Source organism: Herbaspirillum sp. GW822-FHT03A08 (assembly GCF_058801885.1).
Window position 1 is genome coordinate 230002 of sequence record NZ_JBXANR010000007.1, and the last position, 57671, is coordinate 287672.

Here is a 57671-nt window from a genome sequence, read left to right on the forward strand (position 1 = left end):
ACCAATCGCGCCAACGGCATCGCCGATCCGATTTCCCGCCTCCAGGTGGAAACGCTGGACGCCAATGCCAAGGAATACGGTCTGACCTATTTCGGCATGAACGACAAGCGCCAGGGAATCGTGCACGTCATCGGACCTGAGCAAGGCGCTACGCTGCCGGGCATGACCGTGGTGTGCGGCGATTCGCACACCTCCACGCACGGCGCTTTTGCCTGTCTGGCGCACGGCATCGGCACCTCCGAAGTCGAACACGTGCTGGCTACGCAAACGCTGCTCGCGAAAAAATCCAAAGCCATGCTGGTGCAGGTCGACGGTGCACTGCCGAGCGGCGTGACTGCAAAAGATATCGTGCTGGCCGTCATCGGCAAGATCGGTACTGCCGGCGGCACCGGCTATGCGATTGAATTCGCCGGTTCGACCATTCGCTCGCTGACCATGGAAGGCCGCATGACGGTCTGCAATATGGCGATCGAAGCAGGTGCGCGCGCCGGGATGGTTGCCGTTGACGACACAACGATCAATTACCTGAAGGGCCGTCCGTTCGCACCGTCGGGTCCGCACTGGGAGCGCGCCGTGACTTATTGGCGTACGCTGCATTCCGATCCGGGCGCAAAATTCGACATGGTCGTGACCTTGAACGCCGCCGACATCAAGCCGCAAGTGACCTGGGGCACATCGCCGGAAATGGTGGTCGCCATCGATAGCCGCGTCCCTGATCCGGACAAGGAAAAAGACGCCACCAAGCGCGACGGCATGGAAAAGGCGCTGGCCTACATGGCGTTGAAGCCCAATACCCCGATTGAAGATATCCGCATCGACAAGGTGTTCATCGGCTCCTGCACCAACTCGCGCATCGAAGATCTGCGCGAAGCAGCGGCGGTGGTGCGTGGCAAGTTCCGTGCTTCCAACGTCAAGCTGGCGATGGTGGTGCCGGGTTCCGGCCTGGTGAAGGAACAAGCTGAACGCGAAGGCCTGGACAAGATTTTCCGCGATGCCGGTTTTGAATGGCGCGAGCCGGGCTGTTCGATGTGTCTGGCGATGAATGCCGACCGTCTGGAGCCGGGCGAGCGTTGCGCTTCGACGTCCAATCGTAACTTTGAGGGACGCCAGGGCGCCGGCGGCCGTACGCATCTGGTGAGTCCTGCGATGGCAGCAGCAGCAGGCATCGCAGGACATTTCGTTGATATTCGTTCTTTGTAAATCTACCTGGGTGAAATCATGAAGAAAATAATTGCTTTGGCTTTTCTGGCTGTTTCGATTCTGACGCTGACTGCATGCAACACCGTTCACGGTTTCGGTGAGGATGTCGCCAAGGTCGGCGACAAGATGCAGGACGCCAGCAAGAAGTAAGAATGCAGTGGTGGCAGCCGGTGCGCTTGCATCGCTGCTGCTGATTCGTTTGTTGAAGAGATAGAGAAATCGGCTGATCCGGATTGCCGCATGGTGCGGCGAGCCATCACCGATACAAGTGCCATGAATAAATTTATTGTCCATGATGGTCTGGTTGCTCCGCTTGACCGTGCGAACGTCGACACCGACGCGATCATTCCCAAGCAATTCCTGAAATCGATCAAGCGCAGCGGCTTCGGTCCGAATCTGTTCGACGAATGGCGTTATCTGGACCACGGCGAGCCGGGCATGGACAATTCCAAACGTCCGCTGAATCCGGATTTCGTGCTGAATCAGGCGCGTTATCAAGGTGCTTCGATCCTGATCGCACGCAAGAATTTCGGCTGCGGCTCCTCGCGGGAACATGCGCCGTGGGCGCTGGACCAATACGGCTTCCGCGCGGTGATTGCACCAAGCTTCGCCGATATTTTCTTTAACAACTGCTTCAAGAACGGCTTGTTGCCGATCGTGCTGTCGGAACAGCAGATCGACCATCTGTTCGATGAAGTGAAAGCATTCCCGGGCTTCCGCCTGATCATTGATCTGGAAAAACAGATCATTACTACCGCCAATGGTAGTCAGACTTATCCGTTTGAGGTCGGCGAATTCCGTAAGTATTGCTTGCTCAACGGCCTTGACGACATCGGTCTGACATTGCGCCAAGCGGACAAAATCCGCGCTTTTGAAGAGCGTCACCTGTACGATCAGCCCTGGTTGGCAAACACCATCTGAGTACCGCCAATCAGATTCGCAACAGGTTTCTGAAGTTCTGATCAGCCGGATGCCGCATCGCATGGTCGCCAAGACCGATGCAGATGTGGCCTCCGGCGCTATTATTTTCCAAGACTAGAAGACGACGACATGAAGATTGCAATTTTGCCAGGCGATGGCATCGGTCCCGAGATCATTGAACAAGCCGTACGTGTACTCAATACACTGGGCGAAAAGTTTGAAATGGAAACTGCTCCGGTCGGTGGCGCAGGTTACGAAGCGCACGGCCATCCGCTGCCGGACGGCACGCTGAAGCTGGCCAAGGAGGCCGATGCGATCCTGTTCGGCGCCGTTGGCGACTGGAAGTACGACACGCTGGATCGTCCGCTGCGTCCTGAGCAAGCGATCCTGGGCCTGCGCAAGCATCTGCAACTGTTTGCCAACTTCCGTCCTGCGATCTGCTATCCGGAACTGACCGGCGCGTCGTCGCTCAAGCCTGAACTGGTTGCCGGCCTGGATATCCTGATCGTGCGCGAACTGAACGGCGATATTTATTTCGGCCAGCCGCGCGGCATGCGCGAAGCGCCGGACGGTCCGTTCAAGGGCGCACGCGAAGGTTTCGACACCATGCGTTACAGCGAGCCGGAAATCCGCCGCATCGCGCACGTCGCTTTCCAGGCAGCGGCCAAGCGCGGCAACCGTCTGTGCAGTGTGGACAAGGCCAACGTGCTGGAAACTTTCCAGTTCTGGAAAGACATTGTCACCGACGTGCACAAGGAATATCCGCAAGTCGAACTGACCCACATGTACGTTGACAATGCAGCAATGCAACTGGTCAAGGCGCCGAAGAACTTCGACGTCATCGTCACCGGCAACATGTTCGGCGACATCCTGTCGGATGCCGCGGCAATGCTGACCGGCTCGATCGGCATGCTGCCATCGGCATCTCTGGACGCCAACAACAAGGGTTTGTACGAGCCGTCGCACGGTTCGGCACCCGACATCGCCGGCAAGGGCGTCGCCAATCCGTTGGCGACCATTTTGTCGGCGGCCATGATGCTGCGCTTCTCGCTGAACAAGGCGGAACAGGCAGATCGCATTGAAGCGGCGGTGAAGAAAGTCCTTGCACAAGGCTATCGCACCGGCGATATTTATGAAGAGGGCACCACCAAGGTCGGCACCAGGGAAATGGGCGACGCAGTCGTCAAAGCATTGGGCTGATCGGGGCGGTGGTTTTTTTAACGTTGTAGTTCATTGATTATGGAAGTTCATTAATAGGGAAAGATGATGAAACTGGTTGGTTTAGTTGGCTGGCGTGGAATGGTGGGTTCGGTCCTGATGCAACGCATGCAGGACGAGGGTGATTTCGATCACATCGAACCGGTATTTTTTTCGACCTCGAATGCAGGCGGTAAAGCTCCGTCGTTCGCCAAAACGGCAACGACGCTGAAAGACGCCAACAGCATTGATGAGCTGAAAAAATGCGACATCATTATTACCGCGCAGGGCGGCGACTACACCACCGAGATCTTCCCTAAGCTGCGTGCAGCCGGCTGGGACGGCTATTGGATCGATGCGGCGTCGACTCTGCGCATGAAGGACGACGCCGTGATCGTGCTGGATCCGGTCAACAACGATGTGATCAAAAACGCGCTGGCCAAGGGCGTCAAGAATTACATCGGCGGCAACTGCACCAACTCCATCCTGCTGATGGGCGTGGGCGGCCTGTTCAAGGAAGGTCTGGTTGAGTGGGTCAGCTCGATGACATACCAGGCGGCTTCCGGCGGCGGCGCGAATCACATGCGCGAACTGCTGAAGGGCATGGGCGTGATCAATGCAGCCGTGGCCGATGAGTTGGCGACACCGTCGTCGGCGATCCTGGACATCGACCGCAAAGTCGCCAAGACCATTCGTGAAGATGTGCCGACCGAATATTTTGGCGCACCGCTGGCGGGCGGCCTGATCCCATGGATCGATGCGCAGTTGGAAAACGGCCAGTCCAAGGAAGAGTGGAAGGGCCAGGCGGAAGTCAACAAGATCCTCGACAGCGAGAAAGTCATTCCTGTCGATGGCTTGTGCGTGCGTATCGGTGCGATGCGTTGCCACAGCCTGGCACTGACCATCAAGCTCAAGCGCGACCTGCCGTTGGCCGATATCGAATCCATCATCCGTTCGGGCAACCAATGGGTGAAATGGGTGCCGAATGATCGCGCCATCACCGTCAAGGAACTGACGCCGGCATCAATCACCGGCAGTCTGGAAATCGGCGTTGGCCGCGTGCGCAAGCTGAATCAGGGGCCGGAATATATTTCCGCCTTTGTGATTGGCGACCAGTTGCTGTGGGGGGCTGCAGAGCCGCTGCGCCGTATGCTGCGCATCATTCTGGGTAAATAATGGCGCGGAAGGCTGAGCCTTCCGTTGTCAATTTGCAACGCAAACCCGTCAAACATTCCTTCGCTGGAATGTTGGCGGGTTTTGACCATCTTGAGAACTTGGTTACACTTGCAGGCCTAAGTTCTTGATGATATGTTGAAAATCAGAATTTATCTCATCACTGTCAACAATCCGGTCATTAAAGCCCCTTACTATGAGGGATGTTCAATTCCATTGCTTCATGGCAATTTGGAGGGCTTTGATTGAGTTGTCGATTTTTTGATTGTCATCGATGAAATAAATTTTAGTTTTCAGGCCTTCTTTAACAGAACGTCTATCTAAAACCATACAAACATGCCTCTATATACTCATAACAAGTTTGCGCTGTCCCGCCTGAAAACACTGAGTGCCGCCGTGACCCTGGCATTGGCTCTGCCAATGGGGGCGCATGCCGCCGGACTGGGCAAACTCACGGTGCTGTCGTCACTCGGACAACCTCTGCGGGCGGAAATCGAGCTGAACTCGGTGTCGAAAGAGGAAGAAGGCGCACTGGTAGCGCGACTTGCACCGGCGGACGCTTTCAAGAAGGCCAATATCGATTTCAATCCGGTGTTGTCGTCGTTGCGGTTTTCGGTCGAACAACGTCAGGGAAAGCAACTGATTCGCATCAGCTCGTCGCAGGCCATTAATGAGCCTTTCGTCGACTTGCTGTTGGAATTGAGCGGTGGCGGTTCGCGTCTGGTGCGCGAATATACCTTCTTGCTCGACCCGCCGGATATGCGCAAGCCGCAAACGGCGCAATCGGCTCCGGCGACCCCGCCGACTTCTGCACCTGCAGCCAAGCCTGCAGTCAGCGCGCCGGCAGCCGCTGCTGCGCCCGCAAAGCCAGCGGCCGTCGCTCCTGCTGCTGCAATGAATAACAGCGACGAAGAGCCGACTTCGCGCATCGTTACCAAGTCTGCACCGTCCAGCCTGGCGGAAGAATTGATTCGCAATGGCCGCAGCGGTGATCAGAGCGGCTTGACCAATGCACCGGTGCCGCCTGCCGTCGCGGAAAAGACCGTTCCGGCGGCTGCTCCGGCGAAGGTGGAAGGCAAGGCGGATGAATCTTCTGCTGCATCTGCAGCAGCCTCCTCAGGCAAACGCGGCAAAGGCGGCAAGGCCGACAGCGCAGCCAAGCCGGACGGCAAATCGTATAAGGTGAAAGAGGGCGACACGCTGGCGGAAATCGCCAATCGCACCAAAGACAACTCGGTGTCGCTGGATCAGATGCTGGTCGCGCTGTACCGCGCCAATCCCGATGCTTTCATGGGCGACAATATCAACCGCCTGCGAGCAGGGCGTGTGTTGTCGGTGCCGGATGCGGCAACTGCAACCGTCGTGGACAAGAGCGAAGCGCACACGACCGTGGTTGCGCAGGCTCAGGATTTCAACGCCTATCGCAACAAGCTTGCGGGGCAGGTTGCCAACGGACCTTCGCGTAAAGCTGGCGATACAAGGCAAAGCAGCAGCGGCAAGGTGACTGCGCGCGTCGAAGAAAAATCCGGCGCCGGCGATGCCAAGGACAAGCTGCAACTTTCGAAGGCCGGAGCGAGCGACCGTGCTGCCGCCGAAAAAGCGGCAGCGGAAGAAAAGATTGCAGCAGACAAGGCGATTGCCGAAGCGAATGAGCGCGTAAAGGCGCTTGAGAAAAACGTCAGCGATCTGCAAAAGCTGCTGGAGATCAAGAACAAGACACTGGCGGAAATGAGTGAGCAGCAGAAGGCCGCTGCCGCCAAGCCGGAAACGCCTGCTGCACAACCAGCTCCAGCGGCGGAAGCAAAGCCGGAAGAGAAACCGGCAGAAGCCAAGCCGGCCGAGGCGCCTGCTGAGCCGCCCAAGTCTGAAGCGCCAGCAGCACCGGCGCCCGTGCCCGCACCAGCAGCACCAGCGGCCGCACCGAAGGTTGTGGCCGCACCGACGCCAGCCGTCAAAGCCAACTTCTTTGACAATATCCAAGACAATCCTTTCGTCTTGCCTGGCGCGGGCGCGCTGGTCGCACTGCTCGCTGCCTGGGGCGTGGTGCGTGTCCGTAACAATCGGAAGAAAGCGGCGACTGCCGCTTCTGCCGATGCAGACAAGGAGGATGAGCCGGGAAAGGTAACTAAAGAACCTGAACCGACTCCCGCAGCACCCGCTGCAGTAGCAGTACCTGAAGCAGCGCCTGACGTTGTTCCGGAAGCGGTGCCCGAAGTGGCAGCCGCCGCCGCTGTAGCTGCCGCCGATGAGGTTGATCCAATCTCGGAAGCGGACATGTACATCTCTTACGGCCGCGATGAGCAGGCCGAAGATATCTTGCGTCTGGCCTTGAAGAGCGACCCGGATCGTCAGGCCATCCGCCTGAAGCTGCTGGAGATCTATTCCAAGCGTCAGGACGTTGAAGGTTTCAATGACGTCGCCAAAGAATTGCATGGCGCCACCAGCGGCATCGGTTCCGAATGGGAGCAAGCCGCAGCCATGGGTATCGTGCTTGACCCGACTAATCCGCTGTATGGCGGCTCGCCGGCGGAAGAAGCCGTGGCCGAAGCTGAGCAGGTTGCAGAACCGGTCGTCGAGAAAGCGCCAGAACCTGAGCCGGAGCCACCAGCTCCGGAAGAGCAAGGTCTGGAGTTTGATCTGGACGACTTCAAGGGCGCAGAAATTCAACCGGGTGCCACGCCGCCGGTCGCCGACATCGGCAGCAAGATCGATTTCGATCTGGAGCTTGACAGCGGCAAGGCGGCAGCGGACGCAGGTGCCTCTGCGGCTGCTGCCATGCTGGATGATTTGCCGAAGGCATCGCCGCCGGTCAACGACATCGACCTCGATTTGCCGGAGCCGGTTGAAGCGCCTAAGCCTGACGTGCTGGAAGATGATGAATCGGCCTTTGCCGCCGAAATGTCGACCAAGCTGGATCTGGCCGCCGCCTATCAGGAAATCGGTGACAAGGAAGGTGCGCGCGAACTGCTGGATGAAGTTATTCGCGGCGGCAGCGACAGCCAGATAGAACGCGCCAAGGATATGTTGTCCAAATTGTCGTAAGCAGGGCGCGTACTTCGCGCATTCTGCAGGACGACTGGTCCGGAGACGGGCGCCGATGCCGGCGCCCGTTTGCTTTTCTTGATGTGCGACTGATCACGCAATGGCAGCGTGCAGTCGAGCCGCATTACCTGTGCAATGAATAGTGAAATACGCCAGAAACAAACCGGAAGCAAACCAGAAGCAAACTACTGTGACTGAATCCCCACCCTCTATTTCTGCTGAGCTGCCCAACGGTACAGAAGCAGAGTCTCTGACAAATTCTGCGGCGATACTGCGCCCGTTGCGCCGTATCGTGCTGGGCATTCAATACGACGGCAATTCCTGGCAAGGCTGGCAGACCCAGCCGCACGGTCTGACGGTGCAAGACAAGCTTGAGGCCGCGTTGAAACAATTCACGCTGGTCAACATCGATACCACCTGCGCCGGCCGTACGGACTCCGGTGTGCACGCGCTGGAACAAGTCGTGCATTTCGACACCGTGATCGCGCGCGACAAGTCTTCGTGGGTGCGCGGCGTCAACGCCTTTTTGCCGCCGTCGATTGCCGTGCGTTGGGCGACTGAACTGCCGGTGAATGATGGCCCTGAGCATAGCGCCGCCGAGCGTGACGGCGGCTTTCATGCGCGCTTCAGTGCCACTGCGCGCACCTATCACTACATGCTGTACAACCACCCGGTGCGTTCGCCTTTGCTGGCAGGCAAGGCCGGCTGGACTTTCCGTCCGCTGGATGTGGACCTGATGCAGCAAGCGGCGAATCACCTGGTCGGCCAGCATGACTTTTCGACATTTCGCGCAGTGGAATGCCAGGCCAAGTCGCCGGTGCGCACGATGGAGTCGCTGCAGGTGCGCCGCCATGGGGACATGATCGTCTTTACGCTGAAAGCCAACGCCTTCCTGCATCATATGGTGCGCAATATCGTCGGTTCGCTGATTTTTGTCGGAAACGGCAGGCAGCCGCCGGAGTGGGTTGCACACATACTGACGCAAAAGGACCGTGCTCTTGCCGCGCCGACATTCATGCCGGATGGCTTGTACCTAGCCAAAGTCGATTATCCGGCGCGCTGGTCACTGCCGCAGGAAGAGGCATCCTGGCCCTGGCTGTAATCCGTCCGGATGCCTCAATCGGTTAGACTAGTCCTCTCGTCATCCGTCTTGCCACTTTCTTTTACGACCCCATTTAGCAATTATGCACAGGACCAGAATCAAGATTTGCGGCTTGACCCGCGCTGAAGATGTTGCTGCCGCTGTCGCGGCCGGCGCGGATGCGATCGGCTTTGTGTTTTACGCCAAAAGCCCGCGCCATGTCACCGCATCGGCGGCGGCGGAGCTGATTCGCGCTGTGCCGCCTTTCATTTCAACGGTGGGATTGTTCGTTAACGCCAGCGCCGAGGAGGTTGGCGCCGTGTTGGAACAGGTACCCTTGTCGTTGTTGCAATTTCATGGCGACGAGACGCCGGAACAGTCCGCTGCGATTGCACAAGCCGTCAAACGGCCTTTTATGCGCGCAGCACGCATCGGAAGCTCGACCGCGCCTGAGGATTTGATAAAATACGAACAGGATTATCGTTCCGCCAGTCCTTTTTTTACGGGGCTCTTGCTTGACACCCTGGTTGAGCAATACGGCGGCAGCGGAAAGGTTTTCGATTGGTCTCTCATTCCAGAAGAACTCGCGCCTCGGGTCGTTTTAAGTGGTGGCTTGAGCGTACAAAACGCGACTGACGCGGTGCAGCGCGTGCGCCCGCACGCCGTCGACATCAGCAGTGGTGTCGAGCAAGCCAAAGGCATCAAGGATGCCGCCAAGATCGCCGCTTTCATCAGCGCGGTACGTTTGGCGGACGCTACCTGAAGCAGACCTGGCAGCCATCTCACCAGAACACTAGAGGAATACCCATGAAAGAATTGAATCCGCTCGGCAATTTCTCCGAGCGCCAGCCTGTTGCTGCTGCAGCCTTGCATCAGACTGCACCATACAATCTGCCCGACGCGCGCGGCCATTTCGGCCAATACGGCGGCAGTTTTGCGTCGGAAACCCTGACGCACGCGCTGACCGAACTGCGCGAAGCCTATGCGCACTATCAGAATGACGAGCAGTTTCTGGCGGAGTTTCATACCGAACTGAAACATTTCGTCGGCCGCCCAAGCCCCGTGTACCACGCCAAGCGCTGGTCCGAACTGGCAGGCGGCGCGCAGATCTATTTCAAGCGTGAAGACCTGAATCACACCGGCGCGCACAAGATCAACAACGTCATCGGCCAGGCCTTGCTCGCCAAGCGCATGGGCAAGAAGCGCATCATCGCCGAAACCGGCGCCGGTCAGCATGGCGTGGCGACGGCGACGATCTGTGCGCGCTTCGGCATGGAATGCATCGTCTACATGGGTAGCGAAGACGTCAAGCGCCAGTTGCAGAACGTCTATCGCATGAACCTGCTGGGCGCGACAGTGGTGCCGGTTGAATCCGGCTCCAAGACGCTGAAGGATGCACTTAACGAAGCGATGCGCGACTGGGTCACCAACGTCGAAAGCACGTTCTACATCATCGGCACGGTCGCCGGGCCGCATCCTTATCCGATGATGGTGCGCGACTTCCAGTCGGTGATTGGCAATGAATGCATCGTGCAAATGCCCGAGATCGCCAGCCGCCAGCCGGACTACGTGGTGGCGGCCGTCGGCGGCGGTTCGAATGCGATGGGCATCTTCTATCCTTACATCGACTATCAGGACGTCAAACTGGTCGGCGTTGAAGCCGCCGGCGACGGTCTCGACACAGGTCGCCATTCGGCTTCGCTGACACTCGGTACGCCGGGCGTGCTGCATGGCAATCGCACCTATCTGCTGCAGGATGAAAATGGCCAGATCATGGAGACGCATTCGGTTTCGGCCGGTCTCGACTATCCGGGCGTCGGCCCTGAGCATTCCTGGTTGAAAGACAGCGGCCGCGCCAGCTATGAATGCATCACCGATGAGGAGGCATTGGCGGCGTTTCACACTTGCTGCCGCATTGAAGGCATCATCCCCGCGCTGGAATCGAGCCATGCGCTGGCCTACGCCGCCAAGCTGGCCGCGACTTTGCCGAAAGACAAGATCGTGTTGGCCAATCTGTCGGGACGCGGCGACAAGGACATGCATACTGTCCAGCAGCGCCAGGGGTAAGCAGGCATAGCAAAAAGGCTCCAGCTCTGCATGCGGGCAGCGGACTTTTAATCCGCTGCCCGCAAGCGGTAAAAACAAAGCAGGGCTGGCCGAATCGACGAACAACACATTCCAACACCATGTCCCGTATTCAATCTACTTTTACCGCGCTGGCCGCCAGCAACAAGAAGGCGCTGATCACCTTCATCACTGCCGGTGATCCGGCGCCCGAGCTGACCGTGCCTTTGCTGCATGCGCTGGTCGCGGGCGGCGTCGATATTCTTGAACTTGGGGTGCCGTTTTCGGATCCCATGGCAGAAGGTCCGGTCATTCAGCGCGCTTGCGAACGCGCGCTGAAATTCAACATCAGCACGCGCGACGTGCTGGGTTATGTGCGTGAGTTCCGGAAGACCAACACCACCACGCCAGTGGTGCTGATGGGTTACGCCAATCCGCTCGAACGCTTCGGCGTCGACGCCTTCATTGCTGCGGCGAAAGAAGCGGGTGTGGACGGCACCATCATCGTGGATTACCCGCCGGAAGAATGCGAAGAGTTTTCGCAAAAAATGCAGGCACAGGGACTCGACCCGATTTTCTTGCTGGCGCCGACATCGACCGATGAACGTATCCAGCAAGTCGCCAAGGTCAGCAGCGGTTTCTGCTATTACGTGTCGCTCAAGGGCGTGACCGGCGCCGGCAACATCGATACCGTCGAAGTGGCCAAACGCATTGCGGAAATCCGCAAGCACGTCAAACTGCCGATCGGCGTCGGTTTCGGTATTCGCGACGGTGCGACTGCCAAAGCGGTGAGCCAGGTGTCGGACGCTGTCGTGATCGGCAGCCGCATTATTCAGGAACTGGAAAACACGCCGCGTGAGCGCGCAGTTGAAGCTGTCCAAGCTTTCGTGACGGATATCCGCAAGGCCATGGACGCCTGATCTGTGGATCATGAAGAGGGTGTTTGCAGAAATTTCTGGACCCTCCGGCGTCATGATTTCTCAAAAGAAATTATCGAAAAGCAATCAAATCATCGTCTCCGGCTGTGCGGCTTTGCCTCTGGTACAATGCGCCACCGGAAATTAGAAAGAGGTTTCTATGAGCTGGCTAGAGAAATTACTCCCGCCTCAAATTCAACGTAGCGATTCCGCAAGCCGGAAGTCGATACCCGAAGGTTTATGGGTCAAGTGCCCGTCCTGCGAAGCAGTGCTTTATCGTACTGATCTGGAATCCAATCTCCACGTTTGCCCGAAGTGCAGCCATCACATGCGTATCCGCGCCCGTGCGCGCCTGGATTCGCTGCTCGACGAAGGCGGCCGCTATGAAATCGGCCAGGAAGCCCTGCCGGTCGACACGCTCAAGTTCAAAGACAGCAAGAAATATCCTGACCGTCTGAAAGATGCGCTGGAATCCACCGGCGAAACCGACGCCATGGTCGTCATGGGCGGCGCTATCATGACCTTGCCGGTCGTGGTTGCCTGCTTCGAATTCGAATTCATGGGCGGCTCCATGGGCTCCGTGGTCGGCGAGCGTTTCGCCCGCGGCGCGCAAATGGCGCTGGAGCAAAAAGTGCCGTTCATCTGCATCACCGCCACCGGCGGTGCGCGTATGCAAGAAGGCTTGTTGTCATTGATGCAAATGGCCAAGACCACTTCCATGCTGACCAAGCTGTCTGAGAAGAAGTTGCCGTTCATCAGTGTGCTGACCGACCCGACCATGGGCGGCGTGTCGGCATCGTTCGCCTTCATGGGCGACGTCGTGATGGCGGAACCGAAAGCTCTGATCGGCTTCGCCGGTCCGCGCGTGATCGAGAATACCGTGCGCGAAAAGTTGCCGGAAGGCTTCCAGCGCTCCGAGTTCCTCGTGACCAAGGGCGCTATCGATATGATCGTCGACCGTCGCAAGATGCGCGAAGAAATCGCACGTTTGCTGGCGTTGCTGCAAAATCAGGCGGCCGAAACCGTTTCCTGATCGCGATGCCATACAGGGACCCGGACTTGTCGTCGTTCAACGCAAGTTCGGGTTTTTGCTTTTAAGTCATTTCAAGTCATTCATCGGGCCCCCGGCTCCATGCAGGTCATCTCAGATTCACTGTAGATTCAACTCATGCAAGCGCAAGCAAAACCTTCCACCCTGGCCGAATGGCTGACCCTTCTGGAAACCCGCCACACCAAGTCCATCGATATGGGGCTGGAGCGTGTCGGCAAGGTCAAAGAATTGCTCGACATCCGTTTCGATTGCCCCGTCATCACGGTGGCCGGCACCAATGGCAAAGGCTCGACCTGCGCCATGCTGGAATCGATCCTGATGCGCGCCGGATATCGCGTGGGTTTGTACATCAAGCCGCATTTCCTGCATTTCAACGAGCGTGCCCGCGTCGAAGGTGTGCCTGCATCCGATGCTGCGCTGATCGCTGCGTTTGAGGCGGTGGAGGAAAAGCGCGGCGATATTTCGCTGACCTATTTCGAGTTCACAACGCTGGCCATCATGAAGCTGCTGGCCGATGCCAGGATGGATGTCGTCATTCTGGAAGTCGGTCTGGGCGGCCGTCTTGATGCGGTCAATGTCATCGATGCAGACGTCGGCATCGTCACCAGCATCGACATCGATCACACCGAATACCTCGGCACCACGCGCGAAGAAATCGGTTTTGAAAAAGCCGGCATCTATCGTGCCGGCAAGACCGCGATCTGCGGCGATCCGGTACCGCCGAAGTCGCTCATCAAGCATGCAGAATCCATCGGCGCCGATCTCTGGCTGATGGGCCGCGATTTCAACTATCAGGGCGACAAGCAGCAGTGGGCCTACGGCGGTCGCGGGCAACGCCGCAATTCGCTGGCTTACCCGAGTCTGCGCGGCGCCAATCAGTTGCTCAACGCCTCCGCGGCGCTGGCGGCGCTGGAAGCCTTGCGCGACGTGTTGCCCATCGGCGCGCAAGAAGTGCGCACCGGCCTGGCGACGGTCGAGTTGCCGGGGCGTTTCCAGGTCTTGCCCGGCCAGCCGCTGGTGATCCTCGATGTTGCGCATAACCCGCATGCCGCCGCCACGCTGGCGCAGAATCTCGACAACATGGGTTTTCATCCCTACACCTACGCGGTGTTCGGTTCCATGCTGGACAAGGACATCGAGGGCGTCATCAATCAGCTCAAAGGCAAGATCGATCACTGGTGCGTGACCGGCTTGCCGTTGCCGCGCGCTGCTACGGCGCAGCAATTGAAGGACAAATTGCTGGAAGCGGGCGTCGAACCGGAATTCAAGCCAGATGCGGCCTGCACCATAGAAACCTTCGATACGCCGGCTGCTGCATTCGCAAATGCGCAGAGCAGAGCTACCGAGAATGATAGAATTGTGGTTTTTGGATCCTTCCTCACCGTTGCAGGCGTGATGCAAGCCCGTAAGCCGGAATTGCATTGAGTTTTTCCCGTTTTGCTCCGGTTTGCGTCGTTTCCGGCCGTGATGTTGCAGTTTGTTTTTCGATGCATTCAGTTGCTTTTAGCTGCCCCCGATATTTGTCATCCGCATTTTTCAGACCACCTTACATAGATCAGCATGGGCTTGTTCTCGTTTTTTCGTAAAAACAAGCAGGAATCTGCTTCCGGTCAAGGCGAATTCCTGTCGCGTTCCGCAGGCGAGTCGTCGGCCGCACAGAACAGCCGCGGCAGCCGCAGCGCCGGGAACTCCCGCAAGTCCGGCAAGGCGGGTAAGGAAGAGTCGGTCGACCCCGTATTGCCGGAAAAGAAACGCGCACGCCGCCGCCTGATCGGCGCCGTTGCACTGGTGCTGGCTGTGGTGATCGTGCTGCCGATGATTCTCGATTCCGAACCGCGCCCGCTGGCGGACGATATTGCGATCCAGATTCCTTCCAAGGACGGCAAGGATGCCACTAAGGATGCCGCTGCCGATACCAAGTCTGCAGCACCGGTAGCTTCGGCAGCCGTACAGCCCAAGGAAGAGTTTGTCGATCCGGCAACACTGGCGCCTGCCGCGGAAAAGCCCGCCATCGCTCCCGGCGCCCCGGCTATGCCTTCCGGCCCCGCCAATGCAGCACTTGCCAAACCTTCCGAACCGGCTGCACCGGTCGCAGAAAAACCCGCTGATAAGCCGGAAGCGCCCAAGGCCGCCGCCAAGCCGGAACCTAAAGCCGAAGCCAAAGCAGACGTAAAAGACAGTAAGACAGACAGCAAGACCGCAGCCAAGCCTGCAGAGCGCAAGGATGATCACAAGAAGGACGTGAAGGACGCCGCCGCCAAGCCCAAGACCGCGGACAAGCCTGACGACGCGGCGCGCGCCATGGCGATTCTGGAAGGCAAGTCTGCGACAGCCGACAAGAAGCCGGCAGCGTCGACACCGGCACCAGCAGGCGGCAAATTCGTGATTCAGGTCGCCGCGCTGGCGACGCAAGAGAAAATCGATGAACTGCGCGGCAAGCTCAACAGCGCCGGCATCAAGTCCTTCACGCAAAAGGTCGCGACCCAGTCGGGCGACCGCACGCGCATTCGCGTCGGCCCGTTTGCCACCCGCGACGAAGCCGAAAAGATGCGAGTGAAGATTAATAAGCTCGGCCTGAACGCCACTATCGTTCCGGCTTGAATTTCGCGATGACCGGTCGCATATTGCTTATGTTGTTATTGTGACGATTTTTGATTATCTGGTATTGCTGGTGCTGGTTTGTTCAGTAATCATCAGCATGTTACGTGGATTGGTCAGGGAAGTGCTGTCGCTGGCCAGTTGGGTAATTGCATTAGTCGTCGCCAACGCCTATGGTGAAACATTGGCGACGATGTTGCCCGACGTGATTCCGGGCGAGTCGACAAGATTGATTGTGGGGTTCATTGCCTTGTTTATCGGTACGCGCCTGTTGATGGGCCTGGTGACCAGAGCAATGTCTGAAGTGGTTAAGGCGAGCGGCCTGTCGCTGATCGATCGCAGCCTGGGCGCAGTGTTCGGCCTGGCGCGCGGCGCGGTGATTGTGCTGGCGGTGGTGTTGTTGTGCGGTACGACGTCGATTCCGCAGCAGCCATTCTGGAAAGATGCGAGGTTGAGTCCGTTGGCGGAAACCGCCGCGGAGACCGTTAAACCCTATTTGCCGGGCCAGTTCGCGCAGCACGTCCATTTTTAATTTTGTTTCTCGTTTAGGAGTCCACCATGTGTGGCATTGTCGGCGTCGTTTCCCATAGTCCAGTCAATCAGTTGCTCTACGATGCGCTGCTGCTGCTGCAGCACCGCGGTCAGGATGCAGCCGGTATCGCAACCAATCACGCAAACGGTTTCTCGATGCACAAGGCCAACGGTCTGGTGCGCGACGTGTTCCGTACGCGCAACATGCGTTCGTTGCCAGGCAACACCGGCCTCGGCCAGGTGCGCTATCCGACCGCCGGCAGCTCGTCGAGCGAAGAAGAGGCGCAACCGTTCTATGTCAATGCGCCGTTCGGCATCATTCTGGCGCACAACGGCAACCTGACCAATGCGGAACAGCTCAAGGTCGAGATGTTCAAGAACGACCGCCGCCACCTCAACACCGATTCCGACACCGAAGTGCTGGTCAATGTGTTTGCGCATGAGTTGCAGCAAGCCACGACTGGTTATTCGCTGGATCCGGCTGCCGTGTTCAAGGCCGTGGCGATGGTGCACAAGCGCGTGCGCGGTTCCTACGCCGTGGTGGCGCAGATCGCCGGTTACGGCCTGCTGGGCTTCCGCGATCCGTACGGCATTCGTCCGATGTGCCTCGGTTTCAACGAAACTGACAAGGGTTCCGAATACATGCTGGCCAGCGAATCCGTGGCGCTGGAAGGCCTGGGCTTCCGCTTCCTGCGCGATGTGATGCCGGGTGAAGCGATCTTTATCGATAACGACGGCAAGTTGTACAACCAGCAATGTGCCGACAACCCGACGCTCAATCCTTGTGCTTTCGAATTCGTCTACCTGGCGCGTCCTGATTCGGTCATCGACGGCGCATCGGTCTACGCCAGCCGCCTGAAGATGGGTGAATATCTGGCCGAGAAGGTCCGTCGCGAAATCGCCAGCGGCGAAATTGACGTCGTCATGCCGATCCCTGATTCGTCGCGTCCTGCTGCGATGGAGCTGGCGCTCAAGCTGAACCTGGATTATCGCGAAGGCTTCATCAAGAATCGCTACATCGGCCGCACCTTCATCATGCCGGGCCAGGGCCTGCGCAAGAAGTCCGTGCGTCAGAAGCTCAATGCCATCGGTTCCGAATTCAAGGGCAAGAGCGTGCTGCTGGTCGATGACTCGATCGTACGCGGCACGACCAGCCGTGAAATCGTGCAAATGGCGCGTGAAGCCGGCGCCAAGCGCGTGATCTTCGCTTCGGCCGCGCCACCGGTGAAGTTTCCGAACGTCTATGGCATCGACATGCCGACACGTGACGAACTGATCGCCTATGGCCGCACCGACGAGGAAGTTTGCCGCGAAATCACGGCTGACGCGCTGGTGTATCAGGACGTGGAAGATCTGAAGCGTTCTATCTCGGATGTCAATCCGGCGTTGAAGAACTTCGAAGCATCGTGCTTCGATGGCAATTACATCACCGGCGATATTTCTCGCGACTACCTCGACCGTCTCGAGTTTGCACGCAAGAATCCGAAGCCGGCGCTGGAAGACGCCGTGCGTTCGCAACTCAATCTGAACCTGGCGCGGGTGGACTAAGTCTCCACTGCGTTCCGGAACATTCGGAACAGAAAAAACGCCGGATTGCTCCCAGAGCATCCGGCGTTTTTCATTGATCTTTCGCTTCCATGCCGAGCGTAATGCTGCGGCAGCGCGAGAACTGGCTTATCATCACCGTTCTCCCACGATTTCCGCCTCATGCATCTACATCTATGAACGACAAGAAGAGCTACGGTTTCACCACCACCATTTTGCACAGCGACCGTCAGAAAGAGATCGAACACGGTTCGCTGCACAAGCCGATTCATACCTCCGTGGCGTTCGGCTACAAGGATGCGCGCCAACTGGCTGAAGTATTCCAGGGCAAGCAATCCGGCTATCGCTATGGCCGTCAGGGCAACCCGACCGTGTCGGCGCTGGAAGAGAAGATCACCAAGATGGAAGACGGCCTGTCGACCATTTGCTTTGCTACCGGCATGGCGGCGATCGGCGCCGTAATTCAGGGTTTGCTGCGTGAAGGCGACCACGTAGTGTCGTCGGCTTTCCTGTTCGGCAATACCAACAGCATGTGGATGACGGTCAATGCGCAAGGCGCACGCGTCTCGATGGTCGATGCGACCGATGTCAAGCTGGTGGAAGAAGCGCTGACGCCGCAGACGCGCGTCGTGTTCGTGGAAACCATCGCCAATCCGCGCACTCAGATCGCCGACTTGAAGCGCATCGGTGACCTGTGCCGTGAGCGCGGCATTCTGTATATCGTCGACAACACGATGACGTCGCCTTACTTGTTTCAGCCGAAAGCGGTGGGTGCGGGCCTCGTGGTCAATTCGTTGACCAAGTCCATCGGCGGTCACGGCAACGCGCTGGGCGGCGCGCTGACCGATACGGGTTTGTACGATTGGTCGCGTTATCCGCACATCGCCGACAACTACAAAAAGAATCCGCAGAAACAATGGGGCATGGCGCAGATCCGCGCCAAGGCCTTGCGCGATTTCGGCGCTTCGCTGGGTCCGGAAGCGGCGCATCACATCGCCGTCGGTTCGGAAACCATGGCGTTGCGCCAGGAGCGCGAATGCGCCAATGCGCTGGCCGTGGCACAGATGCTGGATGCCGATCCACGTGTGGCGGCCGTGTATTACCCGGGTTTGCCATCGCATCCGCAACATGCGCTGGCGACCGAACTGTTCCGTTCCTACGGCAGCTTGCTGAGCTTTGAATTGAAGGACGGCATCGATTGCTTCGACTATCTGAACCGTCTGCAACTGGCGGTAGCGTCTAGCAATCTGGGCGATACACGCACGCTGGTGATTCCGGTGGCGCATACGATTTTCTATGAAATGGGGCAGGAGCGCCGCGCCGCGATGGGCATCGCTGAATCGTTGATTCGCGTGTCGATCGGACTGGAGGATACGGACGATCTGGTGGGGGATTTCCGCCAGGCGCTGGATTCCTGATGGCTTGATCCCTGATCTTGCTCTTATGACCAACGGTCATGCCGGCATCGCGCCGGGATGACCGTTTTTCTTTGTGCGCCTTGCCGGATTACGGCAGCAGCTTTGCAGGCGCAGTCTTGTCGGCCCACTTGTTGGTGTAGCTAGGTTTGTACGTCTTGAAACGATGCAGCAGATCCGCCGGATTCTGTTCATGCATCATCAGCAGCGATTGTTCCGCCGTCAAGAAGCGTTGCGACACCAGATGTTCGATGAACGCAATCAGGTTGTTGTAGAAGCCGTCGACATTGAGCAGGCCGATCGGTTTGTAGTGAAAACCGAGCTGGGCCCAGGTCAGTACTTCAAACAATTCCTCCAGCGTGCCCATGCCGCCCGGCATGGCGATAAAACCGTCCGACAGCTCCGCCATCATGGCCTTGCGTTCGTGCATGTCCTTGACGATGTGCAGACGGGTCAGGCCGTTGTGGCCGAGTTCCTTGTCCAGCAGCGCCTTGGGAATCACGCCCGTTACTTCGCCGCCCAGACGGATGACTTCTGTTGCAATAATGCCCATCAGGCCGACGTTGCCGCCGCCATACACCAGGGCAATATTGTCCTTGACCATTTCCTGCGCCAGCGCGCGTGCGCCTTCCGCGTAGACTTCAGATGCACCGGCGGAAGAACCGCAATAAACACAGATGGATTTCATTTTCTTTAGCTCGGGTTAATCGACATTGCCATGTTATAACATGCTTACCATGACAAAAACATCCTCGCCAGCGTAGCGAATTCAGGTGACCTGGCAATGACAGGAGACATGAACGACTACTCAAGGAACAGCATGCAAAACAAGATCGTGACATTGGCATTGCAAGGCGGCGGATCGCACGGCGCCTTTACCTGGGGGGTGCTGGATCGTCTGCTGGAAGACGGCCGCATGGACTTTGAAGGCATCAGCGGCGCCAGCGCCGGCGCCATGAATGCGGCAGTGCTGTCGCACGGCTTCAATGTCGGCGGCCGCGAAGGTGCGCGCGAAGCGCTGGCGGCGTTTTGGGGGCGTATCGCGATTAAGGAGCCGTTCAGCTTTCTGCCACCGGAGATGATGCCGGGCGGCACCAGCCTGCTGACCCAGACCACACCGGCGGCGATGCATGCCTTTCTGGCGATGACGCGTTTCTTCTCGCCGACACAGCTGAATCCGCTCGATATCAATCCCTTGCGCGACATCCTTGAAGAACAGGTCGACTTCGACCGCTTGCGCACCCGCAGCACCATCAAACTATTCATTGCCGCCACCAAGGTCAGCAGTGGCACGCTGAAGATTTTCCGCGACCGCGAACTGACGCTGGATGCCTTGCTCGCATCAGCCTGCCTGCCGTCCATGCACCGTCCGGTCGAGATCGATGGCGAGGCATATTGGGATGGCGGCCTGACGGCCAATCCACCGATTTTTCCTCTGCTGCATCTGTGCTCATCGCGCGATCTGCTGGTCGTGCTGCTGCATCCGTGCAGCCGCCCCGGCACGCCGACGTCGACGCATGATATCGGTCAGCGGCTGTCGGAGATCAGTTTCAGCTCGGCGTTTTTTACCGAACTGGGCGGCCTGGCCCTGGCCAAACGCGAAGCGGAAAGCGGCATGTTCGCCTTCGGTACGCTGGAGCGGCGCCTGAAGCGACTCAACATGCATCTGGTCGAAGCCAACGACCTGATGAGCCAGCTTGACGTCATGAGCAAGCTCAACACCAAACGATCGTTCATCTACGGTCTTTACGATGAAGGCAGGCAAGCCGCGGAGCGCTGGATGGAGACGCACTTCCACACGGTGGGGCTGAAGTCGTCCTTCGATCTCGGGCGATATCTGCAGTAAGGCATCGGGGCGCAGGCCGCGGTGCAGCGGGCAGGGCGGGCTAGCCTTATACTGTGGAGTTTTCCCGATTGCATAGAAGCCGCCCGCCATGAAGCCATCCCGTTCCGAATTCCTCGATATCCGCGGTCTGCGATATCACGTACGCCACTGGGGTGATCCGCAGGCGCCCAAGATTTTCATGGTGCACGGCTGGATGGATATTTCGGCCTCGTTCCAGTTCATGGTCGATTGCCTGCAACAGGAATGGCATGTGATCGCGCCCGATTGGCGCGGCTTCGGCCTGACCGAACGTCCTCAGGCCGACACCTATTGGTATCCCGATTATCTGGCCGACCTCGACGCCTTGCTGCTGCACTATGCGCCGGACGAAGCAGTCAACTTGCTCGGTCACAGCCTCGGCGGCAATGTCGTCGGCCTGTACGCGGGCGTGCGTCCGCATCGCATTGCCAAGCTGGTCAATCTGGAGGGTTTCGGCTTGCCGAGCACGAAGCCCGAACAAGCACCGGGACGCTTCGCCAAATGGCTCGACGAGTTGCAGGAAAAACCGGAGATGCGCAGCTACGCCACCCAGGAAGACGTCATGGGGCGCCTGCAAAAGACCAACCCGCGCTTGAGCCGCGAGCGTGCCGCCTTCCTCGCGCAACACTGGGCCGGGCAGAACGATGACGGCAGTTGGGCGATCCTCGGCGATCCGGCGCACAAGAACACCAATCCGCTGCTGTATCGCGTCGACGAAGTGACCGCCTGCTGGGCGCAGATCAGCGCGCCGGTTTTGTGGGTGGAGGCTGCTGAAACCGACATCTGGCGCTGGTTCGGCCAGAACGCACTGATGCGCCCGGAAATCGACCGCCGTATCGGCTTTTTGCGCAACGTCCGCACAGAGATCATTCCCGATGCCGGACATATGCTCCATCACGATCAGCCGGCGTTGCTGGCGGCTGTGATTGAAGCCTTTCTGAGCGAATAAAGCGCCATCCTCGTCCGTCGCCGCAAAGCCCTTCCTACAGTGTGTGCAAGTGCAGCAGAGAAGGCGCTGGCGGCGTACAATGGAAGTATCATTTTCGTGTTTTCAAGGTGTTTCCAACAATGCTCAACGTCGATCTGCACTGTCACTCCAATGTCTCTGACGGCCTGCTGCCGCCAGCGGAGGTGGCTGCGCGCGCCAAGGCTAACGGCGTCGATGTCTGGGCACTGACCGACCACGACGAAATCAGCGGCATTGCCATCGCGCGCGAGGCCGCACAGGATCTCGGCATGCGTTACATCCCCGGTGTCGAGATTTCGATCACGTGGGCGGGGCAGACCGTGCATATCGTCGGCTTGCGCATCGATGAAAAAAACGAGACGCTGGTCAAGGGCCTGGCTTCCACCCGCAACGGCCGCGAACGTCGCGGTCGCGATATCGCAGCAGAGCTGGAAAAGGTCGGCATCCCCGATGCCTTCCAAGGCGCGCTCAAGCACGTCGGTAATCCCGATCTGATGTCGCGCACGCATTTTGCCCGTTACATCGTCGAGATCGGCCGCTGTGCCGACACCAAGGAAGTCTTCCGCAATTATCTGTGCGAGGGTAAACCCGGCTATGTGCCGCATCGCTGGGCCACACTCAAGGAATCGGTCGACTGGATCCGCGGCGCCGGCGGCGTAGCGGTGATTGCACATCCGGGACGCTATCAGTACAGCGATCTGGAATTCGGCGCCTTGTTCGATGAATTCAAGCAGCATGGCGGTGCGGCGATTGAGGTCACTACCGGTAGCCATACCCCGGATCAATATGAGGAATATGCGCGCGTCGCCAGGCGTTACGGCTTTCTGGCGTCGATAGGCTCGGATTTCCATGGCCCGGGCGAATCGCGCGTGGATCTGGGAACGCTGCCGCCATTGCCGAAGGATCTGACGCCTGTCTGGCACGACTGGAAGCTGTAAGCGTCCACAAGCTCATAAAGACGTCATTTCTGCTTCTCAATGCCTCAATTCCGCAGGGAATTGGCGCAATCCCTTGATTTTCCCCCTTCCGATCCTATCTAATAACCACTTTCCCGATAGGAGTTTTCCGGATGAAACGCATATTCCTCTTCCTCGCGACCAATATCGCCGTGCTGGTGGTGATGAGCGTGATCTTGTCCCTGCTCGGCGTAGACAAATTCCTGACCCGCGCAGGCCTCAACCTGCCGATGCTGCTGGTGTTTTCCATCGTCGTCGGTTTTACCGGTTCCATCATTTCGCTGCTGATGAGCAAGACCATGGCGAAGTGGAGCACCGGTGCGCGCGTGATCGATACGCCGGCGAACTCCACCGAGGTCTGGCTCGTCAACACTGTCGGCAAACTGGCGCAGCGCGCCGGCATCGGCATGCCCGAAGTCGCCGTCTATGAAGGCGAGCCAAATGCCTTCGCCACCGGCGCGTTCAAGGATTCTGCGCTGGTCGCGGTGTCGACCGGTCTGCTGCAAGGCATGACCAAAGAAGAAGTTGAAGCCGTACTCGGCCACGAAGTCGCCCACATCGCCAATGGCGACATGGTGACAATGACATTGATCCAGGGCGTGGTGAATACTTTCGTGGTGTTTCTGTCGCGCGTGGTCGGCTACTTCGTCGATTCGGCGTTGCGCCGTAACAATGACAACTCGGGTCCCGGCATCGGTTACATGGTGACGGTCATGGTCTGTCAGATCGTGTTCGGCATTGGCGCCTCGATGATCGTGGCCTGGTTCTCGCGCCATCGCGAATTCCGTGCCGACGCCGGCTCAGCCAGATTGCTCGGCGGCCCGCAGCCGATGATCAATGCATTGGCGCGTCTGGGTGGCATTCCTGTGAGCGGTTTGCCGGAATCGATGGCCGCCATGGGTATCAACGACAAGCCGGGTTTCATGGAATTGTTTTCCACCCATCCGCCGCTGGAGCAGCGTATCGCTGCCTTGCGTAGCAGCAGTAGTACGCGATAATGATGCAGATGTGACAATGAACGGCGGTGTAGCAACCGCCGTTTTGCCTTTTTGAAGTTCGATTTTAAGACGAAGGATTCATGAGTCAGTTTTTCCAGATCCATCCCGATAACCCGCAACTGCGCCTGATCAAGCAGGCTGCGCAGATTATCCAGGGCGGCGGCATCGTCGCCTTGCCGACCGATTCCTGTTATGCGCTGGTGTGCCAGCTCGACGACAAGAATGCGGTGGAACGCCTGCGCCGGATTCGCGGCGTCGATGAAAAGCATCATCTGACCTTGCTGTGCCGCGATCTCAGCGAAATTGCGCAATACGCCAAGGTCGATAACCGCCAGTACCGTTTGCTCAAAGCGGCAACGCCGGGGCCGTACACCTTCATCCTGGAAGCCACCAAGGAAGTCCCGCGCCGGCTGAGCCATCCGTCACGCAAGACCATCGGTCTGCGCGTGCCTGAAAATCAGATCGCCCACGCCCTGCTGGCGGAACTGGGCCAGCCACTGATCGGCACGACCCTGATCCTGCCGGATCAGGACGATGCGCTGACCGACGCCGAAGAGATTCGCGATCGCCTGGAAAAACAGATTGAGCTGGTTATCGATAGCGGCGCCTGCAGTCTGGAACCGACTACCGTCATCGATCTCAGCGATGACGCTGAGCCGGTACTGGTGCGGCAGGGGCGGGGCGACGCAGCGCCGTTCGGCTTGTAATTGCCGAGAGGTAATTTTTTTACCGATGCTGCGGCATTGCCGGGTGTAATCGTTGTCATGCAGTTAATTTCTGCCTCTCCGGGCGGTGCTGCGCGCCGCCGTCTCGCATTTCTTGTCTTCTCTGCCGATTTTCCGGCGGTTCAGCCTGATCCCTCTGCTAAAATTCGCACCCATGAATGATCTTATCCAGACTGTCGCAGTGTATGCGCTCCCGGTACTGTTCGCGATTACACTGCACGAAGCGGCCCACGCCTTTGCTGCAAAGTACTTCGGCGACACGACCGCCTACATGATGGGGCGCATGAGCCTCAATCCACTCAAGCACATCGATCCTTTCGGCACCATTGTCATCCCGGTGCTGCTGTACTTTGCCACCAGCGGAGCGTTTCTGTTCGGTTACGCCAAGCCGGTGCCGCTGGACTTCGGCAAGCTGCGCAAGCCCAAGCGCGACATGGCATGGGTGGCGCTGGCCGGCCCGGCCGCCAATTTTCTGATGGCGCTGATCTGGACCCTGATGATTTATGCGCTGGCGATCGGTGGCGTCGAAGAAGAATTCTTCATGCTGATGGCCAAAGCAGGGGTGCTGACCAATCTGGTGATGTTCGCCTTCAACCTCTTTCCGATCCCGCCATTGGATGGCGGGCGCATTCTGACCAGTTTGCTGCCGAACAAATATGCGTATAAATTTGCACAGATTGAGCCTTACGGATTCTTTATCGTGATGGCATTGGTCTTGCTGAAGGTGATTTACACCTGGTGGATGGCGCCGGTCATGTACCTGGCAGGAAGCTTGCTGCAGTTGATTACTTCGCCGTTATCCTTACTCTTTAATTAAAACACACCATGTATCCTGATCGCGTTGTCTCCGGTATGCGCCCGACGGGTGCGCTGCATCTGGGCCACTATCACGGCGCCCTGAAGAACTGGGTCAAGCTGCAATCCGAACTGCCTTGCCTGTTCTTTGTTGCCGACTGGCATGCGCTGACGACGCATTACGATGACCCCAGCGTCATCGAAACCAGCACCTGGGAAATGGTGATCGACTGGCTCGCCGCCGGCGTCGATCCCTCCCAATCCACCTTATTCATCCAGTCGCGCGTGCCTGAGCATGCCGAGCTGCACCTGCTGCTGTCGATGGCGACGCCGCTGGGCTGGCTGGAGCGCGTGCCGACCTACAAGGATCAGCAGGAAAAGCTGGCCGACCGCGACCTCGCGACTTACGGCTTCCTCGGCTATCCGCTGCTGCAGGCGGCCGACGTGCTGATCTACCGGGCCAGCCAGGTGCCTGTCGGCGAAGACCAGATCCCTCATATCGAGATGATGCGCGAGATATCGCGCCGCTTTAACCATCTCTACGGCAAGGAAAAAGGCTTCGAAGAAAAAGCGCGCGAAGCCGTCAAGAAGCTCGGCAGCAAGCGCTCCAAGCTGTATCAGGAACTGCGCACGCAATTCCAGGAGCAGGGCAACGAAGAAGCGCTGGAGCAGGCTAAGGCCATGCTCGACGACGCGCAGAATTTGTCCATGATCGACCGTGAGCGCTTGTTTGGCTATCTGGAAGGCAGCCGCAAGCTGATCCTGACTGAGCCGCAGGCCTTGTTGACGGAAGCTTCGCGCCTGCCTGGTCTGGACGGCGCAAAGATGTCCAAGAGCTATGGCAACGCCATTGCGCTGCGCGAAGACAAGGACTCCGTAACCAAGAAGGTCCGCACCATGCCGACCGATCCGCAGCGCGTGCGCCGCACCGATCCCGGCGATCCGGCCAAATGCCCGGTCTGGCAATTCCATCTGGTGTACTCGGATGATGCTGCGCGGCAATGGGTCGACAAGGGCTGCCGGTCAGCCGGCATTGGTTGTCTGGAATGCAAGCAACCGGTCATCGACGCCATCCTGAAAGAGCAGCAGCCGATGCTGGAACGCGCACAGCAATACATCGACGATCCGTCGCTGGTGCGCGCCATCGTCGCCGACGGCTGCGACACAGCGCGCAAGCTGGCGCAGGACACCATGCGCGACGTCCGTGAAGCCATGGGATTGGGTTATTGATGGCCTACATCAAAACCCTGCAGGGTATAGGTACTATGTAAGCAAATCTGAACAAATTGACCGATAGCAGTGGCTATCCGCTACAATCGGTCTTTTATTTTCTACTCACTACGCACTAACATCATGATCAAGGGCAGCATAGTCGCCATCGTCACGCCGATGCATCCAGATGGCAGTCTCGATTTCCCGGGATTGCGCAAGTTGATTGATTGGCATATCGCGGAAGGCACTGACGGTATCGTTATCGTCGGCACCACCGGCGAATCCCCGACCGTATCGGTCGAAGAGCATTCCGAGCTGATCAAAGTCGCGGTCGAGCACACCGCCAAACGTATTCCCATCATCGCCGGCACCGGCGGCAATTCGACTTCGGAAGCGATTGAACTGACCGAGTTCGCCAAGAAGGTCGGCGCCGATGCATCGCTGCAGGTTGTTCCTTACTACAACCGCCCGACGCAGGAAGGCATGTACCTGCATTTCAAGAAGATCGCCGAGTCGGTCGACCTGCCGGTGATTTTGTATAACGTTCCCGGCCGCACCGTCGCCGATATGAGCAACGAAACCATCCTGCGCCTGGCGCAAGTGAAGGGCATCGTCGGCGTCAAGGATGCAACCGGTAACATCGGCCGCGGCACGGATCTGATCCGCCTGGCGCCGAAGTCGTTCTCGATTTATTCCGGTGACGACGCCACTGCAATCGCGCTGATGCTGTACGGCGGCCACGGCAATATCTCGGTGACGGCCAACGTCGCGCCGCGCGATATGCACGAGCTGTGCGTGGCGGCCATGAGCGGCAACATCGCCAAGGCAGTCGAACTGAACAACAAGCTGCTGCCCTTGCATAACAAGCTGTTTGTCGAACCAAATCCAGTACCGCTGAAGTGGGCAATGATGGAGATGGGCCTGATCGAATCCGGCATGCGTTTGCCGCTGGCTCCGCTGGGCGACGCCTATCACGATACCGTGCGTGGCGCGTTGCGTGAGTCCGGTGTATTAAAATAATTAATTAACATAAACGGCAGTGTCGTTTTCCCTTGAACCTGAACCCGCTTTTCATTGCAACGATATGACAATTCGCAAGAACGTTCACTCTGCTTCACGTCTTCTCCCACAACGTGGTCTCATCATTGCTCTGGCTTTCACCGGCCTCGCAGGATGCAGTGCCGTCAGCAACATGCTGGAAGGGGATCGTATCGACTACAAGAGCGCAGAAAAAGCCAAGGGCCCACGACTCGAAGTGCCGCCTGATCTGACACAGCTGCAGCGCGACAACCGCTATGCGATTCCTGAAGCAAACAAGGGCGTCGCAACCGCTTCCGGATACAACCTGGAACAGAAGACCCGTCCTGCTGCCGATGCCGCTGCCGTGGCACCGCAAGCCAAGGGCGATCTGCGCATCGAGCGCGATGGCACTCAGCGTTGGCTGGTCGTCTCGCAAACGCCGGAACAGCTGTGGACGCCGATCAAGGACTTCTGGCAAGACTCCGGCTTCCTGATCAACGTCGAATCGCCTGACACCGGCGTGATGGAAACCGACTGGGCTGAAAACCGTGCCAAGATCCCGCAAGACTTCATCCGCAACACGCTGGGTAAAGTGTTCGATTCGCTGTATTCGACCGGCGAGCGCGACAAGTTCCGTACGCGTCTGGAACGCGGTCCGAACGGCACCACTGAAATCTTCATCAGCCATCGCGGCGCCGAAGAAGTGCTGACCGGCTCGGCCAAGGAAACTTCGGTGTGGACTGCGCGTCCTTCCGATCCTGGCCTGGAAGCAGAATTCCTGGCGCGCCTGATGGTGCGTCTGGGTGCAGAAGAAACCAAGGCCAAAGCTGCCGTCGCCAATGCACCTAGCCTGCAAGCCCGCTCCAAGCTGCTGAAGGCGGCTACCGGCTCCAGCGTGCAAGTGGATGAAAGCTTCGACCGTGCATGGCGCCGCGTCGGCCTGGCGCTGGATCGCGTCGGCTTCACCGTGGAAGACCGCGATCGTTCGCAAGGTGTCTATTTCGTGCGCTACGTTGATCAGAACCAGGACGCCAAGGACAAGGAATCCGGCGGTTTCTTCTCGAACCTGTTCAGCTCCAAGGACAAGGACAAGAAGGCAGCGCGTTACCGTATCGTGGTCAAGGGTACCGGCGACGTCAGCAACATCACCGTCCAGAACAACGACGGCAAGCCTGAACTTTCGCAAACCGCGGACAAGATCCTTGGTTTGCTGAACGATCAGCTGAAGTAAGTTCTCAGGTAAATTCGTAGCAAGCAGTACATGTCTTCGCGAGGCCACTGTTGAAATTTGCAAGTCTCGGCAGTGGCAGCGAAGGCAATGCCCTCATCATCACCGGCAGCAATTCCGGTACGGCCAATACCACGGTCATGCTGGATTGCGGTTTCGGCATCAAAGAAACCGAGCGTCGTCTGACGCGCATCGGCAAACTCCCGCAAGATATCTCCGGCATCATTGTCACGCATGAACATCAGGATCATGTGGGCGGGGTGTTCAAGTTCGCCCGTCGCCATGGCATCCCGGTATGGCTGACCTATGGTACTTACCAGGCCGTCGGCGAAGAAGCCTGCAAAGGCGTGACGCTGCACTTTTGCCGCGACAGCGACGAACTCGTCATCGGCGATCTGTCTTTCTTGCCTTATACGGTGCCGCACGATGCGCGCGAGCCGGTGCAGTACGTCGCCAACGATGGCCGCTACAAACTGGGCGTGCTGACCGATGCGGGGCAATCGACGGCGCATCTGGTGCAGGCGCTCGGTGGTTGCGACGCGCTCGTATTGGAATGCAATCATGACCGCCAGATGCTCGCCGACTCGATGTATCCGCCATCGCTCAAACGCCGTATCGGCGGTGCGTACGGCCATCTGGCCAACGATACCAGCGCTGAAATTCTTGCCGCGCTCGACAAGCAGAAGCTCAAAACAGTGGTCGGCGCGCATCTGAGCCTCAAAAACAATACGCCGGAGCTTGCACGTACGGCACTGTGCGGCGCATTGGGCGCGCATCCGGGCGAAGTCATGATCGCTTGCCAGGAGGATGGGTTTGACTGGGTTGCCATCAGTTGAACAGCCGTGGCATAGGGTAGGGGCAGGGTGCGGAAAAAAAAGGGGGGGGCGGCAGGGCTGCCGCAGAAAACTGCGGAATGAGCGTGATAACACGCGCAGCGAATAAAACTACAGCAGTGAATGCGGCAACATGACAAACTGTGCAGGCATAAAAAAAGCCGACCCTCAGGTCGGCTTTTTCAATAATCAGTTGATTATTTTGCTGGTGCTGCGTCAGCTGGCTTAGCGTCAGCTGCTGGTGCTGCAGGAGCAGCGTCAGCTGGCTTAGCATCAGCTGCTGGAGCTGCTGCAGGAGCTGCATCAGCTGGCTTAGCATCAGCTGCTGGAGCTGCTGGTGCTGCTGCTGGAGCTTCAGCTGCTGGAGCTGGTGCAGGTGCAGGAGCTTCTTCTTTTTTACCGCAAGCAGCCAGAGCAACAGCCAACAAAGATGCGATCAACAGAGTCTTTTTCATGAATATTCCTTCAATAATAATCAAAATTTTGCGATGAATAATTACCGGTAATTATCGCTCTATAGGATGATTTCGGTGTCTTGCTTGTGGGCTTAACAACGAAAGCTTTCCAGCCCGATATTATAGCCACTTTTTCTGAAAATCACATGCGAATTATTCTTTTCTGTAAGAATTTGTAAGATTGTCGGAAATTCAGTCAGCTTGCCGTCAGGCCTTTATTCATGCAGGTTTCCGGCATTTCGCCTGATCCTGAAAAACAGAAAAGAGCGAATTTTTAAGCCTGTTAAGACAGTTCCAGCCAGCCGTCTTCGTACCAGTTGTGGAAGGCTTCCATCACATCCTCTGAAGCATGTTGCAACGCGCTCTTGTCCAGGCGGCGCTCATCGGCCAGTACGCTCAGCAGTGCTTTGTCGGCGCGACCGACGCCAAACGACTCGCCGTTGATGAACACATGCTTGCCGCGATAGAGCATCTGCGTTTTGCGTGAAAGCTTGAGCCCGCGCTTGTTTGCGGCCTGTGCGAAGCGTGCCGGCGTCAACGATTTTTCAGCCGGTTCAAAGAAAACCGTGGCCTTCGGCTCGGACAAATATTCGCCGAGGAAGATCGTGATGTCGTCGTCGGTGAAGCGCATCTTGTTGATTTCTTCGGTCACCTGCGAGAGCAATTCTTCAGGCAGTTGCGCCGGATGCTTGGCCGGTGTCAGCTTGGGATCGGCATAGCGGCCGGGCAGATCGATGGAATCAGCCATGAATTGCAGGAAAGCTTCGCCGAGCTCCTGATAAGCCGGCGCGCGGAAACCGATCGAATACGTCATGCATTCGCCGACGGCAACGCCATCGTGCGCATAATGCGGCGGCAGATACAGCATGTCGCCCGGTTCCAGTACGAACTCTTGTTCCGACTGGAAGTTCTTCAAAATCTTCAGCGGCATGCCGTCCACCAGCGATAAATCCTTCTGCGCGCTGATGCGCCAGCGGCGCTGGCCATGGGCTTGCAGCAGAAACACGTCGTAAGAATCAAAATGCGGACCGACGCCGCCGCCGTCGCTGGCGTAACTGATCATCAGATCGTCCAGGCGAGCATCGGGGATGAAACGAAACTGGCGCAGCAACTCATCGGACGCATCATCGTGCAGATTGACACCCTGGACCAGCATGGTCCATTCCTTTTGCTTGAGCGCCGGCAGTTTGGTCAGCGGACCGTGATCCATCTTCCATTGATCGCCGTTCTGCTGGATCAGGCGCGACTCGACGTCATCGCGCGACGCCATGTCGAACAGCGCCTGGCGCGACAGCAGCGGCTTGAAGCCGGGAATCGCCTGGCGGATCAGCAAAGGTTTCTTGTGCCAGTAATCGCGCAGGAACGTGGCGGGACTGATGTCGCCGAGCAGAGTCAGGGTATTTTTCATGGCGACATTATAGAGCGCAATGCAGTAGGGTACGCAGTGAACGCAGAAGCCTGCGCCGCTTCGGTGGGCTTGCCTGCATGCCAACTAAGCCGGATGCATCTGCCCGGCGCTCGTAATGACAATACCGGCGAAAGGGTATAATTCGGCTTGCAGATTGCAGTACATTCCCATGTCATGCCTTCTCGGGCCCGCACCAGAATATGGCCCTCGCAACAACAGCAAACACGTAGCAGGTTGTCGCCGGTTCAGTCCGGCGCTTCACCAGACCTGCAATGACCGATGAACCAGAACCAAGAGAAGGGGCATACATGAAGATTGCCAAAAATACCGTCGTTTCCGTCAAGTACAAACTGTCCGACGCGCAAGGCCAACTGATCGAAGAAAGCCAGGAGCCGATGGTCTATCTGCACGGTGGTTACGAAAACACGCTGCCGAAGATCGAAGAAGCGCTGGACGGCAAGGAAACCGGCTACAACGTGACCATCCAGGTTGAACCGGCAGATGCTTTCGGCGAATATGATGCGGAACTGGTCAAGATCGAACCGAAGAATCGCCTGCCATCGCCGATCGAAGTCGGCATGCAGTTCGAAGGCTCGCCGGACGATGAAAACCAGGCTGCGGTGATCTTCACCGTGACTGAAATCGCCGACGACAAGGTTGTCCTCGACGGCAACCATCCGCTGGCCGGTATCGCACTGCGCTTCGACCTGAACGTCACCGAAGTGCGCGAAGCGACTGAAGAAGAAATCCAGCACCAGCACGTGCACGGTCCGCACGGCCATCACCATCATGACCACGGTCACGATCATGGCGATGACGACGGCGAAGAAGGCGATCACTTCCGCAGTCAGCCGATTCACTAAAATCTGCCCACACTGCTGAGGCTTCTCGCTACGGACAGTGAACAGATTTGATGCTAATAAAAAACGCAGCTCAGGCTGCGTTTTTTTATGGGTGTTTCAACTCAGACACTTCATCCATGGTCCTGACGAAAGTCACGACCCAGCGGTGTATCAGCGCGTGAGCAAAGCAGAAAAGCTGATTTGACGAGCATGCTCATGAGCGGAAAAATTACTGCGAAGCCGGCGCCGATTTCGTCTCGTTAGCGAGTGTAAATAGATTTGGCTTGCCACCATCGACAGCAAATTTCGACCACCCCGACGCCACACCGATGCTGCCCAGATTGCGGCGCCAGAGAATGCCGGCGTTGGATTCGCTTTTCAGGTTTTCGCCATGCACCAGCAAGACCTTGCCGCGGAATTCGCCAGCCAGTGTGGTGATGCGCTGACGCGCTTCGGCAAAACCGTCGCGCTGGCCGCGCAGCAGGAAGGGGCGCTGGCTCGGTTGTGCCAGCGGATTGCCGTCGGTGAACAGCACGATGCCGGCCATCTTCCTTTGCGTGGCGAAGGTGAACAGGCGCTGCAGCCAATCCTTGTTGGCGATCATGCGGTCTTCGAATTCGCTGTTGCGGCCGCCGTCCGGCAGGAAGTGATTGTTGGCGGAAGGCAGGTTGACCGTCGCAAACAAGATGTTGCCGAACTCCCAGCGCGCGTTCTCCGTATAGCTGCGAAACTTCGGCGTCACTGATTGGCGGAACAGCGGCACCTTGCTGGCGCCGAATGAAAATTCATCGGGGAAGAACAGGTCGCGCACGCGGTTCAGGCGCTCAATCGCTATCGAACCGTTCTTGTTGCGGCAGCTGACCCAGTCGCTCGCCGCGAGCGAAACGATGACGCCGTTCTCCGCCTCCTTCAACAGATCGCGGCGTTCGCTGTAGAGCGTATCGCTGCAAGGCTCTGCGGCCGATTTGATGCCGTTGACGACGACGAAGGCGAGATTGTCGGCGTCGCTTTCGGTCAAGGCCTTGCTGAGCACCGCGCCATCCGGATTGCCGGAAAAAGAATGGCCGATCACACCGAACTGAAAGCTGTCTTGCGCCGCCGCCGTTGGCATCACCGTGCTGATGAACACGGCTGTGCAAGCAAAGACAAGCGCGCGCAAGGGCTTCAGCGTTAGCTTCATGCGCTGCCCAGTTGCTTGAGACGGTACAGGGCTTCCAGCGCCTGACGCGGCGTCATGGCGTCCGGATCGATGTCGGCCAGTGCTTCGGCGACCGCCAGTGCGGCTGGATCCTGCGGCGCGGGCGGCGCATCGTCGGCGTCATCATCGTCCCGTGCGTTGTGCGTCTGCGTGCTGAACAGATCAAACTGCGGCGTGGTCTGCACCGACTGCGTTTCGAGTGCGGTCAGATGCTTGCGCGCAGCGCGGATGACGGGCGTCGGCACGCCGGCCAGCTGCGCCACCTGCAAGCCGTAACTTTGCGACGCCGGCCCGGCCTGCACCGCATGCAGAAAAACGATGCTGTCCTTGTGTTCCACCGCTGACAAATGTACGTTGGACGCGGTCGGATGCACATCGGGCAACTGCGTCAGTTCGAAGTAGTGCGTCGCGAACAGCGTGAAGCTGCGCGTCACATCGATCAGATGCTTGGCGATCGCCCATGCCAGCGCGAGACCATCGAAGGTCGATGTGCCGCGGCCGACTTCGTCCATCAGCACCAGCGAATTTTCGGTCGCGTTGTTGAGGATGGAGGCCGACTCCGTCATTTCCACCATGAAGGTCGAACGGCCGCCGGCCAGGTCATCTGCCGCGCCGATACGCGTGAAGATGCGGTCGATCGGACCGATCGTCGCGCTGGTCGCCGGCACGAAGCTGCCGATGTAAGCCAGCAGCGTGATCAGCGCCACCTGGCGCATGAAGGTCGATTTACCGCCCATGTTGGGGCCGGTGATCAGCAGTAGTTTGCGGTCGGCGCTGAAGGCGCAATCGTTGGCGATGAAGCGTTCGATCTGGTTTTCCACCACCGGATGGCGACCTTGCTCGATAAGGATAGTCGGCTCAGTGACCAATTGCGGGGCGCACCAGTTGTTGCGCGCAGCGTGATCGGCCAGCGCGACCAGCGTGTCGAGTTGTGCCAGCGCATGCGCAATCGCTTGCAGCGTGACGATGTGCGGCGCCAGATCCTGCAGCAACTGGTCGTAAAGGAATTTTTCGCGCGACAGGGCGCGCTCCTGCGCCGACAAGGCCTTGTCTTCGAAGGCTTTCAGTTCCGGCGTGATGTAGCGTTCGGCGTTCTTGAGCGTCTGGCGGCGGCGATAGTCGTCCGGCACCTTGTCGGTCTGGCCGTGCGTGACTTCGATGTAGAAGCCGTGCACCTTGTTGTATTCGACGCGCAGATTGGCGATGCCGGTGCGGGCCCGTTCGCGTGTTTCCAGATCGATCAGGAACTGGCCGGCGTTTTCCGACAGGCCGCGCAACTCGTCGAGGTCAGCGTCGAAGCCGCGCGCAATCACGCCGCCGTCGCGCACCATCGCTGCCGGTTCCAGCATGATGGCGCGTTCCAGCAAGTCGACGCATTCGGTCGGCGTCGCCAGCGCGTCGTGCAATTCAAGCAGCAACGGCGCATCGGCATCACGGCTGCACATGGCGACGTAATTACGCAGCGAACCGAGCTGCTGCAAACCGGCGCGCAGGCCGGCCAGGTCGCGCGGACGCGCCGACAGCAGGGCGATACGGGTGGTGATGCGTTCGATATCCGGCACCGCAGCCAATGTCGCCGACAAGCCCGAGCAGGCGTCGGTACGCATGAGCGCATTGATCGCAGCATGGCGTGCCTTGGCGATACGCTGATCGCGGCGCGCGTGATGCAGCCAGTGACGCAGCAGACGCGAACCCATCGCCGTGCGGCAATGGTCGAGCAGCGAGAACAGTGTCGGCGCCAGCGCATTGGCGTCTTGTGCGCGGATGGTTTCGGTCAGTTCCAGATTACGGCGGGTGGAAGCGTCGAGGCCGATGAATTCGTTTTCCGATTCCACGGTGAGGGCGCGCACATGTTGCAGGCCCTTGCCTTGGGTCGACTGCGCGTAGCGCAACAGCGCGCCGCCGGCGCCGATGGCGGCTGTCATGCCTTCCGCGCCGAAACCGTTGAGCGTGGCAACCGACAGTTGATCCAGCAATGACTTTTCACCGCTCGGCTGGTCGAAGTGCCAGTCCGGCACGGTGGTCGGCTTGCCGCTGAGAATGTGGGAGTAAGCCGCTTCTTCGCTGTCGCCGACCAGCGTTTCTGCCGGCGAGATGCGTTCCAGTTCCTGCTTCAGGCGGGCTTCCAGCAAGGCGGGCTCGACCGTGAATTCCATCAGCTTCAAAGCGCCGCTGGCCATCGACAGCCAGGCCAGGCCGACCGTAACGGATTTGCGTTGCTTGCCGGCGGCGACGTTCATCGCCAGCAGCGGCCGCTCGGATTTTTCCGGCAGCAGGTCGGAGTCGGTCAGCGTGCCCGGTGTGATCACGCGCACCACCTTGCGTTCCACCGGCCCCTTGCTGGTGGCCGGGTCGCCGATCTGTTCGCAGATGGCCACCGATTCGCCCAGCTTGATCAGCTTGACCAGATATTGGTCGACGGAGTGGAAGGGGATGCCCGCCATCTTGATCGGCGAACCGTTCGAAGAGCCGCGCTGCGTCAGCGTGATGCCCATCAGGCGCGAGGCTTTTTCGGCGTCGTCGAAGAACAGTTCGTAGAAGTCGCCCATGCGGTAAAACACCAGCGTGGTGGGGTACTCCGCCTTGATGCGGAGATACTGGATCATCATCGGCGTATGCTTCTCGCCGCCCGCGCTGCCCGGGTCGGATTCAACGGTAGATTTTTGGTGTTTGGTCATTCAGTCAATTGTCGACGCCGGATCAGCAAGGTTTGCTGTGGCGCCATCCTGCTATCAGATTTTGGCGATCTGCCATTTTACTCCGTACCGGCATCCCGGACGAGGGAAACCCCTGCCGGGGAAGTGTTGCTGTCTTGTCCGACTTGCACGTCAGGCTTGTTGTTCACCGACATCGCGAGTGCGCAAAAATCGGAAAACATACGCGACGGTATGCGCTACAATTATTTTCAATCCGCGTCCTGCGACGACCTCATTGCGAGGCCGCGGCAACGGGGAATTCTTATGCTGCGCAAGAACCATCATATCGTCGCCGGATTCACCCTGAGCCTGCTGACGGCGACCTGCATGACAGGCGCGCGCGCGGCGGAGCCGAAGACGGATGAGAACCAGGCGACCGCGCTGATCGGTTTTGCCGGACCGCTGTCCGACCTCATGGTGCAAAGCGCCAGGCAGGGTGCCGAGCTGGCCATCGAAGAAGCCAATCAACAGCGCGCCGCCAATGGGCGCCAGCCGATACGCTTTGCCTTGTCTGTGCAAGACGATCGAAGCGATCCGAACACGGCGATTTATGTGGCGAAGTATTTCGTCAAAACGAAAGTCTCCGGCGTCATCGGCCACTGGACTACCGGGCCGGCGATGGCTGCCGCCAAAACCTATGAGCAGGCCGGCATTCCGCAGGTCAATTTCACAGCAACGGGAAATCAATTCACCAAGCAAGGCTACAAGACCACATTCCGCATTCTCGGCAGCACCACCAACACCGGCGTGTACCTGGCCGAATCCGCCGTCAATCTCCTGCATGGCGAACGCATCGCCGTGGTTGGCAACAACACACCCTACAGTCAGACGCTGGTGAACAGTTTCGTCACCGAACTGACGACCTGGTCGAAGAGCGTCGTCGTACGCAATGAGGTCAGCGGCAAAACCTCGGATTTCAATGCCGCGTTGCGTGCAGTGCAGGAAAAACAAGCCGATGTAGTTTTCTTCGCTGCCAATACCGGTCAGCTCAATGCCTTCGTCGCAGCGGTGCAGCGTATGAAAATCAACGCCAGAATTCTGCTTACCGGCGGCGCCATCAACCAGCGTTTTTCAGATGACGGCGATGCCAACCTGTATTCGCTGGAGCCAGACATCGCGCAAGAGCAATGTTTATCCTGGAAATCCTTTCGGCAAAAATACACCGCGCGTTACGGCCGTCCGCCCAGCACCTTTTCCCGCTATGCCTACAACGCGGCTGGCGTGCTGATCCAGGCTGTGCACCAGGCCGATTCCACTGATCCGGTCAAGATCGGCGACGCCTTGCGCCGCGTCCGCCATGTCGGCCTGAGCGGCGAGATTGCCTTCGACCAGTCAGGGAACAGCGTCAATCCAATGTACACGCTGTACCACGCCGAGCAGTCCGGCTGGCAACCGGTCAAGACCTTCTCCGCCAACAAGGCCATGAGCGCGCGTTGCGTCCGCTGACGCCAATAAAAAAGGGTGAACAGCAATCGCTGTCCACCCCAAGCCTCAAAGAAACGGTTGCTTTGGTTTAGCTGCGCGTATGTACGCAAGCACCCGCTGAATACGTCGCCGCAATCGCGCGGTCGTCGGCCAGGATCGCGAGTGCAAACAGCTGCTCTTCCAGGCTGTCCGTTGTCGCGCTGCGGCGCGCCAGCAATGGCGTCGCCTTCGGATCGAGCACGATGAAGTCGGCGTCGCAGCCGGCCGCAAAATTACCGATCGTACCTTCCAGTTGCAGCGCGCGCGCGCCGCCCAGCGTCGCCATGTAGAACATGCGCTGCGCGGCCAGATGCGTGCCGGCCATGCGGCCGACCTTGTACAGCTCATTCATCGTCTGCAGCATCGAGAAGCTGGTGCCGCCGCCCACGTCAGTCGCCAGCGACACCGGCATGCGCAGCTTGTCGGCATTGGCGAAATCGAACAGGCCGCTGCCGAGGAACAGGTTGGACGTCGGGCACACGGTCGCCACCGATTGCGTCGCCGCCATGCGCGCGCGGTCGGCGTCGTCCAGCCAGATGCAGTGCGCATACAGTGCGCGCTCGCGCATCAGGCCGTATTGGTCGTAGACGTCGAGATAGCTGCGGCAGTCGGGGAAGAGTTCCTTGACCCATTTCACCTCATCGGTGTTTTCGGCAACGTGGGTCTGGATGTAGGTGTCGCGGTATTGCGTCGCCAGTTCGCCGGCCAGCTTCAGTTGCGCCGGCGTCGAGGTCGGTGCAAAACGCACTGTGATCGCGTAGTGCTGACGGCCCTTGTTGTGCCAGCGATTGATCAGATCTTCGGTTTCGCGCGCGCCGCTCTCAGCCGTATCGCGCAGGAAGTCCGGCGCATTGCGGTCCATCAGGCATTTGCCGGCCACCATGCGCAGGTTCAGTGCGCTGCTGCGGGTGAAGAAGGCATCGACCGATTGCGGATGCACGGTGCAATACACTGCCGCCGTGGTGGTGCCGTTACGCAGCAGTTCAGCCAGGAAGAAGTCGGCTACTTCACTGGCATGCTCGCCGCTCTCAAAACGGCGCTCAGCGGGGAAGGTGTAGGTGTTCAGCCACGGCAGCAAGCCCGGTGCGGGCGAGCCGATGATGTCGGTCTGCGGATAGTGGACGTGGGTGTCGATGAAACCGGGCGTGATGATCTTGCCGCGGTAGTCATGCAATTCACAATCGGCGGGCAGGGAAGCGGACAGCTTGCTGTAGTCCCCGGCCGCGACGATCTTGCCGTCGGTGACGATCAGGAGGCCGTCGCTATGCCATTGCGTGGCATGTTCGTCGAAGGCGGGGTCGTTGCGGAAATGGAGCAGGCTGGCGCGATAGGCTTGCACGTGGGAAGTCATGATGATCCTTTTAGGCTATTCGGTTGCGTGCTGCCCTGCATAGGCGTGAGCGGCAACTGCGACAACCGAATGATACTGGTATGGGGTAAAACTACGCTGGAACAGATACTGCCGAGGCGACGGTCCGGTTGTCCTTTTAGCTCCGGCCGTCCAGCATCTGTGTGGCCAGTCTCGCCTTGAACTTGCGATCCGGCTGTTGGAAGCGGATTTCCCATAACTGCATCAGTTGCGCCACCACCGCGATCGCGATGCTGGCGGGTTCCTTGCCATAGATGCCCGGAATACCGATCGGGCAGGTCATCTTGTTCAACTGCTCTTGCGTGATGCCGCGATCGAGCAGGCGGTGTTCGAATTGCTTGCGCTTGGTGTACGAGCCGATCAGGCCGTACCAGCCGATGTCTTCGCGCTTGAGGATGCGTTCGCTTAGTTGCTGGTCCAGCGCATGGCTGTGCGTCATCACGAGGAAGTAAGCGCCCGGTTCGGCCATGTCCACCACGGCATTGGGTACGTCGGTGGCTTCCACCGTCACCTGCATCGGCAGATCGGGCGGGAACATGTCTTCGCGCTCATCCACCCACAGCACGCGGCAGGGCAGGGTTGCCAGCACGCGCACAATGGCCGCGCCGACGTGGCCGGCGCCAAACAGCACCACCTGCGGCTGATGCGCGCGGCAGCGGTCCAGCAGCCAGCGGCGGCCGTAGCGGTCTTCCGTCACGTGTGTATTGCCGGCGTTGCGGAACATCGCCGCGTCGAGGCCGTTGTCGGGCGCGCTCAGGTCGCAGGTTTCGCCTTCCAGTTCATACAGCAGCGTCGGCTCGCTAGCCTCCAGCGCAACTGCGCGCCAGACGTCGACACCGTTGCGCCAATGATGTTCCAGCTCGCTCAGCATCGCGCCTGTACGCGCATCGCTGTGCTGATCGATACGTTCAAAGGCGAGGAATACCACACCGCCGCAGCATTGACCCAGACTCGGTCCGAGCGCGATGCGTTCGAATTTGCGGGTGCTGGAGAATACCGCCGGATCAGCGACCAGCATGTCGCGTGCAATCTGCGCCGCACGCCATTCCAGATGACCGCCGCCGATGGTGTCGTACTGGCCGTCGGCCGTAAACACCATGCGCGCACCCGCCTCGCGCGGCGTCGACCCTTGAATGGTCGCTACCGTTACCAATACCGCCGGGATGGCGGTGGTGTGCAAGTCTTTGAGTGCGGCAAGCCATGTGGTCATGAATTCCCCTGAGTCGTGGTCAACAAAACGTCGCTGGCGGCGTTGCGTCTCCTCGCCATACTGCTCGTACTGTCTGCGTCGGCGCGCCTTGCCATCAACATTTTGTTGACCACTCCGGTTAATAAAAATTACTGCGTAACTTGTGCAGCCTTGACTGCATCAATCGCATCCAGAATCGCCTCGCTGGTCGCCGGTGCGCGCAGCGGCGGATTGATGCGATGTTCGCCCACGGCCGATACCGCATCGCGGATCGCCAGCAAGACCGAGAACGGCAGCAGCAGCGGCGGTTCGCCGGTCGCCTTGGAGCGGTGGATGGTGTCCGAGACGTTGCTGTTCTTGAACAGCTGCGTGCGGAAATCCGTTGGGCAGTCCGATACCGCCGGAATCTTGTAGGTCGACGGCGCATGCGTCATCAGCTTGCCGTCCTTGTTCCACCACAATTCTTCCGTCGTCAGCCAGCCCATGCCCTGGATGAAGCCGCCTTCCACCTGGCCGACGTCGATCGCCGGGTTCAGGCTTTCGCCGGCGTCGTACAGCAAGTCGGCGCGAATCAGGCGCCACTCGCCGGTCAGCGTATCGACCACCACTTCAGCGACTGCCGCGCCATAGGCAAAGTAGAAGAACGGATGACCGGTCATGGTCTTGGAATTCCAGTGCACCTTCGGCGTCGAGTAGAAACCGTCCGACCACAACTGCACGCGTTGCAGGTAAGCCTGCATCACCAGCTGGTCGAAAGGAATCGATTGCTCACCCACAGACACCAGACCGTCGGCGAAGCGCACGTCGGCCGCCTCGGCGCTGAAATGCTTGGCCGCCACTTGGGCCAGCCGTGCACGGATTTGCAAAGCGGCATCTTGCGCCGCCTTGCCGTTGAGGTCGCTGCCGGTTGACGCGGCGGTGGCCGAGGTATTGGCGATCTTGCTGGTGTCGGTAGCCGTGCAGCGCACCTGATCCAGCGGCAGGCCGAGCGCATTGGCGACGACTTGCGCCACCTTGGTGTTCAGACCCTGGCCCATTTCCGTGCCGCCGTGATTGACCAGCACCGAACCGTCGGTATACACGTGCACCAGCGAACCGGCCTGATTCAAATGCGGTACGTTGAACGAAATGCCGAACTTCACCGGCGTCAGCGCCATGCCGCGCTTGAGGATGGTGTTCTCGGCGTTGAAGGCGTGGATGGCCTTGCGGCGTTCCTGATAGCCGCTGGTGCGTTCGAGTTCGCTGACCAGGGCTGCGATCACATTGTCTTCCACCTTCTGGCCGTAGTGCGTCGTGTTGCGCGCATCCGGACCGTCGCCGTCGCTGCTGCCGTAGAAATTGGCGCGGCGCACTTCCAGCGCATCCTTGCCGAGATTGCGGGCGATTTCGTCGATGATGTATTCGATGGCGATCGCGCCTTGCGGGCCGCCGAAGCCGCGGAAAGCGGTGTTCGACTGCGTATTTGTCTTGCCGCACATGGCGTGGATTTCCACATCCGACAGGTAGTAGGCATTGTCGAAGTGGCACACGGCGCGGGTCGCCACCGGACCCGACAAGTCGGCCGAGAAACCGGCGCGCGACACCATGTCGATCTTCGCGGCGACGATGCGGCCGTTGTCGTCGTAACCGATTTCGTAATCGTAGGCGAAGCAGTGGCGCTTGCCGGTGACGATCATGTCGTCGTCGCGGTCGGCGCGCAGCTTGACCGGACGGCGCAGGCGCACCGCAGCGACTGCCGCAGCACAGGCCCACAAGGCCGATTGCGATTCCTTGCCGCCGAAACCGCCGCCCATGCGGCGGCATTCGACCAGCACGTCATGCGAGGCGACGTGCAGCACGTGCGCGAGGTGATGCTGCATTTCACTCGGGTGTTGCGTCGAGCAATACACATGCATGCCGCGGCCTTCCTTGGGAATGGCGTAAGAGATCTGGCCTTCCAGATAAAACTGCTCCTGGCCGCCGACGTCGAGCTTGCCCTTGAGCTTGTGCGGCGCCTTGTCGAAGGCTTCGGCCGGATTGCCGCGCGACAGGTGCATCGGCGGCAGCACATAGGATTCGGCCTCGTGCGCGGCGCGCGGCGTCAGGATGGCCGGCAGTTCTTCATAGTCGATCACGGCCTGGCGCGCAGCGCGGCGGGCGTTGTCGTGGCTGTCGGCGACAACCACAAAGATCGGCTGGCCGACGTATTGCACCAGGCCGTCGGCCAGTACCGGGTCATCCTTGATGATGGCGCCGCATTGGTTTTCGCCGGGGATATCGTCAGCGGTATAGACCGCGACCACGCCGGCGGACGCCTTGACCTTGCTCAGATCAATCGAGCGCATCCTGGCGTGAGCCTTGGTCGACAGGCCGAGCGCAGCATGCAGCGTGCCTTGCAACTCGATGATGTCGTCGGTGTAGGTGGCTTCGCCGGTCACGTGCAGGATGGCGGATTCGTGCGGATGCGGTTTGCCGACTTCGGTCCAGGCGGACAGAGCTTGGGGATTCTTGACGGACATGAATTCTTCAGTTTGCTTGTTCATTGCGTTTCCTTCCTAAGCAATCTGTGGAGCAGTAGCAGAAGCGACAGCGGCGTTTTTACCGTGCACAAAGGCGCTCACGGAAGCAGCCTGCAACGGCGCGTCGGCGCGCGTTTCCAGCCAGTAGCGATACAACAGGTTCTGTGCCGTTCTCATACGATACGCCGAAGAGGCGCGCATGTCAGAAAGCGGTGCGTAATCTTGCGCCAGCGCAAGCATTGCCGCTTTGACATTGGCTTCGCTCCACTCCTTGCCGTTGAGCTCCGCCTCGGCCAGCGCGGCGCGCTTCGGTGTCGCCGCCATACCGCCGAAAGCAATGCGAGAATCGACTACTTTGCCGCCGTCGAGACGGAAAGCAAACGACGCGCAGACCGCCGAAATATCCTGGTCGAAACGCTTCGACAACTTGTACACGCGGAAAGCAACGTCCTTGCGCGGCAGCGGCACGCGCACGCCTTGTACGAACTCGTTCGGCAGAATCGCCGACTTCTGATAGGCGATATAGAAATCCTCCAGCGGCATGATGCGCTGGCCGTCGACGCCGTACAGCATGATCTCGGTGCCGAGTGCGATCAGCCACGGCATCGAGTCGCCGATCGGCGAACCGTTGGCGACGTTGCCGCCCAGCGTGCCGGAATTGCGCACCGGCAGCGAGGCAAAGCGCTGCCACAGTTCGGTCAGCTCTTGCGGATATTGTTCGGTCAGCGCGCCGTAGGCTTTTTCCAATGTGACGCCGGCGCCGATTTCCAGCCAGCCGTCCTTGCTGGCGATATGGCGCAGTTCTTCCACCTGGCCGATGTAGATGATGTCGCCCAGGTCGCGCATGTGCTTGGTCACCCACAGGCCGACGTCGGTCGAGCCGGCCAGGATGCGCGCTTTCGGCAGTTCGCTGCGCAGCGTCGCCAGTTGCGCCAGCGTACGCGGCGCGTGGAAAGTCTGGCCGGCGTGGGTGACGCTCAAGGGCTCTTCACGCTGGATGGCGCGCAAGGCGTCCATTACCGGCGCACGGTCGAAAGTCACCTTCGGCAATTCGCCCATGCGGCGTGCCGCATCGATGATAGGACGGTAGCCGGTGCAGCGGCACAGGTTGCCGGACAGGGCATCGTCGATTTCGCGCGAAGTCGGCGTGACGTTGTCTTGTTCATGCTTGAGGTACAAGCCCCACAGCGACATCACGAAACCGGGCGTGCAGAAGCCGCATTGGGAGCCATGGCACTCCACCATGGCTTGCTGGGCAGGGTGCAGGCAGCCGTCGTTCTGCTTCAGGTCTTCCACCGTGAACAGCGCCTTGCCGTCCAGCGTCGGCACGAACTGGATGCAGGAGTTGACCGTCTTCAGTTCCAGCTCGTTGCCGCGCAACTCGCCCACGACCACCGTACAGGCGCCGCAGTCGCCTTCCGCGCAACCCTCTTTGGTGCCGGTGCAATGCAGGTCTTCGCGCAAATGCTGCAAAACGGTGCGTGTATTGGGCAGTCCATCGACTTGATGGGTCTCACCGCGGAAATAGAAGCGAATCGGTTCTGACATGGTGTGCTTTGCTATAAAAAATTGGCTATCGACTACTGACTGGTTACTGTGATTCAAGATCTGTGCCGGGACCTTTTAGAGAGAAAACTTATTTGCCGCTGCCGATTGTTGCGACAGATTGTTGAAGCTTTCTCTTTGAAAAATCCTTGTTGCTCTGTCATTGGCGCCGCCGTATGACGGCGCCAATGTTTCTATCTGCTTACCGCTTCTTGCTGTTCATCAGGCGCCGAGATACACCATCTTGAACAGGAAGATTGCCGCGATCACCCAGATCACCGCCGACACGTCCTTGACGCGGCCGGTCAGCAATTTCAGTGCGGCATAGCTGATGAAGCCCAGCGCCAGACCGTTGGCGATCGAATACGTGAACGGCATAACCAGTGCAGTGATGACAGCAGGCACGCATTCGGTGGTGTCGTTCCAGTCGATGTCGGCCAGTTCGCGCAGCATCAGGCAAGCCACGAAGAACAGCGCCGGCGCCGTCGCATAAGCCGGCACCACGCCGGCCAGCGGCGCGATGAACAGCGCCAGCAGGAACAGCACGGCAACAGCCACCGCAGTCAGGCCGGTGCGTCCGCCTGCCTGCACGCCTGCTGCACTTTCAATATAGGCAGTGGTGCTCGATGTGCCAAGCAGCGAACCGGCAACAATGGCGCCGCTGTCAGCCAGCAAGGCCTTGTTGATGCGTTCGATCTTGCCGTTCTTCACCAGACCTGCGCGTTGCGCCACGCCCATCAGCGTGCCGGTGGCGTCGAACAGTTCCACCAGGAAGAACACCAGCACCACGTTCAGCAGACCCATCGAGATCGCGCCCTTCAGGTCCAGCTGGAACAGTGTCGGCGAGACCGAGGGCGGGACGGAGAACACGCCGTTGAAGTGATTGCCGCCGAAGATGAAGCTCAGCACCGTCACGCTCAGGATGCCGATCAGCAGCGCGCCGCGCACCTTCAGCTGATCCAGCGCAACGATCACCAGGAAACCGATGATGGCCAGCACCGGTGCGGCTTCATGCAGGTTGCCCATGGTGACGAACGTGGCAGGGCTGGCGGCCACGATGCCGGCGTTCTTGAGCGAGATCAGCGCGAGGAAAAGTCCTATCCCCGCCGGTATCGCCGTACGCAATGAATGCGGAATGGCGTTGATGATCAGCTCGCGGATACGGAACAGGCTCACCAGCAGGAACAGGCAGCCGGAGATGAACACCGCGCCCAGCGCAGCCTGCCACGGAAAGCCCATGCCCTTGACCACGGCGTAAGCAAAGTAGGCATTCAACCCCATGCCCGGCGCCAGGCCGATCGGGTAATTGGCGTACAGGCCCATGATCAATGTGCCGATTGCCGCCGCCACACAGGTGGCGACGAACACCGAATCTTTTGGCATACCCGCATCCCCGAGAATGGATGGGTTGACGAAGATGATGTATGCCATCGTCAGAAAGGTCGTGAGACCGGCCAGCAGCTCGGTACGGACGGTCGTCCCGTTGTCGCTGAGTTTGAAAAATTTATCTAGAAAAGTCATGAGAATTGTCTCCGTTTACGCAGTGTGTACAGTGCGCGATTCTTTTTTATACGCCAGAAAACTTGTGGATTTCTCAGGTCCACAAAAAATGGGCGTTCTGATTTGTATCTTGTTTTGCGCCGCTTCCCATCCCTGGAAACCACCTCCGAGCAGATTGATTGCAGCGTATGTAATGTCGTTGAAATATTTGGTGAAAAAGTAAGGCATAGGGAATATCAACTATAAGCTTATGGGTATATGGTGATGAGAAAATCAAATAATGACGATTTGCCATCATTCCAATCGTGGAATTCCTGATCGGAATGTATCGAATCGCTATAAATCGCGAAATTAAGCTGTGCCAACGGGGTGTTTAACCCTTGGTCCAGTAATCCGGCTGCGAATATACCTCCTTCAGGTAATCGATAAAGAAACGCGTCTTCGCCGGCAGATGCCGTTGCTGCGGATACACAGCCATGATGTCGTAATGAGGCAGGGCGTATTCGTCCAGCACCGTGATCAGTTCGCCCGAGGCCAGTTGCGCCTGAATCTCCCAGGTGGAGCGCCACGCCAGCCCCAGTCCTTCGCTGGCCCAGCGGTGCAGCAGCTCGCCGTCGTTGCAATCCAGATTGCCTTGCGCGCGGATGATGATCGGTTTGCCGCCTTGCTGAAAATACCAGCCGCGCTGTTGCCCGCCCTGCAGGTTGAAGGCCAGGCAATTGTGATCGGCCAGATCGTCCAGCGTCTTGGGGATGCCGTTGCGGTGCAGGTATTCCGGCGCGGCGCACACCACGCGGCGATTGCTGGCCAGCTTTACCGCCACGAAGCTCGGTTCGATTGCGCCGCCGATGCGGATGCCCAGGTCATAGCCTTCACGCACCAGATCCACCACGCGGTCGGTCAGGTTGAACGAGATCTGCACTTCCGGATGATGCGCAAGAAAAGCCGGCGCATGCGGCGCCACATGCAGCCGTCCATAGGCTGCCGGCGTCGAGACCACCAGATGGCCGGTGGCCTTGTGACGGCCTTCGGCGATGCTTTTTTCCGCCACCTCGATATCGCCCAGCAGCTTGCGGCAATGATCGAGGAAGACGCTGCCTTGTTCGGTCAGCGTCAGATGCCGCGTGGTGCGATGCATGAGCTTGGTGCCGAGGCGTTTTTCCAGCGCGTCGATACGTCGGCCCAGCATCACCGGGGTGATGTTTTCTTCCAGCGCGGCGGCGGCGAGGCTGCCTTTTTCGACCACGGACACGAACGCTTCGATCTGTTTGAGTTTGTCCATAAATCCTCCTTATTCAATACTTTTACTATGTTTCCATATTTTTAGTACGGAATAAACAGATATTTACTGGCCTTATCAAACAATATTGTTGGTTATAGGATGCATCTCACTAGCTGAGGGGCATCGTTGTTTTGCTTCCGGCGCATCAGGACCTAACAACCAGGAGGCAACATGGCAAAGATGAAGGCAGTAGACGCAGCGGTATATGTGCTGGAAAAAGAGGGCTGCCTGCAAGCCTTCGGCGTGCCCGGCGCGGCGATCAATCCATTTTACTCGGCGCTCAAACGCCATGGCGGCATCCAGCACATTCTGGCGCGCCACGTCGAAGGCGCCTCGCACATGGCCGAAGGCTACACCCGCGCCAGGGCCGGCAACATCGGTATCTGCATCGGCACTTCCGGTCCTGCCGGCACCGACATGATTACCGGCCTGTACTCCGCACAAGCCGACTCGATCCCCATCCTGTGCATCACCGGCCAGGCGCCGCGTGCACGTTTGTATAAAGAAGACTTTCAGGCCGTCGATATCGAATCGATCGCCAAGCCGGTCACCAAGTGGGCCGTCACCGTGCGCGAACCGGCGCTGGTGCCGCGCGTGTTCCAGCAGGCTTTCCACCTGATGCGTTCGGGCCGTCCAGGTCCGGTGCTGATCGACCTGCCGTTCGACGTGCAAATGGCCGAGATCGAATTCGATCCCGACACCTACGAGCCGCTGCCGGTCTATCGCCCCTCGGCGACTCGCGCCCAGATCGAAAAAGCGCTGTCCATGCTCAACCAGTCCGAGCGTCCGCTGCTGACCATCGGCGGCGGCGTGATCAATGCCGATGCCGCTGAGCTGGCGGTGGAATTTGCCGAATTGACCGGCGTGCCTGTCATCCCGACCCTGATGGCGTGGGGCGCAATCCCTGACGACCACCCGCAAATGGCCGGCATGGTCGGACTGCAGACCAGCCACCGCTACGGCAACGCCACCATGCTGGCGTCCGACTTCGTGCTCGGCATCGGCAACCGCTGGGCCAACCGCCACACCGGTTCCATCGAAGTGTTCACCAAGGACCGCAAGTTCGTCCACGTGGATATCGAACCGACACAGATCGGCCGCGTGTTCGGCCCGGACTACGGCATCGTCTCCGACGCCAAGGCGGCATTGAAGCTGTTCATCGAAGTCGCCAAGGAACTGAAAGCCGCCGGCAAGCTGCCGAACCGTTCCGCCTGGCTGGCCGAATGCCAGGAGCGCAAGCGCACCATGCATCGCCGTACTCACTTCGAAGAAGTGCCGATCAAGCCGCAACGCGTCTATGAAGAGATGAACCGCGCCTTCGGCCGCGACACCTGCTACGTCAGCACCATCGGTCTGTCGCAGATCGCCGCCGCACAATTCCTGCACGTCTACAAGGATCGTCACTGGATCAACTGCGGCCAAGCCGGCCCGTTGGGCTGGACCATTCCTGCCGCGCTGGGCGTGTGCGCCGCCGATCCGCAACGCAAGGTCGTGGCGATCTCGGGTGACTACGACTTCCAGTTCATGATCGAAGAACTCGCTGTCGGCGCGCAATTCAACCTGCCATATCTGCACGTGGTGGTGAACAACTCCTATCTCGGCCTGATCCGCCAGGCACAACGCGGCTTCGAGATGGACTACTGCGTGCAGCTGGCGTTCGAAAACATCAATGCGCCTGAGCTCAACGGCTACGGCGTCGACCACGTCGCCGTGGTGGAAGGCCTGGGCTGCAAGGCGATCCGCGTCACCAACCCGAACGAAATCCAGGACGCCTTCGCCGTAGCGCAGCGCTGGATGGCCGAGTACCGCGTACCGGTGGTGGTGGAAATCATCCTGGAGCGCGTCACCAACATCGCGATGGGCACCGAGATCAACGCCGTCAACGAATTCGAAGAGCTGGCCACCAAGCGCGAACATGCGCCGACGGCAATCAGCCTGCTGGATTGAGTTTTATCAGCGTAAGAAATAAGCAGTAGTAAGCAGCAATAAGGAAGATCGCCAGAGGAGACAACGGCGGGGGAGCGTCATCACTTCTCCGTCGTCCCGGCGAATGCCGGGACCCAGCGTCGTCAGTACATCGACAGCGTTGGGAATGAGCGAAAACGACAGCGGAAAACTAAACCGGTTTGCCGGCACATGTTGCCATGTACCGAGCGAACAACCGCCGTCGCCATTGCAGTAAGCCACTGGGTCCCAGCGTTCGCTGGGACGACAGTGGTGTGTTTGACGTTGCACTAACAAGCACCACGACCACCAAGGACACACACATGACCAAACTCGCCGCCAATCTGACCATGCTCTTCACCGAGCTGCCGTTCCTGGAGCGTTTTCGCGCTGCTGCGCAAGCCAACTTCAAGGCCGTGGAATTCTTGTTCCCGTACGCTTTCGAACCGGCACAGATCGTCGAACAATTGCGCAAGAACGAACTGGAACTGGTGCTGCACAATCTGCCTGCTGGCAACTGGGAGGCCGGTGAGCGCGGCATCGCCTGCCATCCCGACCGCATCAATGAATTCCGCCAGGGTGTCGACGACGCGATCCGCTACGCCAAGGTACTCGGCGTCAAGCAACTGAACTGCCTGGTCGGCATCCAGCCGCAAGGCGTGAGCGCTGCCGCTGCACGCGAGACCCTGGTCGCCAATCTGAAATTTGCCGCCGACAAGCTGCAAGCCGAAGGCCTCGCCTTGCTGATCGAACCGATCAACTATTTCGACATTCCCGGCTTCTTCCTCAACACCACCAAGCAGGCGGCGGAACTGATCGCCGCTACCGGCTCCAACAACCTGTTCATCCAGTACGACATCTATCACATGCAGCGGATGGAAGGCGAACTGGCCAACACCATCAAGGCCAACCTCTCGCTGATCCGCCATGTGCAACTGGCCGATAACCCGGGCCGCTTTGAGCCGGGGACGGGCGAGATCAACTACCGCTTCCTGTTCAAGTACCTGGACGAGATCGGCTATCAGGGCTGGATCGGCTGCGAATACAAGCCGAAGGCCGGAACGGTTGAGGGTCTCGGCTGGCGTGCAGCACACGGCCTGTGATTCAGGTTTAAAGCGAATTCATTTATCTATCTTAGAGGAGGCACATCATGGCGAAAGTCGGATTCATCGGATTGGGCATCATGGGTTCGCCCATGGCGGAAAACCTGCAAAAGGGCGGCCACAAGCTCTACCTGCACGATCAAAAAAACCCTCCGGCAGCACTGATCGAAGGCGGCGCCACCGTCTGCACATCGGGCGCTGAAGTCGCCAAGCGCGCCGACATCATCATCGTGATGGTGCCGGATACCCCGCACGTGGAAGCAGTGCTGTTCAGCAAAGGCGGCGTTGCTGAAGGGCTGACCGCCGGCAAGATCGTGGTCGACATGAGTTCGATCTCGCCGATCGCCACCAAGGGCTTTGCGCAAAAGATCAACGCACTAGGTTGCGAATACCTGGACGCACCGGTGTCCGGCGGTGAAGTCGGCGCCAAGGCAGCGTCGCTGACCATCATGGTCGGCGGCAACGAGTCCGCGTTCAACGACGTCAAGCCATTGTTTGAACTGATGGGCAAGAACATCACGCTGGTTGGCGGCAATGGCGACGGTCAGACCACCAAGGTGGCGAACCAGATCATCGTTGCACTGAATATTCAGGCAGTGGCTGAAGCGCTGTTGTTTGCTTCCAAGGCCGGTGCAGATCCTGCGCGTGTGCGCCAGGCGCTGATGGGCGGGTTTGCTTCGTCGCGCATTCTGGAAGTGCATGGCGAGCGCATGGTCAAGCGCACCTTCAATCCTGGTTTCCGTATCGAGCTGCATCAGAAGGATTTGAATCTGGCTTTGCAGGGGGCCAAGGCGCTGGGCGTCAGCTTGCCTAATACGGCTACTGCGCAGGAGTTGATGAATGCTTGTGCGGCCAATGGGATGAGTGGGTTGGATCACTCGGCGTTGTGCCGGGCGATTGAGTTGATGTCGAATCATGAGATTGCCAAGGGTTAATTGGCAGCTTGCCAAGGGCTTGTCGTCCTGACGTAAGTCAGGACCCAGCGGCGTTTGTTGTCCCGACTGGGCAGCTGTCTGTAGCTGATTCTTTTCGTTCTTCGGACGACCGTGCCGGGGGTAGCCCGGCGGCTACTTACTTTCTTTGCTTCGCCAGAGAAAGTAAGCAAAGAAAGGGCTGGAGCACTGCTCCAACATAACTGGGTCGTAGCTCTCTTCGAGGGTTCCCGGCGCCAGCAGGTGAAAATCGGGAAGGGAAAACAACTCGCTACGCTCAGACATTTTTCCCTTCTTAATCCGATTTTCATCTGCTGACCCCGGCTACTCTCAAGCGGACTTCGAGGCGGGCTCGCTGCGCATCGCCCTAGGTATAGCTGTGGTTCGAATTTTTCTGGTCTCTTTAGGTTCGTCGTTCCAACGAAAGTTGGAACCCAGCGTCGTGAAGAAGGTTGAGTGATGCGCTGACGCCACTGGATCCCAGCGTCCGCTGGGACGATGAACGAATTAGCGACAACGAACGTTTGATAGCGCGATGCCGACGCCGGGAACCCCCGAAAGGGTCTACGACCCAGCGGTCGCTTCTTTTGTTTACTTTTCTTGGCGAGACAAGAAAAGTGAGTAGCCGCCGGGCTACCCCCGGCAGGGTGGTCCGAAGAATGAAAAGAATCGGCAGCCACTCAAGCATGTCGGAAAAAAGGATTAAAAACAATGCAATCGCCTCGCCAATTTCTCCTCGACCTCTACACCGCAGCCGTCTCCGCAGTAAGCGCAGAAAAATCCCTCCCATCCTTCTTGCCGGAACCCCCAAAGCAGGGAAGAACCCTGGTAATAGGCGCAGGAAAAGGCGCAGCAGCCATGGCCAAAACAGTAGAGCAGCACTGGCCCGGCGAGCTATCAGGCTTGGTAGTAACCAGGTACGGCCACGGCGCCGACTGCCAACACATCGAAGTCGTCGAAGCCTCCCACCCTGTCCCCGACGAAGCCGGCAGAAAAGCCGCCTCCCGCATGCTCGAGATGGTCAACGGCCTCAGCAAAGACGACCTCGTCCTCTGCCTGATCTCCGGCGGCGGCTCCGCGCTACTCGCACTTCCAGCTGAAGGCATCACCCTCGAACAAAAGCAGGGCATCAACAAATCCCTGCTCAAAAGCGGCGCCAACATCTTTGAAATGAACTGCGTCCGCAAACATCTCTCCGCCATCAAAGGCGGTCGCCTCGCACTGGCCTGTGCGCCGGCGCGTGTGGTGACGCTGATGATTTCCGATATTCCCGGCGACGACCCCGGCATCATCGCCAGCGGCCCGACCTTGCCCGACGCCACCACCTGCGCCGACGCGCTGGCGGTGCTGCGCAAATACAAGATCGAGATTCCGCCATCGGTGCAAGCGCACCTAGAATCCGGCATCGGCGAAACCCCCAAGCCCGGCGATGAACGCCTCAAAGCAAATGAACACCACGTCATCGCCACCGCCCAGCAAGCCCTGCAGGCGGCAGCCGCTACCGCCATCGCAGCAGGCATTACGCCCTACATCCTGTCCGACGACATGGAAGGCGAAGCACGCGACATCGGCCTCGCCCACGCTGCCATCGCCAGACAGATCGCCCAGTACGACCAGCCGTTCAAGAAACCCTGCGTGCTGATCTCCGGCGGCGAAACCACCGTCACCGTGCGCGGCACTGGTCGCGGCGGACGCAATGCGGAATTCTTGTTGAGCCTCGCCAATGCCCTCAACGGCGCACCCGGCATGCACGCAATCGCCTGCGATACGGACGGCATTGACGGTTCGGAAGACAACGCCGGTGCGATCTATCAGCCGGACTCCATGAAGCGCGCCGAAGAACTCGGCCTCAATCCTAAAGCGCTGCTGGAGAACAACGACGGCTACGGCTTCTTCAGTGCGCTCGGCGACCTTGTCGTCAGCGGCCCGACCAGAACCAACGTGAACGACTTCCGCGCCATTTTTATTCTCTAAAAAAATATATCCCCGTCGTCCCAGCGAAGGCTGGGACCCAGTGTCGTGCGTTTCATCAAATAAAACAAATGACGCCGCAAACCAACAACCCAAGGAGACCCGTCCATGCGACGTCAACGCCAGGCAAAAATCGTAGCCACACTCGGCCCAGCCAGCGCCACCAAAGAAATGATCAAAGCCCTGTTCGAAGCTGGCGCCGATGTGTTCCGCTTCAACTTCAGCCACGGCACCCATGCCGACCACCACGCCCGTTTTGAAATCGTGCGCGCCGTCGAGCGCGAAGTTGGCCGTCCGATCGCCATCCTCGCTGACCTGCAAGGCCCCAAGCTGCGTGTCGGCCAGTTCGCCGACGGCAAGGTTCAGTTGGAAGCAGGGCAGGAGTTCGTCCTCGACAGCGACACCACGCCCGGCGACAACACCCGCGTCTGCCTGCCGCATGCCGAACTGTTTGAAGTCATCGCCGCCGGCCAGTCGCTGCTGCTCGACGACGGCAAGCTGCGGCTGCAAGTGCTCGATAGTGATGGCCAACGCATCCGTACCAAAGTCATCAACGGCGGCGCCTTGTCCGACCGCAAGGGCGTCAACGTACCCGACGCCGTGCTGCCGATTCCAGCACTCACCGAGAAGGACAAACGCGACCTGTCCTTCGCACTGGAACTCGGCGTCGACTGGATCGCGCTGTCTTTCGTCCAGCGTCCGGAAGACGTGCTCGAAGCGCGCGCCCTGATCAACGGCCGCGCCGCCGTGCTGTCCAAGCTGGAAAAGCCAGCCGCTCTCGACCGCCTCGACGAAATCGTCCAGGCCTCCGACGCCATCATGGTCGCGCGCGGCGACCTTGGCGTCGAGCTGCCGCCGGAGCGTGTCCCCGGCACGCAAAAGCGCATCCTGCGCGTCTGCCGCCAACACGGCCGCCCGATCGTCATCGCCACCCAGATGCTGGAATCCATGATCACGAGTCCCGTGCCGACCCGTGCCGAAGTTTCCGACGTCGCCAGCGCCATCTACGACGGCTCCGACGCCGTCATGCTGTCAGCCGAATCCGCCAACGGCGCTTACCCGCTGCAAGCCGTCGCCATGATGGACCGCGTCATCAGCGAAGTCGAACGCGACCCGCTCTACCGCAACATGCTCGACGCACAGCAAGAGACGCCGCAAGCCAACAGTTCGGACGCCATCTGCTCGGCCTTGCGCGACGTCACACGTATCGTCGGCGCCACCGCCACCGTGACCTACACCAGCTCCGGCCACACCAGCCTGCGCGCCGCCCGCGAACGCCCGATGGCGCCGATCCTGAGCATCACGCCCAAGATCGCGACCGCGCGTAAGTTGGCGTTGGTCTGGGGCGTGCACTCAACGATCAGCGACCAGGTCCACAACGAAAGCGAAATGGTCAGCGCCGCATGCCAGACGGCATTGAAGGAAGGGTTTGCAAAGAAAGGCGATCAGATCGCCATCACCGCCGGCATGCCGTTCGGGCAGCCGGGGAGCACCAATTTGTTGAGGTTGGCGGAGGTGTGGGGAGATACTTCAAGTAATTGAATATGGTCGTTATGGAGCTGTTCCAGCAAGGACTTTACAACCTGACTCCATGAGATCTTTGTCGTAAGTGACAATTGAGGCGCCATCGATCTGACCTTTTACATAGGGATCTTTACTCGCCTCAAGCTTCTTTATTGCGTCTCTCGTTTTCTGGTCAAATCCACTTTTGTCAGAAGAAAAGATTGCATCAATTTTTCCCTTCAGGTCAGGATAGGTTTTAAGGCAGTTTCTTTTCATAGCAATCGCGGTGAGTGCATTTTTCTTAATGTCTGAATATATATTCGTTGCAATGTCGGCTGCTCGTGCAAGAACTGCTTGCTGGTCTCTGTCCAAGGCGGGTGTGGCATCTTGCGCGAACAGATGACCACTGAAGAATGCGGCAAGAATAAACACCTTGCTTCGTGGATGTATGAAGTTCATTTAATTTCCTTGTGCAATTTGTTGACGATATCGAGATGGTTTCCAAGCACTGCCTTCTGCTGCTTTCCACTCAAACTCCCCAGCGCCTTCTCATAAGACCACTGCACCAACTCCTTCAGATAATCCTCCGGCATGCTGCGCACATCCACAATCGTGACCCAGTGAAAGCGCGCCATATAACGCGCAGGCTTGATGCCGGGCATGCCGGTCAGCTCAAGGAAACGGTCGGGACTGGCACGGAAGCTGAAGCGCCATTTTTCCGGATCGCTGGTTTTGAACCAGGCGAAGTTTTTCTCGCCGACGGAGTAGACCAGGATATTGGAGGGCGGCAGCGCGAGACGGGATGTTGCCGCCGGCAATGCCTCGCAGAATTTTTTTAGTTGGGTGGTGTTCATACCTGAACGAGAGGGTTTCGTGAGGAAGCATGGAACGAGTAATGAGTCACTTGTCCAGCACGCCAAGTTTGGCTGAACCATTGATTTCTATTTTCTTGCCGACGATTTTTTTGTCCGAGTCATCCTCTATCCAGACTGCGGAATATTTTTCGCCTAGAACACCTCGCACCGTGTAGATCTTATTTGCTTCCGGCGTGAATTCAATGTCGCCTTTGACTTCATACACGGTTCTGAAGAGGACATCTATCGGCGCTGCGTAGATGGTTCTGCCTACGACGCTGACTTTCAACGGTTGAGCGGGAATCTTCCGTTCAATATTTCTGACGCTGAGATTTCTGCCTTGGCCTGCACTGGCCTTATCGGTGCTGTTGCGGCTCGATTCGATGGTCTGGCCGTTGACCGCTTCTGCATAAAACATGTCTGCATTCTTATCCCGGCTGGATGATTTTGCGGAATCCTTCAGGATCGCGACTGGGCCTGCGTAGTCTGCAGGAAGCAGGGGTGGTATGGTTGTGCAGCCGGTCAGGAGGGCGGCAATCAATGCCGCAGCGACATAGCGTGATTTGATGATTTTTCCCCTTATTTTTAGCGTGAGGCCGATTTGCCATGATTGCCATGAGCACTAGCCGGATCTGTATTTTTATCAATGATAAATGAAATCGGTGAAATGAAAAATGGCGCTGTCGCCAGCGCCATTCAAAAAAGGAAGCTTACGTACTACGCGTAATTTTTAGAACTGTTCCCAGTCGTCGTCCTTGCCGGCCGCAACTGGCGCGGGTTTGGTGGACGATGCCAGCATTGGTGTCGATACAGGCTTCGGTGCTTGTTTCAGCTGCGCCGCTTTCGGCGTGATGTTGACGGTGGCTTTCTTCGAAATGGCTGCCGATGTGCCAGACGTCGCTGCACTCTTCGCCATCTGCTGATCCAGCTTGAACACGCTCACCAGCTGCATCAGCTTGGCCGCCTGATCTTGCAGGGACTGCGCAGCCGCTGCAGATTCTTCGACCAGCGCTGCATTCTGCTGCGTGGTCTCATCGATGTTGGTGATGGCGCGGCCGACTTCTTCGATGCCCTGGCTTTGTTCCTGGCTGGCGGCGCTGATTTCGCCGACGATATCCGTTACCCGTTTTACACTGGCGACGACTTCGGTCATGGTGGTGCCGGCTTGTTCGACCAGTTTGCTGCCGGTGTCGACCTTGGCGACAGAGTCGTCGATGAGGATCTTGATTTCCTTGGCGGCGGCGGCGCTGCGCTGAGCCAGGCTGCGTACTTCGCTGGCGACGACTGCGAAGCCGCGGCCTTGTTCGCCGGCGCGGGCTGCTTCGACGGCGGCGTTCAAGGCGAGGATGTTGGTCTGGAAGGCGATGCCGTCGATCACGCCGATGATGTCGACGATCTTCTTGGACGAGTCGTTGATCGAGCTCATGGTGTCGACTACCTGGCCGACCACGGTACCGCCGTCCACTGCGACGCTGGAGGCGGACACGGCGAGCTGGTTGGCCTGGCGGGCGTTGTCGGCATTTTGCCTGACGGTGGAGGTGAGTTCTTCCATGGCCGAGGCAGTTTCCTCCAGCGAGCCGGCTTGCTGTTCGGTGCGCGCCGACAGGTCCATGTTGCCGGTGGCGATTTCGCTGGAGGCGGTGGCGATGGTGTCGGTGCCTTGCCGCACCTGGCTGACGATGTTGTAGAGGTTGCCGTTCATGGTCTGCAACGCTGACATGAGCTGACCGGTTTCGTCGGTGGATTTGACTTCAACCTTGGTGGTGAGGTCGCCGTCGGCGACGCGGCGGGCGACGTCGACTGCTTCGGTCAGCGGGCGCGTGATGCTGCGCGAGACCAGCCACGCGACGGCGGCCGACAGCAGCAGGGTGATGCCGGCGAGCGTGTTGATGATCATGCGGGCGCTGCCGGATTCGCTGCTGGCCTTGTCGCCGGCGGCGTCCATCAGACCGCCCTGATAATCGAACATGGCGTCGAGTGCGATGAAGTACTTGATCTGCAGCGGCATGAACTGTTGCGGCAGATAGGCCTTGGCGTCATCGATCTGACCGGCCAGCGCCAGCTTCATGAGGCCGTCGCGCACCGGGATGTAGGCGTCGCGCGCGGTCATGGCATCTTTGACGTAGCGCTTGTCTTCATCGGTTTTTGCAATCGATTGCATTTGCGCGAGACTGTCGTTCATCTTTTTGTCGGCAGCCGTTGCGTCATTGACGAGATATTTGATCTTGTCGGCGTCGCTGGTCAGCATGATGTCGCGCAAGTCGATGGCGATCTTGTTGACCTGGATCTGGATGGTGTTTGCCAGCACGGTTTTGGGATAACGGTCTTTGGTGATCAGGTTGATGCCGTCGTTGAGGCGGCCCAATTGGATATTGCTGAGCGCCGTGATGGCGACCAGCAGGACGATCACGATGCCGAAGCCGATGGTCAGGCGTTGGCCGATTTTCATGTTGGCGATTTTCATGGGATACCTTTGCTGGTTCAGTAGGCTGCAAAACGTAACGTCATTGCTGGCGTTGTTACTCAAAAGGCAATTCTTGTGCCAAGAGCTCGATTCGTTTGTGATGCGTTTCCACCGTGCAATT

At 58.8% G+C, this 57671-nt stretch carries 48 protein-coding genes (1 of these 48 running past the window's edge); 33 read left to right on the forward strand and 15 right to left on the reverse strand.

The window, feature by feature from the left end; all coding sequences use genetic code 11:
• The 16 genes from leuC to AC1RN6_RS22005 form a co-directional block, all read left to right on the forward strand.
• Nucleotides 1–1200, forward strand: partial view of a 3-isopropylmalate dehydratase large subunit gene (gene leuC, locus AC1RN6_RS21930; protein WP_493007579.1) — the 3' portion only. The gene continues 201 nt to the left of window position 1, outside the view; 1200 of the gene's 1401 nt are visible here — the last part of the coding sequence; its start codon lies beyond the left edge, outside the window; it ends in the stop codon at nucleotides 1198–1200.
• 18 nt (nucleotides 1201–1218) lie between these two features.
• Nucleotides 1219–1350, forward strand: coding sequence for an entericidin A/B family lipoprotein (locus tag AC1RN6_RS21935; RefSeq protein WP_493007580.1), 132 nt, complete (start codon nucleotides 1219–1221; stop codon nucleotides 1348–1350).
• Between the two features lie 123 nt (nucleotides 1351–1473).
• Nucleotides 1474–2121: a 3-isopropylmalate dehydratase small subunit gene (gene leuD, locus AC1RN6_RS21940; protein ID WP_493007581.1), complete on the forward strand. Its 648-nt coding sequence runs from the start codon at nucleotides 1474–1476 to the stop codon at nucleotides 2119–2121.
• A 129-nt stretch (nucleotides 2122–2250) separates the two neighbouring features.
• A complete protein-coding gene (gene leuB, locus AC1RN6_RS21945; protein ID WP_493007582.1) occupies nucleotides 2251–3321 on the forward strand; it encodes a 3-isopropylmalate dehydrogenase in 1071 nt (356 codons plus the stop codon).
• Between the two features lie 66 nt (nucleotides 3322–3387).
• Nucleotides 3388–4494: an aspartate-semialdehyde dehydrogenase gene (gene asd, locus AC1RN6_RS21950; RefSeq protein WP_094564811.1), complete on the forward strand. Its 1107-nt coding sequence runs from the start codon at nucleotides 3388–3390 to the stop codon at nucleotides 4492–4494.
• Nucleotides 4495–4827: 333 nt separating this feature from the next.
• Nucleotides 4828–7533 carry a motility hub landmark protein FimV gene (locus AC1RN6_RS21955; protein ID WP_493007583.1) on the forward strand — a complete coding sequence of 902 codons (2706 nt, stop codon included), beginning with the start codon at nucleotides 4828–4830 and terminating at the stop codon, nucleotides 7531–7533.
• A gap of 250 nt (nucleotides 7534–7783) precedes the next feature.
• Nucleotides 7784–8635 (forward strand): tRNA pseudouridine(38-40) synthase TruA, encoded by an 852-nt coding sequence (gene truA / locus AC1RN6_RS21960; RefSeq protein WP_493007634.1) that lies wholly within the window; start codon nucleotides 7784–7786, stop codon nucleotides 8633–8635.
• Between the two features lie 79 nt (nucleotides 8636–8714).
• A complete protein-coding gene (locus AC1RN6_RS21965; RefSeq protein ID WP_493007635.1) occupies nucleotides 8715–9377 on the forward strand; it encodes a phosphoribosylanthranilate isomerase in 663 nt (220 codons plus the stop codon).
• A 44-nt stretch (nucleotides 9378–9421) separates the two neighbouring features.
• A complete protein-coding gene (gene trpB / locus AC1RN6_RS21970) occupies nucleotides 9422–10681 on the forward strand; it encodes a tryptophan synthase subunit beta (protein WP_493007584.1) in 1260 nt (419 codons plus the stop codon).
• Nucleotides 10682–10800: 119 nt separating this feature from the next.
• Nucleotides 10801–11598 carry a tryptophan synthase subunit alpha gene (trpA, locus tag AC1RN6_RS21975; RefSeq protein ID WP_493007585.1) on the forward strand — a complete coding sequence of 266 codons (798 nt, stop codon included), beginning with the start codon at nucleotides 10801–10803 and terminating at the stop codon, nucleotides 11596–11598.
• 157 nt (nucleotides 11599–11755) lie between these two features.
• Complete coding sequence (gene accD / locus AC1RN6_RS21980; protein WP_050478595.1) at nucleotides 11756–12628, forward strand: acetyl-CoA carboxylase, carboxyltransferase subunit beta; 873 nt, start codon at nucleotides 11756–11758, stop codon at nucleotides 12626–12628.
• Between the two features lie 135 nt (nucleotides 12629–12763).
• Nucleotides 12764–14071, forward strand: a complete 1308-nt coding sequence (folC, locus tag AC1RN6_RS21985; protein WP_493007586.1) for a bifunctional tetrahydrofolate synthase/dihydrofolate synthase — start codon at nucleotides 12764–12766, stop codon at nucleotides 14069–14071.
• Nucleotides 14072–14206: 135 nt separating this feature from the next.
• Nucleotides 14207–15247 carry an SPOR domain-containing protein gene (locus tag AC1RN6_RS21990; protein ID WP_493007587.1) on the forward strand — a complete coding sequence of 347 codons (1041 nt, stop codon included), beginning with the start codon at nucleotides 14207–14209 and terminating at the stop codon, nucleotides 15245–15247.
• 40 nt (nucleotides 15248–15287) lie between these two features.
• Complete coding sequence (locus AC1RN6_RS21995; protein WP_050478592.1) at nucleotides 15288–15776, forward strand: CvpA family protein; 489 nt, start codon at nucleotides 15288–15290, stop codon at nucleotides 15774–15776.
• 26 nt (nucleotides 15777–15802) lie between these two features.
• Nucleotides 15803–17323 carry an amidophosphoribosyltransferase gene (gene purF / locus AC1RN6_RS22000; protein ID WP_493007588.1) on the forward strand — a complete coding sequence of 507 codons (1521 nt, stop codon included), beginning with the start codon at nucleotides 15803–15805 and terminating at the stop codon, nucleotides 17321–17323.
• 173 nt (nucleotides 17324–17496) lie between these two features.
• Nucleotides 17497–18738 carry a cystathionine gamma-synthase family protein gene (locus AC1RN6_RS22005; RefSeq protein ID WP_493007589.1) on the forward strand — a complete coding sequence of 414 codons (1242 nt, stop codon included), beginning with the start codon at nucleotides 17497–17499 and terminating at the stop codon, nucleotides 18736–18738.
• Nucleotides 18739–18826: 88 nt separating this feature from the next.
• On the opposite strand, the gene AC1RN6_RS22010 is transcribed toward AC1RN6_RS22005, so the two are convergent.
• Entirely contained in the window at nucleotides 18827–19423 is a 597-nt protein-coding gene (locus AC1RN6_RS22010) for an LOG family protein (RefSeq protein WP_493007590.1), read from the reverse strand.
• A gap of 132 nt (nucleotides 19424–19555) precedes the next feature.
• On the opposite strand from AC1RN6_RS22010, the gene AC1RN6_RS22015 reads away from it, so the two are divergent.
• From AC1RN6_RS22015 to AC1RN6_RS22060, 10 genes are all read left to right on the forward strand, one after another.
• Entirely contained in the window at nucleotides 19556–20581 is a 1026-nt protein-coding gene (locus AC1RN6_RS22015) for a patatin-like phospholipase family protein (RefSeq protein WP_493007591.1), read from the forward strand.
• 88 nt (nucleotides 20582–20669) lie between these two features.
• Nucleotides 20670–21548 (forward strand): alpha/beta fold hydrolase, encoded by an 879-nt coding sequence (locus AC1RN6_RS22020; protein WP_493007592.1) that lies wholly within the window; start codon nucleotides 20670–20672, stop codon nucleotides 21546–21548.
• A gap of 119 nt (nucleotides 21549–21667) precedes the next feature.
• Nucleotides 21668–22504 carry a 3',5'-nucleoside bisphosphate phosphatase gene (locus AC1RN6_RS22025; protein WP_493007593.1) on the forward strand — a complete coding sequence of 279 codons (837 nt, stop codon included), beginning with the start codon at nucleotides 21668–21670 and terminating at the stop codon, nucleotides 22502–22504.
• Nucleotides 22505–22635: 131 nt separating this feature from the next.
• The gene (gene htpX / locus AC1RN6_RS22030) at nucleotides 22636–23520 is read left to right on the forward strand and encodes a protease HtpX (protein WP_493007594.1); all 885 of its coding nucleotides are present in this window, start codon (nucleotides 22636–22638) and stop codon (nucleotides 23518–23520) included.
• 80 nt (nucleotides 23521–23600) lie between these two features.
• Nucleotides 23601–24227, forward strand: a complete 627-nt coding sequence (locus AC1RN6_RS22035) for an L-threonylcarbamoyladenylate synthase (protein ID WP_493007595.1) — start codon at nucleotides 23601–23603, stop codon at nucleotides 24225–24227.
• Between the two features lie 172 nt (nucleotides 24228–24399).
• Nucleotides 24400–25062 carry a site-2 protease family protein gene (locus AC1RN6_RS22040; RefSeq protein WP_408166709.1) on the forward strand — a complete coding sequence of 221 codons (663 nt, stop codon included), beginning with the start codon at nucleotides 24400–24402 and terminating at the stop codon, nucleotides 25060–25062.
• Between the two features lie 8 nt (nucleotides 25063–25070).
• Nucleotides 25071–26270: a tryptophan--tRNA ligase gene (locus AC1RN6_RS22045; protein ID WP_493007596.1), complete on the forward strand. Its 1200-nt coding sequence runs from the start codon at nucleotides 25071–25073 to the stop codon at nucleotides 26268–26270.
• Between the two features lie 123 nt (nucleotides 26271–26393).
• The gene (dapA, locus tag AC1RN6_RS22050) at nucleotides 26394–27272 is read left to right on the forward strand and encodes a 4-hydroxy-tetrahydrodipicolinate synthase (RefSeq protein ID WP_493007597.1); all 879 of its coding nucleotides are present in this window, start codon (nucleotides 26394–26396) and stop codon (nucleotides 27270–27272) included.
• 64 nt (nucleotides 27273–27336) lie between these two features.
• Entirely contained in the window at nucleotides 27337–28503 is a 1167-nt protein-coding gene (gene bamC / locus AC1RN6_RS22055) for an NlpB/DapX family lipoprotein (protein ID WP_493007598.1), read from the forward strand.
• A 50-nt stretch (nucleotides 28504–28553) separates the two neighbouring features.
• Nucleotides 28554–29336, forward strand: coding sequence for an MBL fold metallo-hydrolase (locus AC1RN6_RS22060; protein ID WP_493007599.1), 783 nt, complete (start codon nucleotides 28554–28556; stop codon nucleotides 29334–29336).
• 194 nt (nucleotides 29337–29530) lie between these two features.
• Here the strand turns inward: AC1RN6_RS22060 and AC1RN6_RS22065 are convergent, their stop codons facing one another.
• On the reverse strand, nucleotides 29531–29788 hold the full coding sequence (locus AC1RN6_RS22065; RefSeq protein WP_493007600.1) for a hypothetical protein: 258 nt from the start codon (nucleotides 29786–29788) through the stop codon (nucleotides 29531–29533).
• A 283-nt stretch (nucleotides 29789–30071) separates the two neighbouring features.
• Nucleotides 30072–31196, reverse strand: a complete 1125-nt coding sequence (locus AC1RN6_RS22070; protein ID WP_493007602.1) for a JmjC domain-containing protein — start codon at nucleotides 31194–31196, stop codon at nucleotides 30072–30074.
• A gap of 308 nt (nucleotides 31197–31504) precedes the next feature.
• Between AC1RN6_RS22070 and AC1RN6_RS22075 the strand changes: the two genes are divergently transcribed.
• Nucleotides 31505–32059: an FKBP-type peptidyl-prolyl cis-trans isomerase gene (locus AC1RN6_RS22075; protein ID WP_493007603.1), complete on the forward strand. Its 555-nt coding sequence runs from the start codon at nucleotides 31505–31507 to the stop codon at nucleotides 32057–32059.
• 208 nt (nucleotides 32060–32267) lie between these two features.
• Here the strand turns inward: AC1RN6_RS22075 and AC1RN6_RS22080 are convergent, their stop codons facing one another.
• Both AC1RN6_RS22080 and mutS read right to left on the reverse strand, forming a co-directional pair.
• Nucleotides 32268–33218 carry a hypothetical protein gene (locus AC1RN6_RS22080; RefSeq protein ID WP_493007604.1) on the reverse strand — a complete coding sequence of 317 codons (951 nt, stop codon included), beginning with the start codon at nucleotides 33216–33218 and terminating at the stop codon, nucleotides 32268–32270.
• On the reverse strand, nucleotides 33215–35914 hold the full coding sequence (mutS, locus tag AC1RN6_RS22085) for a DNA mismatch repair protein MutS (protein WP_493007606.1): 2700 nt from the start codon (nucleotides 35912–35914) through the stop codon (nucleotides 33215–33217). Before mutS ends, AC1RN6_RS22080 begins: the two co-directional genes overlap by 4 nt.
• Before the next feature lie 282 nt (nucleotides 35915–36196).
• Between mutS and AC1RN6_RS22090 the strand changes: the two genes are divergently transcribed.
• The gene (locus AC1RN6_RS22090; protein ID WP_493007607.1) at nucleotides 36197–37378 is read left to right on the forward strand and encodes a branched-chain amino acid ABC transporter substrate-binding protein; all 1182 of its coding nucleotides are present in this window, start codon (nucleotides 36197–36199) and stop codon (nucleotides 37376–37378) included.
• Between the two features lie 67 nt (nucleotides 37379–37445).
• Here the strand turns inward: AC1RN6_RS22090 and guaD are convergent, their stop codons facing one another.
• The 6 genes from guaD to AC1RN6_RS22120 all read right to left on the reverse strand — a co-directional run bounded on the left by guaD (nucleotide 37446) and on the right by AC1RN6_RS22120 (nucleotide 46779).
• On the reverse strand, nucleotides 37446–38747 hold the full coding sequence (guaD, locus tag AC1RN6_RS22095) for a guanine deaminase (RefSeq protein ID WP_493007608.1): 1302 nt from the start codon (nucleotides 38745–38747) through the stop codon (nucleotides 37446–37448).
• 136 nt (nucleotides 38748–38883) lie between these two features.
• A complete protein-coding gene (gene xdhC / locus AC1RN6_RS22100; RefSeq protein WP_493007609.1) occupies nucleotides 38884–39975 on the reverse strand; it encodes a xanthine dehydrogenase accessory protein XdhC in 1092 nt (363 codons plus the stop codon).
• Between the two features lie 128 nt (nucleotides 39976–40103).
• A complete protein-coding gene (xdhB, locus tag AC1RN6_RS22105; RefSeq protein ID WP_493007610.1) occupies nucleotides 40104–42476 on the reverse strand; it encodes a xanthine dehydrogenase molybdopterin binding subunit in 2373 nt (790 codons plus the stop codon).
• A 12-nt stretch (nucleotides 42477–42488) separates the two neighbouring features.
• A complete protein-coding gene (gene xdhA, locus AC1RN6_RS22110) occupies nucleotides 42489–44000 on the reverse strand; it encodes a xanthine dehydrogenase small subunit (RefSeq protein ID WP_493007611.1) in 1512 nt (503 codons plus the stop codon).
• Between the two features lie 219 nt (nucleotides 44001–44219).
• Complete coding sequence (locus tag AC1RN6_RS22115) at nucleotides 44220–45518, reverse strand: NCS2 family permease (protein WP_094564782.1); 1299 nt, start codon at nucleotides 45516–45518, stop codon at nucleotides 44220–44222.
• Nucleotides 45519–45870: 352 nt separating this feature from the next.
• On the reverse strand, nucleotides 45871–46779 hold the full coding sequence (locus tag AC1RN6_RS22120) for a LysR family transcriptional regulator (protein ID WP_493007612.1): 909 nt from the start codon (nucleotides 46777–46779) through the stop codon (nucleotides 45871–45873).
• 171 nt (nucleotides 46780–46950) lie between these two features.
• Here AC1RN6_RS22120 and gcl point away from each other — a divergent pair, with 171 nt between their 5' ends.
• From gcl to pyk, 5 genes are all read left to right on the forward strand, one after another.
• Nucleotides 46951–48726: a glyoxylate carboligase gene (gene gcl / locus AC1RN6_RS22125; protein ID WP_493007613.1), complete on the forward strand. Its 1776-nt coding sequence runs from the start codon at nucleotides 46951–46953 to the stop codon at nucleotides 48724–48726.
• Nucleotides 48727–49046: 320 nt separating this feature from the next.
• A complete protein-coding gene (gene hyi, locus AC1RN6_RS22130) occupies nucleotides 49047–49826 on the forward strand; it encodes a hydroxypyruvate isomerase (protein WP_493007614.1) in 780 nt (259 codons plus the stop codon).
• Between the two features lie 47 nt (nucleotides 49827–49873).
• Nucleotides 49874–50761, forward strand: coding sequence for a 2-hydroxy-3-oxopropionate reductase (glxR, locus tag AC1RN6_RS22135; protein WP_493007615.1), 888 nt, complete (start codon nucleotides 49874–49876; stop codon nucleotides 50759–50761).
• Nucleotides 50762–51469: 708 nt separating this feature from the next.
• A complete protein-coding gene (locus AC1RN6_RS22140) occupies nucleotides 51470–52732 on the forward strand; it encodes a glycerate kinase type-2 family protein (RefSeq protein WP_493007616.1) in 1263 nt (420 codons plus the stop codon).
• Nucleotides 52733–52837: 105 nt separating this feature from the next.
• Nucleotides 52838–54271, forward strand: coding sequence for a pyruvate kinase (gene pyk / locus AC1RN6_RS22145; protein ID WP_493007617.1), 1434 nt, complete (start codon nucleotides 52838–52840; stop codon nucleotides 54269–54271).
• A gap of 9 nt (nucleotides 54272–54280) precedes the next feature.
• Here the strand turns inward: pyk and AC1RN6_RS22150 are convergent, their stop codons facing one another.
• From AC1RN6_RS22150 to AC1RN6_RS22165, 4 genes are all read right to left on the reverse strand, one after another.
• Complete coding sequence (locus tag AC1RN6_RS22150) at nucleotides 54281–54691, reverse strand: hypothetical protein (RefSeq protein WP_493007619.1); 411 nt, start codon at nucleotides 54689–54691, stop codon at nucleotides 54281–54283.
• Nucleotides 54688–55086 (reverse strand): MmcQ/YjbR family DNA-binding protein, encoded by a 399-nt coding sequence (locus tag AC1RN6_RS22155; protein ID WP_493007620.1) that lies wholly within the window; start codon nucleotides 55084–55086, stop codon nucleotides 54688–54690. The genes AC1RN6_RS22150 and AC1RN6_RS22155 overlap by 4 nt, the downstream gene beginning before the upstream one ends.
• Nucleotides 55087–55132: 46 nt before the next feature.
• Nucleotides 55133–55627 carry a hypothetical protein gene (locus AC1RN6_RS22160; RefSeq protein WP_493007621.1) on the reverse strand — a complete coding sequence of 165 codons (495 nt, stop codon included), beginning with the start codon at nucleotides 55625–55627 and terminating at the stop codon, nucleotides 55133–55135.
• 189 nt (nucleotides 55628–55816) lie between these two features.
• Nucleotides 55817–57550, reverse strand: coding sequence for a methyl-accepting chemotaxis protein (locus AC1RN6_RS22165; protein WP_493007622.1), 1734 nt, complete (start codon nucleotides 57548–57550; stop codon nucleotides 55817–55819).
• Nucleotides 57551–57671 lie beyond the last annotated feature (121 nt).

Coding starts and splice junctions, on each gene's coding strand:
- AC1RN6_RS22015 (WP_493007591.1), top strand. CDS start 19,556: ATGCAAAACAAGATCGTGACATTGGCATTGCAAGGCGGCGGATCGCAC.
- AC1RN6_RS22035 (WP_493007595.1), top strand. CDS start 23,601: ATGAGTCAGTTTTTCCAGATCCATCCCGATAACCCGCAACTGCGCCTG.
- guaD (WP_493007608.1), bottom strand. CDS start 38,747: ATGACTTCCCACGTGCAAGCCTATCGCGCCAGCCTGCTCCATTTCCGC.
- AC1RN6_RS22025 (WP_493007593.1), top strand. CDS start 21,668: ATGCTCAACGTCGATCTGCACTGTCACTCCAATGTCTCTGACGGCCTG.
- AC1RN6_RS22040 (WP_408166709.1), top strand. CDS start 24,400: ATGAATGATCTTATCCAGACTGTCGCAGTGTATGCGCTCCCGGTACTG.
- AC1RN6_RS22065 (WP_493007600.1), bottom strand. CDS start 29,788: ATGAAAAAGACTCTGTTGATCGCATCTTTGTTGGCTGTTGCTCTGGCT.
- accD (WP_050478595.1), top strand. CDS start 11,756: ATGAGCTGGCTAGAGAAATTACTCCCGCCTCAAATTCAACGTAGCGAT.
- xdhC (WP_493007609.1), bottom strand. CDS start 39,975: ATGACCACATGGCTTGCCGCACTCAAAGACTTGCACACCACCGCCATC.
- pyk (WP_493007617.1), top strand. CDS start 52,838: ATGCGACGTCAACGCCAGGCAAAAATCGTAGCCACACTCGGCCCAGCC.
- folC (WP_493007586.1), top strand. CDS start 12,764: ATGCAAGCGCAAGCAAAACCTTCCACCCTGGCCGAATGGCTGACCCTT.
- AC1RN6_RS22120 (WP_493007612.1), bottom strand. CDS start 46,779: ATGGACAAACTCAAACAGATCGAAGCGTTCGTGTCCGTGGTCGAAAAA.
- AC1RN6_RS22005 (WP_493007589.1), top strand. CDS start 17,497: ATGAACGACAAGAAGAGCTACGGTTTCACCACCACCATTTTGCACAGC.
- AC1RN6_RS22045 (WP_493007596.1), top strand. CDS start 25,071: ATGTATCCTGATCGCGTTGTCTCCGGTATGCGCCCGACGGGTGCGCTG.
- glxR (WP_493007615.1), top strand. CDS start 49,874: ATGGCGAAAGTCGGATTCATCGGATTGGGCATCATGGGTTCGCCCATG.
- AC1RN6_RS22075 (WP_493007603.1), top strand. CDS start 31,505: ATGAAGATTGCCAAAAATACCGTCGTTTCCGTCAAGTACAAACTGTCC.
- hyi (WP_493007614.1), top strand. CDS start 49,047: ATGACCAAACTCGCCGCCAATCTGACCATGCTCTTCACCGAGCTGCCG.
- AC1RN6_RS22140 (WP_493007616.1), top strand. CDS start 51,470: ATGCAATCGCCTCGCCAATTTCTCCTCGACCTCTACACCGCAGCCGTC.
- mutS (WP_493007606.1), bottom strand. CDS start 35,914: ATGACCAAACACCAAAAATCTACCGTTGAATCCGACCCGGGCAGCGCG.
- AC1RN6_RS22020 (WP_493007592.1), top strand. CDS start 20,670: ATGAAGCCATCCCGTTCCGAATTCCTCGATATCCGCGGTCTGCGATAT.
- trpA (WP_493007585.1), top strand. CDS start 10,801: ATGTCCCGTATTCAATCTACTTTTACCGCGCTGGCCGCCAGCAACAAG.
- AC1RN6_RS21955 (WP_493007583.1), top strand. CDS start 4,828: ATGCCTCTATATACTCATAACAAGTTTGCGCTGTCCCGCCTGAAAACA.
- AC1RN6_RS22165 (WP_493007622.1), bottom strand. CDS start 57,550: ATGAAAATCGCCAACATGAAAATCGGCCAACGCCTGACCATCGGCTTC.
- gcl (WP_493007613.1), top strand. CDS start 46,951: ATGGCAAAGATGAAGGCAGTAGACGCAGCGGTATATGTGCTGGAAAAA.
- AC1RN6_RS22150 (WP_493007619.1), bottom strand. CDS start 54,691: ATGAACTTCATACATCCACGAAGCAAGGTGTTTATTCTTGCCGCATTC.
- xdhB (WP_493007610.1), bottom strand. CDS start 42,476: ATGAACAAGCAAACTGAAGAATTCATGTCCGTCAAGAATCCCCAAGCT.
- AC1RN6_RS22080 (WP_493007604.1), bottom strand. CDS start 33,218: ATGAAGCTAACGCTGAAGCCCTTGCGCGCGCTTGTCTTTGCTTGCACA.
- xdhA (WP_493007611.1), bottom strand. CDS start 44,000: ATGTCAGAACCGATTCGCTTCTATTTCCGCGGTGAGACCCATCAAGTC.
- AC1RN6_RS22010 (WP_493007590.1), bottom strand. CDS start 19,423: ATGAAATCCATCTGTGTTTATTGCGGTTCTTCCGCCGGTGCATCTGAA.
- purF (WP_493007588.1), top strand. CDS start 15,803: ATGTGTGGCATTGTCGGCGTCGTTTCCCATAGTCCAGTCAATCAGTTG.
- AC1RN6_RS22115 (WP_094564782.1), bottom strand. CDS start 45,518: ATGACTTTTCTAGATAAATTTTTCAAACTCAGCGACAACGGGACGACC.
- AC1RN6_RS22155 (WP_493007620.1), bottom strand. CDS start 55,086: ATGAACACCACCCAACTAAAAAAATTCTGCGAGGCATTGCCGGCGGCA.
- bamC (WP_493007598.1), top strand. CDS start 27,337: ATGACAATTCGCAAGAACGTTCACTCTGCTTCACGTCTTCTCCCACAA.
- asd (WP_094564811.1), top strand. CDS start 3,388: ATGAAACTGGTTGGTTTAGTTGGCTGGCGTGGAATGGTGGGTTCGGTC.
- leuD (WP_493007581.1), top strand. CDS start 1,474: ATGAATAAATTTATTGTCCATGATGGTCTGGTTGCTCCGCTTGACCGT.
- AC1RN6_RS21990 (WP_493007587.1), top strand. CDS start 14,207: ATGGGCTTGTTCTCGTTTTTTCGTAAAAACAAGCAGGAATCTGCTTCC.
- trpB (WP_493007584.1), top strand. CDS start 9,422: ATGAAAGAATTGAATCCGCTCGGCAATTTCTCCGAGCGCCAGCCTGTT.
- AC1RN6_RS21935 (WP_493007580.1), top strand. CDS start 1,219: ATGAAGAAAATAATTGCTTTGGCTTTTCTGGCTGTTTCGATTCTGACG.
- AC1RN6_RS22070 (WP_493007602.1), bottom strand. CDS start 31,196: ATGAAAAATACCCTGACTCTGCTCGGCGACATCAGTCCCGCCACGTTC.
- htpX (WP_493007594.1), top strand. CDS start 22,636: ATGAAACGCATATTCCTCTTCCTCGCGACCAATATCGCCGTGCTGGTG.
- leuB (WP_493007582.1), top strand. CDS start 2,251: ATGAAGATTGCAATTTTGCCAGGCGATGGCATCGGTCCCGAGATCATT.
- AC1RN6_RS22090 (WP_493007607.1), top strand. CDS start 36,197: ATGCTGCGCAAGAACCATCATATCGTCGCCGGATTCACCCTGAGCCTG.
- dapA (WP_493007597.1), top strand. CDS start 26,394: ATGATCAAGGGCAGCATAGTCGCCATCGTCACGCCGATGCATCCAGAT.